Raw genomic sequence first — 55613 nt, 5'->3', positions numbered from 1 at the left:
ACGACGACCAGTGAAGTGCGCACGGCGTTGCCGACGGCGACACCGACACCCGATGGGCCGCCGGTGGCGAAATAGCCGAAATAGGTGTGGATCAACAGAATCGCGATCGCCGTCAAGATGGCCTGCAGGAATGACCACAGCAGGTCGATCGGGTTGAGGAAGGTGTTGAAGTAGTGGTCGTACAGGCCGCCGGACTGCCCGAATAGCACAACGGTGGTGAACCGGCTGGCCACGAAGGACAGGATCACGGCGATCGCGTACAGCGGGGTGATCGCGATCATGCCCGCGACGATCCGAGTGCTGACTAGGTATTCGACCGGCTGGATCGCCATGGACTCCAGGGCGTCGATCTCCTCGTTGATGCGCATCGAGCCCAACTGCGCGGTCACCCCGGCACCGAACGTGGCCGCCAGGCCGATCCCTGCGATCACGGGGGCGGCGATGCGTACGTTGATGAACGCCGCGAAGAAGCCGGTCAGCGCTTCGATGCCGATGTTGCCCAGCGATGAGTATCCCTGCACCGCCAGGGTGCCGCCGGTGGCCAGGGTGAGGAATCCGACGATCACCACAGTGCCGCCGATCATCGCCAACGTGCCTGCGCCCATGGAGATCTCGGCGATGAGCCTGATGATCTCGCGACGGTAGCTCAGCACCGAGTATGGTGTGCCGGCGAGTGCGCGAAGGTAGAAACATGTGTGGTCGCCGATGCGACTCAAAACGTCGCGCGGTCGCTTGACCTGACGCGTCAGCTGCGGATAGGTGGACTTCAGGATGGTCGCGGTGCCCATCGCGCTAACCCGTCGTCATCTGGATGCCGATGGCGGTGACGACGACGTTGATGACGAACAGCGCCATGAACGCGTAGACCACCGTCTCGTTGACCGCGTTGCCCACCGCTTTGGCGCCACCGCCGCTGATCGTCAATCCCCGGTAGCAGGCCACCAGGCCGGCGATCAGCCCGAACAGGGCGGCCTTCACACAGGAGATGATCACCTCGGGCACCCCGGTCAGCAGGGTGATCCCGGCGGCGAACGCGCCGGGGTTGACGTCCTGCACGAACACCGAGAACACGTAGCCGCCCAGGATCCCGATGATCACCACCAGGCTGTTCAGCAGCAGCGCCACCAAACCCGAGGCCAGCATCCGCGGGGTCACCAGGCGCTGCACCGGGTTGATGCCCAGCACCTCCATCGCGTCGATCTCCTCGCGGATGGTGCGCGAACCCAGATCGGCGCACATCGCCGTCGCGCCCGCCCCGGCGACGATCAGCACCGTCACCATCGGGCCGACCTGGGTGACCGCACCGAACGCCGCACCAGCCCCCGACAGATCCGCCGCCCCCAATTCACGAAGCAGGATGTTCAACGTGAACGACACCAGGACCGTGAACGGGATCGCCACCAACAGTGTCGGCATCAACGACACCTGAGCCACGAACCACGACTGCTGTAGGAACTCTCGCCATTGAAACGGTCGAACGAAGATGAACTTCACCGCATCTGCGCCCATTGCGAACAGCGCCCCGACTGCCTGCATTGGCGCGGTCACGTTGCGAGTCTGCCGCAGTCCCTTCGGTCCACGATCCAAGCCATGCGCTGCCACCTAGGTACGGCCAGTAGAGCGCTTGGCACCCCGTGCGGCTGGCGGCGCGAACGTCGCTCGAGCGACGTTGGGATGACCGACGCGAATGCGCGTCGAATATTTTCTGGACACTAGTCCACTCTATTGCAGACTGGTCAGCGAGGCAATGGGTGTGTGCTGCAGGTATGCGGCCGGGGTCGTTCAGAAATCAGACAGCTGTCTAGTTTAGACTTGCGATAACCACGTGTCAGGTGGATTGGTGCCCTCTATGCTGGCGACGTGTCGACCGATGGCGCCAACCCAGCGGTGGTCCCGATAGTGCGCCGCGAGCGCCGTCCCGACCGCCGGCCTCAAGAGACGACGCGCAAGATATTGGACGCCGTCATCGAAGAGTTGCGTGAAAGCTCCTACTCGACCTTGACGGTGCGCAGCGTGGCCACGCGCGCGGGCGTCTCCTCGGCCAGTGCCTACAAGTACTTTCCGACCAAGAGCAGCCTCGTCGCAGCGGTGTACCTGCGGTTGCTTCGGGCGGCACCATTGCAGGTCGACATGACTGACGCCCCGAAGAAGCGGGTCATCGACGCCATGCAGAACATGGCCATGGTCATAGCGGATCAACCGGAACTCACGCAGGCCTGCGCCGCCGCGCTGATGGCAGACGACACCGCCGTATGGCCCATCCTCGCCGACACCGCGCGCGAGGTATCCGACCGACTCAGCGCCGCCTTGGGTCCAGGCTGGTCGGATTCGGTGCAGTCGACGCTCGAGATGACATTTGCCGGGGCGTTGATGGCAGCGCGCTACTTGACCTATGAGCAGATCGCGGACCAGATCGCGTCCGCCGTCAACCTGATTTTGGGTGCCTCGGTTGCCTGACTATGGCAGCGCTAGGCCGCAATTGGGGCAGACGGCGATGGTCAGCCGGGACTTGGGCCAGGGCTTGCCAAGCCAAGGGGACCCCGATTGTGGACAGTTGTCTACCTCAGTGAAAGCGTTGCTGGCTGCCGTCCGCGAGACTTGACCCGCCACCAGCCCTCCGTGTACACCGCACCGGGGGCGCCGAGATCGAGAACCGTGAGATACCAGGGGATTCGCAGCGGCAGCATGTGCTCGCCCAGCAAGTCGCCGCCGGTCCCTCGAACGGCCAGTTGACCGCGGCGGGATTCACCGTGGCGAATGCGTCGACGACCTGCTTTGCGGTAGCGGCGCGCTGCAAGGTGCGAAGCTGCAACTGCAACTCGGCACCCAGTGTCGGCTCGGGAGAGAACTGCTTGCCGTTCCAGTCCACCAGGGCCCAGCCATCCTCGGCGGGGCACGGCTTGCGCCTGTTGCTGGCCCGTCTGCGTGAGCACCGGACCGAGGGTCGACGTGTCGATGTTGCCCGAGGCGTTGCCTGCCGACTGGCCGCGACGCACGAACGTCGCCATCGTCAACTCGGCTGCCGCCGCCGGGATGGCTGCGCCGACGAACAGCGTGCACGCGATCAGGGCGCCGCCGAGGAATCGACCCGTCCGTGCCCACGTTCGGCGCACGGTGAGGCGGATTCCGAAGGCCGTTGGTCGGATTGGTGGACTCGTCGTTGCGCTCATCGAGACCTGGGCTCGCGACGGTCGAATGACGCCGGGATTGAACTCTTCGCGCCCGCAATCCGTGCCATCTACATCACCGCCGATAAAGGGGAGCACCATGCAGATACCAACCTGCCTGCACGCTGGCGTCGCGGCCACGGGGATTGCCTTCGTGGGGATCGGCGCCATGACCGCCGCATCTGTGGCTCCGGTAACTCAAACTCAGTCCCAATCACCACCCGCCGTGGTGCGGGACGTCCGGCTGGCGGCCACGACGGTTCCGCCCGGCGGGCTCATCACCGGCTTCCTGAATAATCAGGTCACCTACTGCTCGATCATCTGCCCGCTTCTCGTCCAGACCGCCGTGACGCCCATCGTCGCGACGCTGCAGACGCCGGGTACGTTCCTCACCGCGTTGCAGGCGGGTGACCTGTTGAAGGCGATCGGCGTGGCCGCCGCATCGGTGACCGGGCCAACGAACGCTGCGGCGGCGGCGGCCATCCTGGCCGACGGCTCGATACCGGCGCCACGGGCACTGAACGCGTTCGAGGTCGCCGTGGTCGGCCTGCTCAACGTCATCCCCGCCGCGGCGGGCGGCCTGCCCGGAATCGCTGCCGCTCTTCAGACCGCCCGCCAAGACACCTTCGACGCGCTCACCTTGCCCGTCATCCCCAATCAGCCGTCCACCGTCATGCCGCACGGTGTCGTGCAGGTCGCCGTGGTGAGCGCGCTCAACGTGGTCGGGGCAATCATCTTCCCGGCGTTCAACCACATCCTGTCCGGCGCGTTCCAAGTCCCCGATGCCGTAGCGCAGGAATTGGCAGCGACTGGCGATCCCGTGCGGGCGCTCGCCGCGGGTGTCAACGCCGCAACCGCGGCGGTGAGCGCTGCCGGCGCCGACATCGCGGCTGCGGTCGTCAAGGCGGTCAACGACATCCGCGCAGCCACCGTCCCGGCGAACCAGACGGTGTCGACCCAGGATTCCGCCACGACGACACCGCAGGCGCGCACCGAGCTCTCACGCTCGTTGGCCGTTACGTCGGCCAAATCCGCCGACGCCCAGCCCGACACCTCGCATCCATCGGTGACGTCGCTGGCCAAGCATGACGAGCAGCCCGGCGACTCGCACTCATCGGTCATGTCGTCGGTCAAGCACGACGACTCACACCCATCGGACGCGACGTCGACCAAGCATGACGAGCAGCCCGGTGGCTCACACTCATCGGCCACGACGCCGGCCAAGCACGACGATGACCCAGGCAACTCACACCCGGTGCACGACGCGGGTTCGAAGCCTCATCACACTGCGTCGAAGTAACCGGACTACGCCGTCGACTTCTCCAGGATGTGGACGCCGCAGGCGGAGCCGAGTCCGATGACGTGGGCGAGGCCGACCTTCGCATTCGCGATCTGGCGGTCGCCGGCCTCACCGCGGAGGTGGTGGCAGACCTCCCAGATGTTGGCGATGCCGGTGGCCGCGATCGGGTGCCCCTTCGACTCCAGCCCGCCCGACACGTTCACCGGTGTCGAGCCGTCACGCCACGTGGCACCGGAATTGAAGAAGTCCGCGGCGCCGCCCTCGTCGCACAGCATCAGGTTGTCGTAGTGCACCAGTTCGGCAGTGGCGAAGCAGTCGTGCAACTCGACCAGATCGAGGTCTCTTGGGCCGACGCCTGCTTGCTCGTAGGCGATGGCGGCAGCCTTGCGGGTCAGCGTGTTGACGTTCGGCAGCACCTGGCAGCCCTCTTCGTAGGGGTCGGTGGTCAGCACCGACGCCGACACCTTGACCGCGCGCCGCCGCTGCTCGAGCGAGAGGGATTTCAGCGTCTCGCCGTTGCACACCACCGCGGCCGCGGCACCGTCGCAGTTCGCCGAGCACATCGGGCGCGTGTTGGGGTACGCGATCATGACGTCGTTCATGATCTGCTCGAGCGTGAACCGCTTCTGGTAGGACGCAAGCGGATTCAGGGTGGAGTGAGCGTGGTTCTTCTCGCTGATCTTGGCGAATAGTTCGAAGCTGGTGCCGCCGTACTTGTGGCCGTACTCCATACCGATCTGGGCGAAGACGCCCGGCATGGTCTCGGTGCCGATCCTTCCGTCGACGGGCGCGACGGCGCCGTAGCGGCCGGCCGGCGTCCAGGTGTCGGCGTCCTTCTTCTTGGTGCCACCTCCGCCGAGCAGGCCTGCGCCGGAGAGCTTCTCGACACCGACGGCCAGGCCGTAGTCCACCTCGCCGGCCTTCACCGCCATGATCGCGGTGCGCAGCGCGGTGGCACCGGTTGCGCAGGCGTTGGCGACGTTGTACACGGGGATGCCCGTCTGGCCGATCTGCTTCTGAAGCTGTTGGCCGATACCGGCACTCGCGTTCATCAGGTTGCCCGCCGCGAGCACTCCGATGTCTGCCATCGTGACGCCCGCGTCGGCGAGCGCGCCCGTCGCGGCCTCTGCCGCCAGGTCGACGGTGTCGAGGTCGGTGTGCTTGCCGAACTTGGTCATCTTGATCCCGAGGATCCAGACCTCGTCGCTAGCGCTCATCGCCGGTGCTCCTTCGTCATGTGCATAGGTGGTCTGTCGGGGAACGCGGCTCGGTCAGCGGGCCGGCTCGAAGCCGAAGCCGATCGCCTCGGTGCCTTCGGAGTCGAGGCCGATCGAGTGGGTGGCGAGCCGCACCTTCATGCCGTCGTGGACGTGTTCGGCATCGGGCTCGACGTTGATGAGGTTGGCGCGAACCTGGGTCCCGCCGCAATCGACGACGGCCGCCACGAACGGGGTGGGGACACCTGGTGCAGCGAAGGCGACGATCGTGAACGCGCGCACGGTGCCCTCGGTCGCGATCGGTACCGCGGTGAACTCGGCAGCGAAGCAGCTGGCACACGCGTTGCGTCGGTCGAAGAACCGGGCGCTGCAGTTCGTGCACTCCTGCGCGACCAAGTGCGGTTGGTCGTCGTCCAGCACCAGATAGTCGACCAGGGGAATTCGACCGGTCATGCGCACCTCCGTCGTCGGTGACCTCGACGTTAGTACCCCGTGGTCGCCTGGGATCAGGGGGAGGGCGCTCGAGCCGATCAGTGCTCGTAAGACGGCGCGGCTTGCAGCTCGGGGGCGGCGGCCGCGAGGAGTGCGGCTCGGTCGCCGGTGAGCGGGGGATAGATGCGTTCACCGTTGATCACTCGTTTGGTCGCCTTGGCCGTTGCGCCGGTGCTGACGACCCGCCGGTCCCAGCCCTCGGTATACACCGCGCCGGCGGGCCCGAGATCGAGAACCGTGACATACCAGGGGATTCGCAGCGGCAGCATGGGTGCACCCAGCAATTCGCTGATCACGTTGTAGCCCGCATAGCGGCCCATCGGCCGGCCGTGCTGGCACGACATCACCGATAGGTGCTCGTCGTCGTCCATCTTCGCCGCGGCCACGTCGCCCGCGGCGAATACGCCTTCAACGCCCTCGGCGCGTAGATAGTCGTCGACGGGCAATCGGCCCAGCCGGTCGCGTGGTACCCCGAGCTGCGCGGTCAGCGGGTTTGCTCGCATCCCGGCGCACCACACCACCGTTGCCGCAGGCAGGTCCTCGCCGGTCGACAGCGTCACGCTTCGCTCGCCGACGGCGGTCACTCCCACTCCGGTCATGGCCTCAACGTGGTTCTGCGCCAACGCTTCCTCGATGACTGGGCGAGCTGACTCGCCCATGTCGGAACCGACGTGCGGATTGTGGTCGACCAGGATCACCCGCGGTGTGACTCCGAGCGCGTCCGACAACATCACCGGCAGCTCGGTGGCGATCTCGATACCGGTGAGGCCGGCGCCGACGACGACCGCCGTCGCGGTTGCGGGGTCTTTCGGGTGTGCGGCGAGATCGCGGATGTGCTTCTGCAGCCTCATCGCGCCGTCGTAGGTGTCGATGTCGTACCCGAACTCGGCGAGTCCAGGAAGGTCCGGCTTGGCCACGCTGCTGCCCGCCGCCAGGACGAGCCGGTCGTAGCCGAGGGTTGCGCCGGCGGCCGTGCTAACCGTCGCGGCAGAGGCGTCGATCCCGGTTACGGTGGCCGTGATCTGTCCGATTCCAGCCGGATCGAGCAAGTCCTGCAATGGGATTCGGCACGGACTGAGGTCGGTCTCGTAGTTGCGGACCCGAATGTCGTGGAATGGCTGTCGACTGACGACGGCGACGTCGACCGCACCTTGGGAGATCCCGAGCTCGTCCAGCCGTCGTGCCGCGCCGAGTGCGGCCCACAGCCCGGCGAACCCGGAGCCGAGAACGAGTACGCGTTTAGCCGCCACCGCCATGGGGTCACGGTACGCCGGGTCACGTGCGAGATCGCTCGCAACGGCGCGGTCAGCGGATGACGGTTTGCTCCGCGCTGTAGAGGGTTGCCCCACCGGTGGCGAAGTTCGGCACGTCGGAACTGGCGGCGGCCATCTCGGGGGAGGTGCGCGCGGTCTTCATCGTTTCGGCCGTCTCGAAGCCGAGTCTGGCGACCATGTAGTAGGGCGGTTCTCCCCGCCCCATGGACTGGCACTTCTCCGTTGTGAAGCTCACCAGCCCAGGTGTTTTCAGCGCCAGCGGGGCGTGGGTGTTGGTGTAGTAGTCGTCGAAGGCGTCGGGGTCGGTGGGCGTGCCGTAACAGACTGATACGTAGAACATGTCAGGAGTCCTTGGTGTCGGTGGGCAGTTTGGCGACGAGCGTCAGAACGTCATAGGTCGCGACCGGAGAGTCGTCCTGGTTGGTCACTACGGGGTCCTAGCGGACTTCACCGTAGTCGGCTGACAGCCGCGGGGTGAGCTGCTTGGCGGTCAGGGTGACCGTCAGTGCGTCGCCCGCCTTGACCGGGGTCAGGAACCGCAGTCCGTCGACGCCGAAGTTGGCCAGCACCGGACCCGGGTTGGGTTCGACGAAGCCCGCCGCCAAGGACACCACCAGGTAGCCGTGCGCGACGATGCCGCCGAAGAGCGGATTCTTTGCGGCGGCCTCCGGGTCGGTATGGGCGTAGAAGGTGTCGCCGGTGAACTCCGCGAAGTGCTCGATGTCCTCAAGGCTGACGGTGCGGGGTCCGCCCACGATGGTGTCGTCGATCTTCAACTCTTCGAGGTGCTTGCGGAACGGATGCAGCTCGGTCTGATCCCGGACCGCCCCCTTGGTCCACTGCCCGGTGATGGCGGTCATCATGTCGGGGGACGCCTGAATCGCGGTGCGCTGCATGTGATCCAGTACCCCGCGGATGCCGCCGAGTTCTTCGCCGCCGCCGGGCCGTCCGGGTCCGCCGTGTACGAGGGTCGGCAGCGGCGAGCCGTGGCCCGTGGACTCCTCGGCGTCGTCGCGATCGAGCACCAACACTCGTCCGTGGTGCGCCGCGATGCCAAGAAGGACGGCCGGCGCCGCACTGACCGATTCGGGTCAGCGCGGGCGGCCATCTCGTGCATACAGCGGGTCAGAAGGGCACGTCCGTATCGTCGCCGAACCACTGGTGGTAACCGAAGATGGCGGGGCTCGTCGGATCCGTGCCGTACGGCGTGACCGGATCGGTGTTGGCGCTCGCGATGGGTGCCAGCGCGAGCGTGACACCGATTGCGGCCGCGGCCATGAGCGGCGCGACGTACTTCGTGATTGCTTTCATCGTGAGCTCCTCTCGCTATGCGGCTGCCACGCTCAGAACGGCGTGTCGAGTTGGCCGTTCGTGGTGTTGGCCTCGTCGTGGTCCGACACGTGGTAGCCCGTCACGTAAGGGGTGTGAGGATTGGTGCCAAACGGCACCAGTGGATCGGTGTTCGCGCTAGCGATGGGTGCAAGAACAATCGCTGCACCGATCCCCGCTGCGGCCAGCCACGGTGCGATGTACTTTGCCGTCATCTTCATGATGTTCTCCTGACTCGTTGTTCGCCCTGCTTGGGCTAGATAAATCATGTCGCTCGGGGGAGTCCGTGTCGTCACCGCTGACACCCAACCTGGCCTTCCGGCTAGCCGGAAGGCGACGGCTGCGCATGTGGCCGGCGCCACGGCCGTCGCCGGTGACCCCCATGAGAGCCGCCACCTCCCAGGCCACCTCCGCCAAGCAGGAAGGCCTCTCCAGCTTTGATTTCATTGTGAGTCCTGGTGGATGGGATTGGCGTTCGGCCCGGTCAGGACTAGAGCAAGAAGGCTTCGCCGCCATACGGAAAGAACTGAACAGGCGGTGGGGCGTCATTGATCTGGGCGTTGCCCGGCGACTGACAGATCGTTCCGGGTCCGCTTCCGACGCAGGACTGCTGTTGCTGCGCAGGGGTTTGGGTGCCAGGAGCCGCCGATGCAATCGGTGCCGCGGAGATCGCAGCCGCGACCGCCGCGGCTCCCAATATTGGTGCGAGATAGGTGAGTTTGGTGCGCATGGCGTTATCCTCCGATGGGTTCTACTACCGCACTTACAGATTGGCCACCGACGGGGTCGGCGTCATCGCCACTACCCCCCATTTCATCCCCGGCTAGCCAGAGTCTGCAGTTCCTGCTGACTGGTAGATGCGTAGTCGCGTTGACCGGTATCGCGATGGGTGCCAACCCTGATGACTTCGGTGGACGGCGGTCCGACACTGGGAGGACACACGGCAACGACAGAAGGAGTCGCGCGATGCGGGTGATACCGGGCTACATCGCCCCGCTGCTAGCAGCGGGGACAATCGCGGCGGCGGTCGCCGCTGCGCCGATCGCGGCAGCCGCCCCGAGCCAAGGTGCCTCGAGCGCCGGCTCTGCTGCGACGGATTCCAGCGGCTCTGCCCAGCCGGGCCAGTCATGCGTGACGCTGGGCGGTACCCAGAGCCAATGCCAATCGCCCGGCAATGCGCAGGTGTACGACGCGCCCCCGCAGGTCGACTACTTCCCGTACGCCGGCGGCGCCACGTAGTCGATGGATGGCAGTGCTGCCTCAAGCGTTCGCGGCCCGCGATCAGCGAGCAGGCGGTGAGGAGTTGCTGACGTCGATGTTGACCTGGACGTGTTCCAGCGCCGCGGTGAGGGGTGCGAGGAGTTCGTCGGGCAGCGGGTCGAAGAACAATTGGCGGACCAGGGCCACGTGGCCGGGAGCCGCCGCGTCGATCGCTTCGCGACCTGCTGGCGTCAGCATCGCGTCGGTTGCCCTGCCGTCGTCCAGCGATGGAACACGCTCGGCGAGCCCGCGTTCGCACAACCGGCGCAGCTGATGCGAGGTGCGGCTGCGCTCCCAGCCGATCTGCGCCGCCAGGTCCGAGACCTGCAGGTGTCCGCCGGTGGCGTCGCTGAGGACCCGCAGAATGTGGTAGTCGGCAAGCGATAGATCGCTGTCGCTCTGAAGTTGACGGTTCATCGCGTAGTTCATCCGCATCTGCACACTCATGAATGCACGGAAGGCTCGCAGCTGGGCCGCTGACAGCCACGGCTCTTGGGCGGACTTCCGGCGTTGACTACTCGGCACTTCGGCGTTTCCCTTTCGCGGTATCGGCCCAGGATATCGCGATGAAGCCAGGAGATTGGCTAGCCGACTAATTGATTGACATATCATGCACACCGATTAGTGTGGTGCTCGTGCCGGTGTTGTCTTTGGTCGGGTTCGCCTGCCCGCCAACGATCCCAGGCCATCGCCGACATCAAGGAGGTGATCGACGATGACTTGGGCCATCACCTACGCCAGCGCCGGTGACCCCGCCGACGTCCTTGAAGCCACCGAGATCTCCGACCCGCCCGCGCCGGGGCACGGACAAATCCAGGTTGACGTCCGCGCCTTCCCGATCCATCCGGGAGATCTCGTCGGCGTGAGCTTCGGCCCACCACATCCCGGACAGCGCACCGTCGCTGGACTCGAGGCCGCCGGCGTCGTGGTCGCGACCGGTCCCGGCGTCGACGCCGCGACGGTCGGCAGTCGCGTGACCGTGTTCCCCAACCCCGGGTCTTGGGCGCAACGCATCAACGTCTCTGCTGAGCTCGCCGTGCCCGTACCGGCTTCCGTCGGTGACGACGTCGCCGCGCAGATGGTCTGCAACCCGTTGACCGCTCTGTTGCTCTACCGCGCCGCCCAGCAACACTTCTCGGTCGGATTCGACGGCATCATCCTCAACAATGCCGCCAACTCATCAGTGGGCCGACTGTTCACCGTCGTCGCCGAGGACCGTCAGATCGGCACGATTGGCGTCGTGCGCAGCGCCGGCCGCGCCCACGAACTCACCACCCGCTACCCGAACGTGCCCGTCGTCTCCACCGACGACCCCGACTGGGTCCAACGGATTCGCATCATCGCCGACGGCCGCCCGATCCCCGTGGCACTGGATCCCGTCGGCGGCGCAGTCGCCGGCCACTTGATGTCCTTGTTGTCCTCCGGCGGAACACTCATCACCTACGGGGCGTTGGCACAAGAGCAGATTCCTCTGCACGCCTCGGCGCTGGTTGGAGGCGAGATCGGCATTCGTGGGCTAACCATCGGCCGTTGGCTGACTGGTGTCGCACCCGAACGCCGCGCCTCCGACGTCACCAGCATCATCGCAATCGCCACCGCGCATTCCGCGGAATTCGACGTTGCCGGCACTTACCCCCTCGACCAGATTTCGGCCGCAGCCAGGCACGTCCATGCGCCTGGCAAGGTCGGCACCGTGATCGTCACGACCTGACCGTCAAGCCCTTAGCGCCGTTGCGCGCGGAGGTACCAGAACGCCATGTCGGCCTGCGGGCCGCCGTCCAGTGCACCGCGCACCGTGGCGGGCTCCAGCGACGTGATGTCCCAGCCAGCGCCACCGAGGACGTCGCGCAGCGTCTCTTCGGACACCGCAGGTCGCGGCCACTCTTGGCCGTCGACCAGGTTGGCGTCGGAGAAGCAGCTGAGCAACAGGGTGGCGCCGGGCCGGGTGGCCCGGTGCACCGCGGCGGCGTAACCAAGCCTGCCTTCGTCATCGAGGCAGTGGAACAAGCCGCTGTCGATCACGGTGTCGAATGCGTCCACGTAGCCATCGAGTTTGGTGGAGTCGGCCACCGCGAACGTGACGTCGACTCCGGCGTCCTTGGCCCGTTGCTCGGCGGTGATCAGCGCGGTGGGTGAGATGTCCAACCCGGTCACGCTGTACCCGTTCTTGGCCAGGTAGACGGCGTTGTCGCCGAGACCGCAGCCGACGTCGAGAACGTCGCCGTGGACCCAGTCACCGGTCTGCCACGCGACGACGTTCTCGTTGGGCGCCTTGGTGTCCCATGGTGGAGTGCTCATCAGCGGCATGCCTTCACCCGGGCTCTCGCCGCGGTAAAGGGCATCGTAATCCACCTGCTGCGACCCAGCGGATTCTGAGAACGCATTCGAGCCTGTTTCGGTCATGAAATCCAGAGTAGTGGATTTGCATGACATGTCAATCAATCGATGGTCGGGTTACCGGCCAGCATCGTCACCCCCGTGGCTGAGGGCTAGCGGTAGGCGTCAGCGCGACAACCGGGATGGTCCGCGACGTCATGCGCTCGTACTCCGCGAATCCCGGATACCGTTCGGCCTGCAGCGCGTACTTGTCGTCCCGCTCTGCGCCTTGCAGGTCCGTGGCATGGACGTCGATGATGTCGTCGCCGACTTCGATGCGGGCGTCGGGGTTGGCCTTCAGGTTCCAGTACCAGGCGGGGTTGTCGTCGCCACCGGCGTTCGAGGCGAACACGAGATACCGCTCGCCGTCGGCGAGGTACATCATGATGCTGGTTCGCGGTTTCCCGCTGCGTGCACCGACCGTGTGCAGGAGCACGATCGGCGCACCCTCGAACGGGCCGCTGACGCGACCGTGGTTGGCGCGGAACTCGGCGATGTTGCGTTCGTTGAAGTCGTTGCCTTCGCTCATTGCTGTCTCCTCACATCGGTGTTGTGTGCATCACCGCAACCGCGGTTCTCGCTCACGGTCGTAGCACCAACTTGCCCCGGGTGTGGCGCTTTTCGAGTTCTCGGTAGGCCTCTCGCACGTCGTCGAGGGCGAAGACTCCGGCGATCGGCACGTCCAGCTCACCGCGTGCGACCAGGTCGGCCAACTCGGCGAGTACCGCTGCGCTCGAAGCGTCCGCACCGCCTGCCGACTGGACCCCGAACCGTTCCACGGCCGGAAAGTCGGTGATGGTGTCGACCCTGTCGGGCGGCACTCCGAGATCCTCGACTGCCATCGCGACATACCCACCACCGAAGAAGTCCAGCAGCGCGTCGATGCGTCCGGACGGTGCTGCGGCGCGCAGCCGAGCCGGCAGATCGTCGCCGTAGTTGACCGGGACTGCGCCGTGGTCGGTGAGCCAGCCGTCGTTGGAGGGTCCGGCGATGCCAAGTACCGTGGCCCCGGCCCGTCGGGCGAGTTGAACCGCCGTCGCGCCGACACCGCCGGCAGCACCCGCGATCGCCACCGTGTCCCCAGGTGCGAGGTTTACTGCCCGCACCGCGGCGTAGGCGGTGGCCCCCGCCACGTACAGCGAGCCGGCTACCTCCCACGACACCGCGGACGGCTTGGAGGTCAGCTGACCCGCGGGCACGGTGACGTATTCGGCGTGGCTGGACCGCTGGTTGGAGAATCCGATGACCTCGTCACCCACCGCGAAACCGGCGACCCCGGAACCGAGTTCGGTCACCACGCCCGCCAGGTCGCTGCCCTGCCCGGACGGGAACGTCGCAGGGAACAGATGTTGCACGGCGCCCGAGCGGATCGCCGCCTCGCTGATGTTGATGCCGGCCGCCCTGACCTGGACCAAGACCTCGCCATCCGCTGGAACTGGCCGGGGCACCTCGCGCACCTCGAGGACGTCGAGGTCGCCGTAGGAATCGAATCGCACTGCTTTCGGCATGACTGCCACGGTAGTAGGATTGGATGATATGTCAAGCAATTGAAGGAAGAGATCATGACAACTTGGGATCTCCCGCGTACCAAGCACCAGGCTCTCTCGCCTCAAGAGGCAGTCGACCGGCTGGCGATCAGAGAACTGGTCGACGCCTACGCCTACTGCGCTGATCGGCGCGACGCAACGGGTCAAATGTCTCTGTTCACCGAGGACACGGATTTCCTGGTGTACATGGACGTCAGCAATTCCACTCCAGCCCAACACATTCAGGGCCGGGCGGCGCTCGCGCCGGTGTTCGACGAGCTCAATGCGTACGAAGCGACCATGCACTTCAACGGCCAAAGCACCACGGAGCTCGACGGCGATCACGCCTCGGGGGTGGCCTACTGTCTGGCCCACCACGTCAAGGTCGACGGTTCAGAACGCAGCCTGATGATCGCCGCGATCCGCTATCTCGACACGTTCGTCAAACACGACGGCGTCTGGTACTTCAGCCAGCGCAAGCTGATGGTCGATTGGACAGAAACCCGTCCGCTGTACGCCGGGTAGTCAGGCTAGCCGCCCTCAGCCTTCTGGAGTTCCCGGGCGCGCAATTCGAGAAGCAGCCGGGAGCCGAGCACTGCTGGCACGCCGACCATCAAAGGCCACAACCTCGAGTCCGGCGGCACCACGCACATCACCATCAGGGCGGTCATGCCGAGCACCAGTAGCCCGACCGTCGCCGTCATCAACCGGTCGCGATGGGGCAGCATTCGCAGGTACGTCCCGAGCCCGCCACGCGCCGCGGGCACGATGAGAACCGCTTGCCAGATCACCAGCGCGACGAGGACGGCGAGCATTGCGTACCCGAACCCGACCGCGCCGTCGCTCTCATCCTTCACGGCGAACCGGCCGAGAATGAACACCGCGACGCACACCCAGAAGACGACCCGCCCCACGGCCATCGCGAGCGCGGCGTCGATGTTGTGCTGGGCGACGTCCATCCGCACGTCGTCGGCCGCGGCGTGCGCGAAGTGGCCTGCCGCGCCGAAGTGATCCTTGCGCAGCAGGTGCAGGCGGCCGAGATCGTTGCGCGCCATGGCGAGGTTCGGGTTGAGCCGCAGCGCCTCGCGCAGCGCGTTCTCGGCAGTCGTTTGGTCGCCCTGCTCGACGGCGACCTGGCCCATCACGGCGTGGGTTTCGGCCTCCAGCGGCGCCAGTTCGACGGCTCGACGGGCGGCTTCCCTTGCGACCGAATCCATTCCAGGCGTACCAGCGCTGACGTAGGCCAGCGTGTAGTGGGTCTGCCACACGTTGGGCGCGTTCGCGACCGCGGCCTGCGCCGCCTCGCACGCGTCGGTGAACCGGCCCAACGCGTGCAACGACAACGCCAGCAGCCGCAGCGGGTACTCCGCGTGTGGCTGCGCTGCTGCCGCCCGGGTGGCCAGTTCGCGAGCCCGGCGGGGTTCCTTGAGATCGAGTTCGGCCCGCGCCGCAAGACCCAGCGCGGTCACGTTCTGGGGATCCCGCGCGAGTTCGGCGGCAACGGCACGCAGCGCCTCCCGTGGCCGGTGGACGTCGAGCAGGTGCTCCGCCCGCGTCAGCGCGCCATCCGAGCCGCCACCAACGTCGTTGTCGTTCATAGTCGTTTGGCCTTCGTCATATAGTTCCGTAGTTCGGCGTACGTGCCGTCGGCGTCGGCGAAGAGCACGACGTTGCGCGCCGTCTCCATCCACGCCCCGATCGACGGGCGCACCTCGCGCAACGCGGCCTCGACATCGGGCATGCCGATCAGCCGGACCTGACCACTGCGAGCACTGTCGAGAAGCGCGCGCTCGGCCGCCGTCTCACACACGTGGGCGATGTCGGCGCCAGAGAAGCCCTCGGTCGCCCTGCCCAGCCGCTTCAGGTCGATGCCTTCCACCGGCCGGTGCCGGAAGTGGTAGCGGAACACCGACTCCCGTGCCTCGCCGTCGGGCGGGAGGACAAGCACCGTGCGGTCCAGCCGACCCGGACGGCGCAGCGCAGGGTCGACGTCCCACGGCTGGTTCGTCGCCGCAAGGACGAACACGCCTTCGTTCTGTCCCGCGACTCCGTCGAGCTCGGTGAGCAGCTGTACGACCGCACCCCGCATGGCCGCGTTGTGCGCCGAACTGCGCTTCTGGCCAAGCGCATCGATCTCGTCGAGGAAGAGCACGCACGGCGCCTCCCGCCGCACCAGCCCGAACAGGTCGGCGATGTTGCGCTCGGAGCTTCCGACGTACATGTCGAGGATGTCGGCAAGGCCGACGCTGACGAAGCGCGCGCCCAGCTCGCCGGCCAGCGCCCGCGCGATGAACGTCTTGCCGCATCCGGGAGGTCCGTAGAGCAGCAGGCCGCCCCGCAGGCTCTTGCCGTACAGCTGGCGTAGCTCGGGATTGCGCATCGGCGCCAGGAACGCCGCTTCCAACCGGTCCTTGACGTCGCGCATCCCGCCGACGTCGGCGAGGGTGACCCCGGCGTCCTCGACCTCCCACGCCGAGGTCGCGGGTTCGGGCTCGTCGTCACCGGTGACGAACATCGGCGCGGCGATGCCACCCACCTGGTGCTCGGCCGCCGACCAGTCGAACCCACCTGGTTGGGGATCGCTGCGGGATCCGTCGGGGGTGGTCATGGCCTGGGCCATGAGCTGCCGGGCTTGCACCGACGTCGGGTCCTGGGCGAGCGCCGTGGCGCAGTGAGCGATCGCGTCGTCGACGTCGCCTGCGCCGAGCAACAGCTCGACAAGGTGCAGCCGCAGTCGCGTGTCGTCGGGAGACACGTCGACTGCTTTGCGCAGGCTGTCGATCAGCGGGTCGATCACCCACTAAAAATACGTGAACCGAGGCCCTTTTCGCCTGGTATTTTCCGATGGGCGATTAGTAGCTGAAGTCGTTGCGTTGGGTACTACACCTGCTGTGCGATCCATGGCAGTGCGTCGGAGAAGGCGCGGGCGCCGAACTGCCACGTGTGATAGCCGGTGTACACGTGCAGGGCACATCCGATGTTCCCAGGTGGAGTCGCTGTGTGGGTAAGCACTGGTCAGACATAATTTAACGAAGAATAAAGGAGCTCTCGTCCAGGTAAGGGATGCCGTGGCTGCTGTGGTCGTGGTTGTAACCACCGCTGGAGTCGTTTAATGTAGATTAGAAATTACGAGGGAACCTGGAGTCGACGACCACCCATGACTGATCCACTGCTCCCCGAGGTCGTCGCCGGGCGCGAGGCGGCCGTGTCGGTCAACGCCGCCGCCGGGATCGGTCGGATCACCCTCGATCGACCGGAGCTGATGAACGCCGTCAACGTGGAGTTGGGCGTCGAACTCGAGCGCGCGATCCTCGTGCTCGGATCGGACCCGATGATCCACGTGATCGTCATCCGGGGTGCGGGTGGAAACTTCTGCGCAGGTGGTGATTTCGCTGAAGTCGAGCGGCTGCGTGCGGATGGACCGGCGGCGCTGCGGACGTTGTTCGTCGCCTTCCGACGCGCCTGCGACGCCATCGCCGCGATCGACGTACCCGTGGTGGCCGCAGTCGAAGGAGTCGCCGCAGCGGGGGGATTCGAGCTCATGCAGGCGGCGGACGTCGTGCTGGTCAGCGATGATGCGCGGATCTCGGACAATCACATCAGATTCGGCATGATCCCTGGCGGCGGCAGCACCCAGAGACTGCCGCGGTTGATCGGTCGTCAACGGGCCATGGGAGTCCTGCTCAGCGGGGACCGCCTTTCCGGCGTAGACGCCGTTCGGCTGGGTCTGGCCTACCGCAGTTTTCCGCGAGATCGGTTCGACGACGAGATCGAGTTGTTCGTGTCCGCAATGGCAGACCGCGACCGGGGCGCACTCACGGCCATCAAGCACCTGGTGACTTCTGGGTTGGGGCTCCCCGTGGCAGCGGGTCTCGACGACGAAATCACCGCGGTCGTACGCCACATCAGCGAGGGCGCCGGACGCAACGGTGCGTCGGCCTTCAGTGAACGAGGAGGAACCCGGTGACGACGATTGGTTCGACGACACCCATCGCGCTCGACATGGACGGCGGGCTGGCCCGCCTCCGCCTCAACCGGCCGCAGGTCTCCAACGGGTTGAACGTGGAACTGCTCAAGGCGCTTCACGCGGCCATCTTGTCCTGTCACGCCGATCCGAAGGTCAGGGTCGTGCTGCTGACCGGCGAAGGGCGCAACTTCTGTGCGGGCGGCGACATTCACACCTTCGAGTCCAAGGGCGCCGACCTGCCGGACTACCTGCGTGAGGCAACGGCCTGGCTGCAACTGGCTTCCGCTGCACTGATCCAGCTACGGGTCCCGGTGGTGACGGCGGTACAGGGCTTCGCTGCGGGCGGTGGCGGTCTTGGGTTGGTGTGTGCGTCGGACATCGTGGTCGCCGCCGAATCCGCGAAGTTCTTCTCCGGTGCGGTTCGTGTCGGCATGGCCCCCGACGGCGGGGTGTCGGTGACGCTCACCCAGTTGGTCGGGCTACGGCAGGCGCTGCGGATCGTCCTGACCAACCCGACGCTCACCTCCGCCGAGGCGCTGAGCATCGGGCTGATCACCGAGGTTGCGCCCGACGACGAATTGCAAAGTCGCGCAGAGGAGCTGGCTCTACAGCTGGTCGCCCTTCCCATGCAGGCGTTGTCGGCGACCAAGCGTCTGGTGTGGAGCGGAATCGGGGCGTCCGTCGAACAACGGTTGGCGGAGGAGGCGCGGACGGTCTCCGAACTCTCCGGCACCGCCGATGCCCTCGAAGGCCTGCGTGCGGTCATCGAACGACGACAGCCGAGGTTCCAGTGACCGCCCCCGTACTGACTGCGGTGACCGGCGCGGTCGCACTGGTGACGCTGAATCGCCCCGACAAGCTCAACGCCATCGACTTGCCGCTGCGGTTGGCGCTCGCCGACGCCATCGAAGCCGCCGACCGCGACCCGTCGGTGCGAGCCATCGTGCTGACCGGAGCGGGCAAGGCCTTCTGTTCGGGAGGCGACATCGCCACGATGGAGAGGATGGCTCCGCAGGAGGCGTTGGAGCGGGTCCAGCTGGTGCAACGCGTCATTCGGGCGATCTGGAGCACGGAGAAGCCCGTGATCGCTGCGGTCGAGGGAGCGGCCTACGGCGCGGGCGCCGCTCTGGCGGCCGCATGTGACCGCGTGGTCGCCGCACGCGACGCCCGGTTCGCCACCACGTTCACTGCGGTCGGGCTGGCCGGTGACATGGGGGCCTACGTCTCGTTGCCTGCCCGGGTCGGTCTCGCCAGGGCCCGGCAGATGTTGATGCTGCCCACACCGATTCCGGCGGAGGAAGCGCTGAGCATCGGGCTAGTGGATGCGCTCGCGGAACCGGGAGCAGCGCTTGACGCTGCGCTGCAGGACGCGAGCCGCCTCGCCGCGGGGCCGGCCCAGGCGCTCGGGGCGATCAAGTCGCTGCTCGCGGTGGCGGCCGGGTTGTCTCCGTTCAACGTGCTCGACCGGGAAGCCGCCCATCAGGCCGCACTCTTCGGCAGCGACGATTTCGCCGAGGGCATCGCCGCGTTTCGGGAGAAGCGCCGCGCCGTCTTCGGCACGAAGGAAGGAGTTCGAGAATGACCTCGGGAATAACGGAGACCACGCCCTCGAGTCTCGGAGTTCCGAGCAGCAGCCGCGTCGCGCCGTTGATCAAGCAGGACAAGGTGCACGGTTCGCTGTACACCGACCCGGCCATCTTCGCCGACGAGCTCCAAAAGATCTGGTATCGCACTTGGGTATTCGTGGGCCACGAAAGCGAAGTGGCGCAGCCGGGCGACTACGTGCGCAAGCGACTCGGCTTGCAGGACGTCATCATGACCCGCGATCGAGACGGCGAGGTCCACCTTCTACTGAACCGGTGCGCGCACCGCGGCAACCAGGTCTGCAACGACGCCAAGGGGAACTCCGCGACATTCCGCTGCCCCTACCACGGCTGGACGTACCGGAACACCGGCGAACTCATCGGATTCCCCTTCTTCAAGGGATACGGCGGCCGCAAGCTCGACCTCGCGATGGGGCGGGTGGCGCGGGTCGACTCGTATCACGGCTTCGTCTTCGGCAGCTTTGCCGAGGACGGACCCTCTCTGACCGAGCACCTCGGGGCTGCTGCAGGCGAGATCGACCGGCTGGTGCGCCTGTCGCCGCAGGGTCGGGTCGAGCTGACGGCGGGTTGGCTCCAGCACGAGACCGGCGCCAACTGGAAGTTGCTGGCGGAGAACGAAACCGACGGATATCACCCCCAGTTCGTGCATGGCTCCATCTTTGGTGTGACTGGAAGCACGATCGGACCGCTCTACAGCGACGCGTCGACAGCGGTCACGCGGAACCTGCGCAACGGCCACAGCGAGAACGACCTGCGCCCGGAGTTCCGCAAGTTCGCGGAGCCGATGCGCTGGTTCGGCACTACCGAGGAAAGGGTGCCGAACTACGTCGCGGCAATGCGCGAACTGCACGGTGATGCCGCCGATCAGATCCTGGTCGAGGGTGCGCCCCACGTGATGATCTTTCCCAACCTGTTCATCGCCGAGATCCAGGTCTTCAACATCCAGCCCGTCTCGGTCAACCAATGCGTTCAGTACTCGACGGCGGTCCAGCTCGCAGGCGCCCCGGAACTGAACAAGCGGATGGTGTCGCAGTGCGTGGGATCGGTGGGTCCGGCAGGCATGTTGTTGGCCGACGACACCGAGATGTACGAACGCAATCAACTCGGCCTCGAATCGCTGCAGCCGGAATGGCTCGACGTGCGGCGGGGGTTGCACAGGGAGCGCGTCGACGACGACGGATTCACCATCGGATCGGCAACGGACGAGACCGCGATGCGCGGATTCTGGTCGCACTACGCGTCGTTGATGGAGACGCCGTGACGACGGCCGCAGGCGTCGCCGAACACCTGACCGCCGTACCAGACGGTTCCGACGTCCGTGAAGTCGAGCAGTTCCTCTATCGGGAAGCACGTTTCGCCGACGAGAGCGACTACGACGCCTGGGAGGCGTTGTGGACCGACGACGCGTTGTACTGGGTACCGGCCGGGGACGACGGTGCCGACCCGATGGAGCAGATGTCGGTGATCTACGACAACCGCAATCGAATCTCCACCAGGCTCAAACAACTTCGCACCGGTAAGCGCTACGCCCAAGCACCGCAGTCCAACTTGCGCAGGCTGATCTCCAACGTCGAACTCCTCGGCGGCCGCGCCGTCCCTGCCGGCGGCACCGACCTCGAGGTGGGGGCGAACTTCTTGGTACTCGAATCACGCGCGCGCGGCAATCACCTGTGGGGCGGTCGGGTGACCTACCGGTTGCGCCGCGTGGACGGCGGGCTGCGGATGTCGTACAAGAAAGTGGCGCTGGTGGACGGCGACAAGCCGATTCCGACCATGGGGTTCCTGATCTGATGACCGTCGAGTTCGGCGACGGCTCAGTCGTCAACGTGCCAGGCATCGGCCCGGTCGTCGGAAGCGAGTTCGCCCAGGTGTCGGTCAACATCGACAACGAGGGCAACTCACCCCGGCTGCGCCTGGAGGACCTCCGCACCGGGCGCGTGCGGTACCTTGACGCCCTCGACCTGGAAACCATCATCTGGCTTCCCGCAGGCAAATTGGCTCAGCTCCTCGATCCGTCCGCCGACCGCTGGCGGGGCGACGAATGACCGCGTCCTTGATCGCCTATGCGACCTACCTTCCCCGTCATCGCCTGGCCGGGGCCGACATCGGGCTGCGTCGCGGCGACCGCGTTGTCGCGTCCTACGACGAGGACAGCACCACCATGGCGGGCGCCGCTGCGGCCCGTGCCCTCGACGGACACCCACCGCCCACCAACGTCTACTTCGCAACAAGCAGTCCCGCTTACCTCGACAAGACCAACGCGACCGCAATTCACGCTGCGCTCGGACTGCCGTCCGCCTCGTTCGCGACGGATCTGTGCGGGACGGGCCGCAGCGGATTCGCGGCGTGGCGAGCCGCCGCCGCCACCGGCGGGGTGGCGCTGACCGCGGACGTCCGGGTCGGGCGACCCGGTTCCGCGGACGAACGGCTAGGCGGTGACGGCGCCGCAGCGCTGTTGTTCGGCAACGGACCCGCGATCGCCGACGTCCTCGCCACCACCTCGCACACGGCCGAGTTCCTCGACCGTTGGCGCTCACCCGGATCGATCACCGGTGAGCAATGGGAGGAACGCTTCGGCGCAGAACGCTACGCGGCCCTGATCCGCGCTGCCGTCGATGAGATCCTCGACGAAACCGGGCTGGCCGAAGTCGATCACGTCGTCGTCGCGTGCCCCAACAGTGGCATCGTCAAACGCGTCGGCACGCTGGTGAAGGCCCGCAAGTCAACCCGCACATCGCCTGTCGGATACTCCGGTGTCGCCGACGCCGGCATCGCGCTGGCCTCGGTGCTCGACGTCGCGGAGCCCGACGAGACCATCCTCGTCGTCTCGGCGTTCGACGGCTGTGATGCCGTTCTGCTCCGCACCACGACCCAGTTGCCGCTCGCTCGCCAGTCAACCCCGGTCAGTCTTCAGCGGGCGAAGGGCATGGTGGTGCCGCACCTGACCTATCTGTCGTGGCACGGGCTGGTCGAGCTCGAACCGCCGCGTCGCCCCGAACCGGACCGGCCAGCCGCACCGCCGGCCGCGCGCGCCGGGAAGTGGAAGTTCGGATTGGCCGGAACACGTTGCCGGCAATGCGGATTCGTCCACCTACCTCCAGTACGGGTGTGTCGGCGCTGCGGGACCACCGACGAGATGGACGCCGTACCCGTTGCGGGACTTCGCGGTGCCATCGTCACCCACACCGTGGACCACCTGGCGTACTCACCGTCGCCGCCCATGTTGCAGGCGGTCGTCGACGTCGACGGCGGCGGGCGATGCACCATCGAAGTCACCGATGCCGAACCCGAACGGTTGCGCGTCGGCGCCACGGTCGGCTTCACCTTCCGTCGGCTGTTCACCGCCGGCGGCGTGCACGACTACTTCTGGAAGGCGCGCCTTCTGGACACCGGATCGGAGAACGATGGCAAGCCGCGGGATCAATGACCGGGTCGCGGTCGTCGGCATGGGATGCACCCGGTTCGGCGAGCGCTGGGACAGTTCCACCGAGGATCTGATCCTTGAGGCATTCGCGGAGTGCATCGGCTCGACGCCGAACATCGCCAGGGCAGACATCGACGCGTACTGGCTGGGCACCCTCGGCTCTGGCCAGTCCGGCCTCACCCTGAGCCGTGCGTTGTCCACCGACGACAAGCCCGTGACCCGGGTCGAGAATTACTGCGCCACAGGGTCGGAGGCGTTCCGCAACGCGTGTTACGGAGTGGCTGCGGGCGCCTACGACGTGGTGATGGCCATGGGAGTGGAGAAGCTCAAGGATTCGGGCTTCTCGGGTCTCATGCGGGCCGATCCGCCGAGTGACGGAACGGCGCCGGAGTTGTCGATGACAGCGCCTGCGGCGTTCTCGCTGTTGGACCCGGCGTACTGCGCCAAGCACGGGGTGCATCCCGACGAGATGCGGGAAGCCATGACCCACGTGGCGTGGAAGAACCACGACAACGGTTCGCGGAATCCCAAGGCGCAGTTCCGCTCGCCCGTCTCACGGGAGACGATCGACAAGGCGGTCAAGGTGGCAGGGCGACTGGGAGTCTTCGACTGTTCAGGGGTGTCCGACGGCGCGGCTTGCGCGCTGATCGTGCCCGCCGAGCGAGCGCTCGAGTACACCGATACACCGATGTACGTCAAGGGGTTGTCGCTGGTCGCGGGTTCGACCCGCGGCGCCATGGATCCCGAGTTCGACTTCACCACCTTCCCGGAAGTGGTCAAGGCGGCGCGCGACGCGTATGGCCAGGCAGGAATCGACGATCCCAGCACGCAGTTGTCGCTTGCCGAGGTCCACGACTGCTTCACCCCGACCGAAATCGTCCTCATGGAGGATCTCGGCTTCTCCGAGGCAGGCCACGGGTGGAAGGACGTCCTCGGCGGCGACTTCGATGCGGACGGACGGTTGCCGATCAATCCCGATGGGGGACTGAAGTCGTTTGGTCATCCGGTCGGCGCCAGTGGGCTGCGCATGCTCTACGAGGCATGGCTGCAGTTTCGCGGCGACGCGGGGGACCGCCAGCTGTCGGATCCGCACACGGCGTTGACGCACAACCTCGGTGGACGACCCGGCGGCTGTGTGTCGTTCGTCTCCGTGGTCGGTCGCGAGCTCGGGTGAGCGCGAACGGATTTGCGCTCGAGCGGGCGCACTGGCCCGCCGACCAGAGCGCTGATCTGGTGGATTTCACCGTGGGTGGATTGCTGGCGCAGCGGGCGGACAGTCATGCCGATCGGCTGGCAGTCGTCGGGGTCCGTCACGACGACGGCGCGGAGGTGCGGCTCGGTTACGCGGAGCTGTACGACGAGGCAGGCCGCGTCGCGACAGCGCTGTGCGAGCTCGCCGAGCGAGGCAGCTATGTCGCCCTGTGGGCTCCGAATGTCGTGGAGTGGCCGATCATTCAGTACGGTGCGGCGCTGGCGGGGATGGTTCTGGTCGCACTCAATCCTGTGTTGAGGCAGGAGGAGCTCGAGTATGCGCTGACACATTCTGGTGCGGCGGTGCTCCTCTACGCCGACACCAACCGCGATGACGACCTGGCGGAGGTCGTCGGCGCAGTGGGGCCGAGGTTCCCGCGCCTTCGCTGCGTCTCGTTGTCGGACCGAGCGCAGTGGCAGGCATCCGAGGTGAGCCCAACCGTCCTGCGAGATGCGCCGACCGACGCCGACGAGGCGGTCATGCTGCAGTACACCTCCGGGACGACTGGAAGTCCCAAAGGCGTACTCCTCAACCACAGATCGCTCGTCAACGTCGCGAAGCTGACCTTGGAGGCGGTGGAAGTCGAGGCCGACTCGGTATGCCTGAACCCGTTGCCCATGTTTCACACCGCAGGCTGCGTGATCGCAACCCTCGGCCCGCTGTGGATCGGTGGCACGGTGGTTCTGGTCGAACGATTCCGGCCCACCCCGGTGCTGGAGGCGCTGCGCCGCGAGGACGTCGGCGTGCTGTTCTACGTCCCCGCGATCCTTGGAGCACTTCTCGAGTGCCAACGCACGGCGAGCACGCCGGCTCCGAAACTGCGGGTGATCATGGGCGGCGCATCCAACGTCTCGGCGAGCATGATCGAGAGCGCCGAGAGGGTCTTCGGCGCATCGGTCATCAACCTGTTCGGGCAGACCGAACTCGCGCCCGTCTTGTCCGCGACCAGGCCGTCGGACTCGCGCGCCGATCAACTGACGACCGTGGGGCGGCCGTTGCCGCGGGTCGAGTGCAAGATCGTCGACCCCGCGACGAACGAGACGCTGGCGGTGGGCGAACCCGGTGAGATCTGCGCACGCGGGTATCAGCAGTTCCTCGGGTACCTCAACGATCACGACGCGACCGCACGCACCGTCGACGCCGACGGGTTCGTCCACACCGGTGACCTCGGGACCTTGGACGCACGCGGATACCTCAGCGTCACCGGCCGGCTGAAGGAACTGATCATCAGGGGCGGAGAGAACATCTCGCCCGCCGAGATCGAAAGCGTCCTCGTCGATCACGAAACCGTCCTCGAGGCATCGGTCGTCGGACTGCCCGATGAGCGCTGGGGCGAGATCGTGGCCGCGGCGATCCGGATCAGGGACGACGGACCCGACCTGCTGGTGGCCGACATCGTCGAGTACGTCGGTAGACGCCTGGCCCCCTTCAAGGTGCCTGTGCGGTGGTTCGTCACCGACGCCCTGCCCCTGACGCCGACGGGCAAGGTGCGCAAGTTCGAACTGCGTGACGCCATCATGCACGGCCATCTGCGCGAGATCTGACGGATGGTGACCACCGCGGCGGTGAAGGACATCGAGGTCAGACGGAAGGCTCTGCGCGACGCCATCCCGGTGTGGAAGCCCACCACGCTGCACCGTCGGCTCGACGCGAGTGCCCGATCCTTCGGAAGTCGGCCCCTGGTCATCTGCGACGACTCGATGCTCACCTATCGAGACGTGGCGTATCAATCACAGTGTCTGGCAGCCGGTTTACGCGAGCTTGGCGTCATGCCCGGGGACCGCGTCGGCATGGTCATCGCGAACTACCCCGAGTTCGTGACCCTCAAGTTCGCGATCTCGCGTGTCGGAGCCGTCGCCGTACCGTTCAACTTCCTGTACAAGCAAGACGAACTGGCGTACGTGCTGGCCGACTCCGGGTGCTGCGTCCTGGTGACGATGACGGGGTTCGACGGACTGGACTACCAGGCGATGCTGGACGGCATGGCCCCCGGCTGGGACACGGCCGCTTTCGCGCACCGGCCAACGTCCGACGGTGACCCCTTGCCGACGTTGCGCCATGTCGTGCTCCTGGATACGGACGACCGTGCGCGCAGCGGCATTCATTCGGTCGCCAGTCTGTCCGCATTGGGACGCCATCGCCACGGCACCAATATCGCGCCCCGCCCAGACGACCCTGCGGACATGCTCTACACCAGCGGAACCACCGGAACACCGAAAGGCGTAGTCACGTCGCACGACGCCGTCTTGCGGACCGCCTACGCATCCGCACTCACTCGCGCCTTCGAAGATGGCAGGCGGATCCTGTTCTCCCTGCCCTGCTATCACATGTTCGGCTACGTGGAGGGCCTGCTGTCGGTGATGTACGTCGGCGGCGCCGTCATCCTGCTCACCGGATTCAGCGCGGAACGCTACTTCGCGGGCATCCAACGCCACCGCGCCACCGACATACTCTGCGTGCCGACGATGGCCGTTGCGATGGTGGAGAGCCCGGCCCGGTCGCGGTACGACCTCAGCTCCCTCAACGCGATCCTCTGCGGCTCCGCTCCGGCACCGATCTGGCTCTGGACGCAGATTGCGGACGACTTCGACGTGCACGAGATCGTCACCGGATACGGGATGACGGAGTGCGGCGGCGCCATGACGCTCACGCGTCCCGAGGATCCGCTATACCTCGTGACGGAGACCGTTGGCAGGCCGAAAATGGCTGGTGCGGCGTCCATTCCCGGGTCCGACGAGCTCGTCGGATACAAGTCGTTGGATCCGATCACCGGCGCCGACATGCCGGTCGGTGAGGAAGGCGAGTTGGTGTCGTGCGGCCCGACCGTCATGCGGGGCTTCTGGAACAGACCCGAGCAGACGGTGGCGGCCCTCCGAGGCGAGTGGCTGCACTCCGGCGATCTCGGTGTCGTGCGCTCAGACGGATACCTCCAAGTCACCGGACGGAGCAAGGAGCTCTACAAGAGTGGTGGCGAGCTGGTGATGCCAAAGGAGATCGAGGACGTCCTCGCTAGGCACGACGACATCAGCCAGGTGTTCGCCATCGGGCTGGTGGACGATCGTTGGGGTGAGATTGGTTGTGTCGTAGTGGTTCCTGCTCCCGGTGCCGTGCTGACCGAAGACGATGTGCTGGCGATGTGCCGAACGAGCCTCGCCAAGTTCAAGGTGCCGAAGAAGGTCGTGTTCTGTGCCGCCGACGACCTTCCAAGGACACCGACGGGCAAGGTTCAGAAGTACAAGCTTGCCGAGCAGCTGGCTCGTTGACGTTCGAAGTCCAGCAGGCTGGCGACGTGGAGGCGCAAGAAATCGAACACAAAATAGAATTCACCAATGTTGACCCTGTCTCGGCCTTTGACGCTGGGGCCCGATGGTCTAATCTAGATTAAATAATGATCGCCGGTGCTCCGGCGTCAGCAGGAGGGGAGGTGTTCGATGTCGGCGCTCGGTACGCGCGAAGCGGCGGCCTCCGGGCTGATGTGCGACGACCCCGTCGCCGTATCCGGGTGGCTTCGATCGCACGGTGAGCACGTTGGCGGTGACGTCACGATCGCCCGCGTCGGCTTCGGGCAATCCAACATCACCACGATCATCACCGCCGCGGACGGCGGGGAATGGGTGTTGCGCGAACCGCCGCCGGGTAGCCACGCCCAGTCGGCCCACGACGTCGCACGCGAGGCTCGCATCGTGTCGAACCTCGCCGACAGTGGCATCCCCGTTTCGCGGGTCATTGGTACCGGGACCACGCCGGGCGGTGCCGGGTTCTTCGTGATGGACCGAGTACCTGGCGCGCCGCTGGAGAGTGACCGCGATGCCGCGGAGCTGACTCCGGAGCACCGACATGAACTCGGGTTGCGGGTCATCCGCACGCTCGCCCGCCTGCACACGCTCGATCCCGGGGCGGTCGGTTTATCCGACCTCGGATCCAAGACTCCGGTGTCGTATCTGGAGCGTCAGATCCGGAGGCTGTCGGCGTCCTGGGATCGGGTCGGACTGGCGAGCAGCCACGACGTGATCTGGCACCAGGGGAGGAGCCGTCTCACCGCAGGCCTGCCCGCCACCCCGCCACCCGTGGTCCTCATGCACGGCGACTTCCGACTGTCGAACCTGCTCGTCAAGGGACCACGGATCACCGCCGTTCTGGACTGGGAACTGTGCACGCTTGGTGACCCTCTTGCCGATCTGGCCTGGCTGCTCGACGACTGGCGGCAGCCCGAAGACGAGGCGATATCGATGCCGAGCCCGACGCGGGCCGGCGGCTTCCCCGACAGGGCGACGATGGTTGAAGAATACTGTCGGGAAACAGGATTCAGTGTCGATCGAATCAGTTACTACCGCGGTTTCTCGCAATGGCGAGCGGCCACCCTGTTGCAGGGCGTGCTGGCTCGTCGACGTTCGGGTGCGCTGGGAACCCACGGACAACTGGACCTGAACCTTCTCGACCACTCGATCGCCACGCTGTTGGCCGCGGCGGCGTCAGATCTGCAGGTCGCAACGTGATCCTCTCCGCAACAGACGATTACACCCATCCGGTGGGCCCGGAGCCGAACTTCAACGAATCCATGTACTTCCAGTTCCACGACCCCGCCACCGGAGTGGGCGGCTTCCTGCGGCTGGCCAAGCGCCCCAACGAGGGACGTGGCGAACGGACCGCCTGCCTCTACCTTCCCGACGGATCGGTCGCATTCGGATTCGCGCGACCCCGCGTCGACGCCGACGACTCGTTTCGCGGCGCCGGGCTCGCCGTCGATATCGTCGAACCGTTCGAGCATCTACGCGTGACCTTCGACGGCACGGTCAATGTGCTGCCCGACCCGGCCGCACTGATCGATCCCAAACAAGCGCTGTCGAGCACGGCCGTCACGAACTGCACGGCGACCCTTGATCTTCGCGCCGCGGCGCCGCCATACGCAGAGACCTTCGACGGTGATGGTGAGTCCTTCGCACCGCATCACTACGAACAGTTGACGACGGTCAGCGGTGTGCTTTCACTGGGCGACGCCACGATTGCCGTCAACGGCTTCGGCTTGCGTGATCACTCGTGGGGTCCCCGCTCGTGGCAGGCGCCCTACTTCTATCGGTGGGTGCACGGCTCCACCGATGGCCTCGGGTTCATGGGCGCCTACTTCGGCGACGCCGACGGCAGCGAACGATCGGGCGGATTCGTCTGGGACGGGGCGCATCTGCACCTGTGCGACGACATCGAGGTCTCCACCCAACGTGACGTCGAGTCCCGGCCGCAGTCCGTGACCGTCGCGTTGGCAGCAGCGCAACGCCGCTGGGTGTTCCGCGGCGAAGTCGACGCCGTGGTTCCGCTCCGGCATCGACGACGCGATGACGATGGCGCGCTGAACGCCACGCGGATCGCCGAGGCAGCGACCGTGTGGACCGCCGAGGACGGAACGACCCTGCACGGGATGTCCGAATACCTGGATCAAGTTCACGACGGCCTGCCGGTCGGACTGAGGGTTTGAGGAGCACAGCCTGACATGCGCATCGAGACACGGGACGACGTCGTATCGACGGCCAAGGCGCTCTACCGCGCGCTCGCGGACGGCGACCGGGACGGCATTGCCACACTGCTGGGAGACGACTTCATCGGCCACGCCGCAGAGGGATTGCCGTTGGGCATGGGCGGGGAACATCGCGGCGCCGAAGCCATGCAGCGTGATCTGTGGTGGAAGATCGGCAAGCACTTCAAGGTCGAAGCGGAGGCCGACCAGTTTCGGATCCTCGACGACGGCGAACTCTTGGTGACGGGGCACTACCGGGGTGTCGCGCGTCGTTCGGGAAGACCGCTGGACGCCGAGTTCACCCACGTGCTGCGGTTCGACGACGGCGGTCGCATCACCTCGCTGCACCAACTCACCGACACCGCTGCCTGGATCGAGGCCCTTGGCGATGGCGCGCCTCTCGACACGATCGACTACTCGGTCGCCGACGGCGTGGCAACCGTCTGTTTGAACCGGCCGGACCAGCGGAACGCCATCGACCTCGGGATGGGCGAAGAGTCGCTCGTCGTCGCCCGCAGGATCGCGGCCGATGCATCCGTTCGAGCCGTTCTCATCTGTGGCAACGGCCCCGCGCTCACCGTCGGCGGAGACATCGGCTACTTCCTTGAGTCGCCGCCGGCCGAGTTCGGAAACCTGTTCGCACGCATGACGACTCCGTTTCACGAGGCATTTCGCATTCTGAGCCGGATCGACGCACCCATCGTCACCGCCGCCCACGGGGCGGTGGCCGGTGGCGGGCTGGGATATGTGTATGCCGCCGACATCGTCCTCGCAGCGGAAGGCACTCACTTCGTCACGGCATTCGCCGGCATCGGGCTCTCCGGAGACGGCGGCGGTACCTGGCATCTGCCCCGTCTGATCGGCCCGGCCCGCGCCGCGCGGGCCTACCTGGAGAACCGTCCGATCACCGCAGAGCAGGCGCTCGACTGGGGAATGATCAGCGAGATCGTGCCCGCCGATGAGCTACGGGCCCGAGCCGCCGCACTGGCCGCGACCCTGGCCGAGGGGCCCACGCGCGCGTTCGGGCGGATGCGGAAGCTGCTGCGCGAAACCTGGGAAAACGACCTGTCCCAGCAGCTGCTGGCCGAGACCGAGGGAGTCAAGGCGACCGGCGACACCCTCGACGCCGCCAACGCCATAGCCAGCTTCGCCGCGAAGCGCACACCGCAGTTCGAAGGAAGGTAAGAGATGTCGGGACTGGTTGAAGACACGCCTGAACACAAGGAGATTCGCCAAAGTGTGTCGGGCATCGTCTCGCGCTACGGCTCTGCGTACTTCCTCGAGCGCGGCCGCAGCGGGGCCGGGATAGACGAGCTGTGGAAGGACCTCGGCGCCGCAGGTCTGCTGGGTGTCCACCTGCCGGAGGAGTACGGCGGCGGGGGCGGCGGCATGGCCGAAGCCGTCGTCGTCGTCGAGGAACTGGCGGCGCACGGGATGCCGATGCTGATCTGGGTGATCTCACCGGCGATCTGCGGCAACATCCTTGCCCACCACGGCTCGGAAGTGATGAAACGTGAGTGGCTACCCGACCTGGCCGACGGCTCGAGGAAGATGGCCTTCGGGCTGACCGAGCCGGACGCCGGATCGAACAGCCACAACGTCGCCACCGCCGCGCGCCGTACCGCAACGGGATGGACGATCTCGGGTTCGAAGTATTACATCTCGGCGGTCGATCAGTGTGACGCCCTCCTCTTGGTCGCAAAGGACGTCGAGCACTCGACTCCGGAGAAGAGTGCGCTTTCGCTCTTCGTGGTTCCCACCGACAGTCCGGGCCTGCAGTTCCAGAAGATCGAGACCTCGATCGTCTCGCCCGACAGTCAGTTCACCGTGTTCCTCGACGACGTCGAGATCGGTGACGACGCCCTGATCGGGACGGCCGGAAGCGGCCTCAAGCAGGTGTTTGCAGGCCTGAACCCCGAGCGCATCCTCGTCGGCGCCATCTGCGGCGGCGTGGGTCGTTACGCCATCGGGAAGGCCGCGGACTACGCAAAACAGCGCGAGGTCTGGTCCACCCCGATCGGCGCCCACCAGGGGATCGCCCACCCGTTGGCCGAAGCGCACATCGCCGTCGAGCTGAGTCGGCTGGCGACCATGCGCAGTGCGGAGCTCTTCGATGCAGGTAAATCGGCGGGCGAGGCCGCCAACATCGCGAAGTTCGCCGCGTCCGAGGCCGCACTTCAAGCGCTCGATCAGGCGATCCAGACACACGGCGGGAACGGTCTGTCACACGAGTACGGACTCTCCGAGCTGTGGTTCATCACCCGCCTGATGCGCACCGCTCCCGTCAGTCGGGAGATGGTGCTCAACTTCGTCGCCCAGACGTCGCTCGGCCTTCCGCGGTCGTACTAGTTCTAGTGAAACGTGAAGGGAAGCAATATGACCGACAACAAGGTGCAGTTCGACGTCGTCGTCATCGGCGCCGGAGCCGGGGGTCTGTTCACCGCAGCCCGGCTTGCGCACCGCGGCTATCGGACGCTGGTCGTCGAACGCCTTGACAAGGTCGGTGGTCGTGCATCGACCGATGACGTCGACGGATTCAAGGTGAACAACGGTGCCATCGTGATCGAGGTCGGCGGCATCACGCAGCAGACGTGCGAAGAGGTCGGCGCACCGTTCGACATTCGCGAACCGAGTCCGCCGATTCTGTATCGAATCGGGGGCAAGGACGTCGACGTCACCGGCGGCGGCTGGGGATTCCTGCTCGGCAAGCTCACCCGCCAAGGGGCCAAGCTGGTCAAGGGGATCGGCGCGGCGCGGTCGGACTCGGGCCTGCCAGAAGACGAGATGACCACCGCCGAATGGGTCTCCAAGTACACGAAGAACGAAGGCGTGCACGGGATCTTCCGCAACATGTGCGCCTCCGTGTTCGCGGTCGGGTCGGAGGACCTCCCCGCCCGCGTGTTCCTCACCTACTTCACCCGCAAGAGCGCATTCAAACGATTCGGTTTCCACCCCGAGGGCACCATCGGACTGTGGCGCGGCCTGGCGGACGTCGTGACGTCCCGCGGTGGCGAGGTCTGGTTGTCCACGGACGTCACCAAGATCGTCGTCGACGGCGAGAAGGTCATCGGGGTGCACGTCGAGCGTGGCGGCGAGACGATCGAGATCGCCTCGCAGATCGTCGTCAGCGATGTCGGACCCGCAGCGACAGTGGCCCTGATCGGTGCTGACGACGTCCCCGACGACTACAGGGAACTCGTCGAACGGGGCAACCGTCCGACCGCGATGATCTCGGTCAACTTCGCGAGCCAGGACCGACTCGTCGACGTGCCGGGGATGCTCAGCTTCGCCAAATCGCGACGCCTCGCCTACGTCGCCAACTTCACCGACATCTGCCCGGACATGGCGCCTGCTGGGTGGAACCTCTACGTGGGTACCGCGGTTCCGAAGCCGTCCGTCGGAGACTTCGACGAGAAGGCCGAGACGGAACTGCTGCTGGCCGACCTTCGCGACGAGATCGAGGGATTCGACGAACGCGCCAGGATCCTCAACATCGCGGTCACACGTGACGGATGGCCGCCCCAACGCGCCGTCGCCGGCTTCGACCTGCCACGCGATACCCCGTTCGCCGGGCTGTGGAATGTCGGCGACGCCGTCAAGGAGTACGCCAACGGCGGCACCACCGCCTGCGCTGAAACGGCCCAGCTGGTGGTCGATGAGATCGTCCAGACCTACACGCTGACCAAGACCCACTAGGGCAGCGAACCGTCGGACCGAGTCGCAACGCAGACCCGACTGTTGACTGTGACGCCGATCATACGTACGATATTTTTTAATCAAGAATAAGTTTTTCGGGATACCGTGAGAAGAGAGAGGGAACGATGGGGTTCAACAACTCTGAAGAGGTCAACAAGTACATCGGTGGCATCTTCGAAAACGCGTTCGACGATCCCGAGATCGGCCCGAAGCTCGTCGATACCGGACTGGTCGTCGCCTTCGACTTCAGCGATCCCGAAGCCGTCGTAGTAGTCGACATGGCGAACAAGATGGTCACCAATGGGGGAGCCGGGGGACCGGCACCTTCGGCCACGATGACGATGACGGCCGACACCGGGAACGCGTACTGGCAGGGCAAGGTCAACCTGCCGCTCGCGATGGCGAAGAAGAAGGTCAAGGTCGACGGCAACGTCGCCAGCCTGCTGAAGCTCGCGCCGCTTGGCAAGAAGCTTTACGGCAGCTACATCCAGCGTCTCAAAGAGGACGGTCGCGACGACCTGATCGTCTAAACGCCACCATGTATCCAGGAACCCACGCATCGACGTCACCCGACCGGCCAGCGGTGATCATGGCCGGCTCCAACGCAACGGTGACCTACGGCGAACTCGAGGCGAACTCGGCCCGTCTTGCATCCGCTCTGCACCAGCTGGGGCTGCGCACGGGTGACGTCATCGCGGTCCTGTCGGACAACGCGCCCGAGGCATTCGAGATCTACTGGGCAGCAATATGTTCCGGCCTGTACGTGACCTTCGTGAACTGGCACCTGTCAGCCGATGAGGTCGCCTACATCGTTCGAGACAGTGGGGCGCGGGTGCTGATCGCGTCGGGTGGGCTGCCCGAGTTGTGCGTGCAGGTCGCAGACCTCGTGCCCGAAGTTCAGCATCGGTACGCGTTCGGTGCCCCGATCACCGGCTACGACTCGTACGCCGACCTGCTCGAGCACGCCGGACCGCGGCTCACCGACCAACCCCGCGGCTCGGAGATGCTGTACTCGTCGGGGACCACCGGTCGGCCGAAGGGAATCAAACCACGCCTGTTGCCGATTCAGGTCGACGAAGCCGGTGACGGCATCTCCGGCCTGATGGCCCACGGATTCGGGTTCACTGACAAGGACGTCTACCTATCGCCCGCGCCGGTCTACCACGCCGCGCCGTTGAAGTGGTGTGCCGGCGTGCACGCGTTGGGCGGCACGGTCGTGGTGATGGAGCGGTTCGACGCCGAGGCATCGCTGGCGGCGATCGAACGCTTCCACGTCACCGCAACCCAGATGGTCCCGACGATGTTCGTCCGGCTCCTGCAACTGCCCGCCCCCGTGCGTGCCCGTTACGACACGTCGTCCCTGCGGTTGGCGGTGCACGCCGCCGCGCCGTGCCCACCCGACGTCAAGGACGCGATGATCGCCTGGTGGGGCCCGATCCTCACCGAGTACTACGGCGCCACCGAGGGCCACGGCATCACCCTGATCACCACGTCCGAATGGCAGACGAAGCGGGGATCGGTCGGCAAGGCCGCGCTCGGAGTGCTCCACATCTGTGACGACGACGGGGTGGAGTTGCCCACCGGCCAGCCCGGTGTCATCTACTTCGAGCGCGAGGCACCGGCCTTCATCTATCACAACGATCCCGAAAAGACAGCCGAGTCACGACATCCCGGTCATGACAACTGGTCGACCGTGGGCGACATCGGCTATCTCGACGAGGACGGCTACCTCTTCCTCACCGACCGCAAGGCCTTCATGATCATCTCCGGCGGGGTGAACATCTACCCCCAGGAGATCGAGAACGTCCTGGCGCTGCACCCCAAGATCCTCGACGTCGCGGTCATCGGGGTGCCCGACGCCGAGATGGGCCAGCAGGTCAAGGCAGTCGTCCAACTACGCGACGAAGTCGAACCGTCCGAGGACCTGGCCGCCGAGATCATCGGCTACGTCCGTGACCGGCTCGCCCACTTCAAGGCCCCGCGCACAGTCGATTTCGTCGACGAGCTGCCCCGGTCAGCCACCGGAAAGCTCGTCAAGCGAACCCTGCAAGCCCGCTACCTGGAGGCACACGCATGACAGTCGAAGCTGCTCCGAGCACGGTCCGTCCGCCCTTCGACCCGGTGAGCATTTCACCGCTGAGCTTCTGGGACATGACCGCCGAGGAGCGCGAGCCGTGGTTCAAGATTCTGCGCGACGAACGACCGATCAGTTGGCATCCACCGATCGAGGGCACGGTGGTGCCCGCCGACATCGATGGCGTGTGGGCGGTTACCCGCAATGAGGACATCGCGTTCGTCAGCAAGCACCCCGACACCTTCAGCTCGGCCCAGGGCGTGCTGATCGAGGCGATCCCCGATGACGTGATCGAGGCGGCGATGTCGTTCCTGGCCATGGACGCCCCCCAGCACGGCGCCACCCGCAAGTTGATCAGCTCGGTCTTCACGCCACGCCAGGTGGCCACGATCAGCGATCAGATCCAGAACCAGGCCGTCGCGATCGTCGATGATTTGCTCGCCACCAAGCAAGGCGACTTCGTGGAGCAGGCCACCAAGCGGTTGCCGATGTGGACGATCTTCGAAATGGTCGGTCTGCCAAAGGAATTGCGCGACGAGGCGCTGCATCACGCCGATGGGATGGTGTCTTGGGCCGACCCCGACGTGGCCGCGGGACGGGAGCCCGGAGAGGTGATGAACGATTCGCTGGTCGGGCTGCTCGTGCTCGGGCTGGATCTGGCCGCGCAGCGCCGTGCGCAGCCGACCTCCGACCTGACCAGCCGGCTGGTCGAAGCCGAGGTCGATGGCCGCAAGCTCACCGATGACGAGATCGCGGCGTTCTTCGTGCTGCTCGCGGTGGCGGGCACCGACACCACCCGCAACACCATGGCGGTCACGGCGATGGCACTGCAGGAATTCCCGGAGCAGCGCGCGTTGCTCGCTGAGGACTTCGACGGCCACATCCGGACCGCCATCGACGAGTTCGTCCGGTGGGCGACCCCGGTCATGACGTTCCGCCGCACCGCAACCCGGGATACCGAGCTGCACGGTCAACAGATCCGAGAAGGTGACTGGGTGTTGCTGATGTACTCGTCGGGCAATCGTGACGAGCGGGTGATCACCGACCCCCACACCTTCGACATCCGTCGGAGCCCGAACCCACACATCGGGTTCGGTGGTGGTGGCCCGCACTTCTGTATGGGCGCGTTCCTGGCCAAGATGCAGCTCGAGGCATTCTTCGGCGAGCTGATCCGGCGGGTTCCGAACCTGCGCCTCGGCAAGCCTGATTACTTGACCAGCAACTTCTTTCGCGCCGTCAAGTCCCTGCCGTACACCCTCGACTAGGAGAACCGATGACTGCATTCGACGGAAAGCGCTTCGTGGTCACCGGTGCCGCGTCCGGAATCGGCGATGCCGTGGCCGAACGGCTCCTGGCGGCCGGCGCCGAGGTGGTCTCGCTAGACCGGAACACCCCGACTGCGAAGGTGAACCGCCACGTCGAGGTCGACCTCGCCAATCCGCGCAGCATCGACGCCGCCCTCGAACAACTCGACGGAACGTTCGACGGACTGATGAACGTGGCAGGGATCCCCGGCACGGCGCCCGCCGAATTGGTTCTTGCGGTCAACAGCCTTGCCGTACGCCACCTGACCGAGGCGTTCTTCGAACGACTCGCACCAGGGGGCTCCGTGACGATCGTGTCCTCGACGGCAGGTTTCGGCTGGCCGGCTCGCCTCGACGTCATCCGCGATCTGCTGGCCACGGACACCTTCGAAGAAGGGGCGGCCTGGTTCAAGGCCAACCCTCAACAGGGAAACGCCTACAACTTCTCCAAGGAAGTCACCACCGTCTACACGATGACGATGGGGTTGGCCTTGGTGGAGATGGGCTTTCGCATCAACGCGGTGCTCCCGGGCCCGGTGCAGACCCCCATCCTGGCCGACTTCGAAGAATCCATGGGCAAGGACAACCTCGACGGCATCAAGGAACTCCTCGGCAGGCACGCCAACCCGGGCGACATCGCCGATGCGGTGCTGTTCCTCGCATCCGACGAGGCCCGGTGGATCAACGGCCAAACGTTGGTCGTCGACGGAGGGATCACCGGTGCTGTGCTCTCCGGAGTCGTTCCGGCGCCAGAGATCTGAGGCCGGACGTGTCCATTCAAGCCCCTCCCGACCACACCGCGCGTCCCAGTCAACCACCCGGCACCACCGAGCTGTCGGACCTCCGCCAGACCTTCGCCACCGGTCGCACACGGGAGTTGCGTTGGAGACTGGCTCAACTCGAGGCGATCGAGCGGCTGTGCGACGAGCGGGAAGCCGACATCGCGGCCGCCCTGCATGCCGACCTCGGCAGGCCGGCGGTCGAGGCATGGCTCGGCGACGTCGCGTCGACCAAGGGTGAAGCGGCATACGCCATCAAGCATCTGAAGAAGTGGATGCGCCGCCGCAGGCAGCCGTTGCCTCTTGCCCAGCTCCCGGGACGCTGCTGGGTGCAGTACGACCCACTGGGCGTCGTCCTGATCATCGGGCCATGGAACTACCCGGTCTATCTGAGCCTGGCCCCGCTCGTCGCCGCCGTGGCAGCCGGAAACTGCGCCGTGCTCAAGCCATCCGAGCTCGCGCCCGCTACCTCCGCATTGTTGGCGCGACTGGTGCCGCTCTACTTGGACGCCGAAGCGGTTCGCGTCGTCGAGGGTGACGGTCAGACCACCCAGGATCTGTTGGCGCAAGGCTTCGACCACGCCCTGTTCACCGGCGGAACCGACATCGGCAAGAAGATCATGGCTGCTGCCGCGCCCACGCTCACCCCGGTGACGCTGGAACTCGGCGGGAAGAGCCCGGTGATCGTGGCCGCCGACGCGGATCTCGACGTCGCCGCCCGACGCATCGCGTGGCTCAAGCTGATGAATTCCGGGCAGACCTGCATTGCGCCGGACTACGTTCTGGCCGAACGTGCGATCGCCATGGAACTCACCGACCGGATCGTCGCCAACATCAAGGCGTTTCGCGCCGACGACAATGGCCTCGGGATGCGGATCGTCAACCTGCGGCAGTTCGACCGGCTGGTTTCGCTGATCGAGTCGACCACGGGTGCCGTCGTGGCGGGCGGTGGCTTCGAGCGCTCGACGCTGACGATCGAGCCGACCGTGATCCTCGATCCGCCCCCCGACGACGTCGTCATGGCCGATGAGATCTTCGGCCCGGTGCTTCCGGTGATCACCATCGAATCGACCTCAGCCGCGATCGATTTCGTCAACTGCCGACCGAAGCCGTTGGCACTGTACGTCTTCACCTCGTCACGGCAGCTGGCCCGGAATCTGATCGATCGGATTCCGTCGGGCGGAGCCGTTGTCAATCACGTCGCAATGCATTGCCTGGTCCCGCAGCTTCCGTTCGGCGGGGTGGGAGCCAGCGGTATGGGCGCCTACCACGGCCGCTGGGGATTCGAGGCCTTGAGCCATCGCAGAGCGGTGTTGGCGAAGTCGACGAGACCAGACCCGATGTTCGTGTACCCGCCCTACACCGATCGGGCGTTGAAGATCATGCGCAAGTTGTTCTGACCGAACTCGACTGAAGGGATGGGCGAAACGACATGGCTGGACTCGACGGCAGGGTCGTGATCATTACCGGCGCCGGCGGCGGGCTGGGCCGAGAGTACGCGCTGCTGCTGGCCGACGAGGGCGCCCGCGTCGTCGTCAATGACCTTGGGGGAGCCCGGGACGGCTCGGGATCCGGCCAGGCCATGGCCGACACCGTCGTCGACGAGATCCGGCAGCTGGGCGGCACTGCGCTCGCCAACTACGACAACATTGCGACCGAGGACGGCGCCCAGTCGCTCGTCGACTCGGCGCTGCAGGAGTTCGGCGCACTCGACGGAGTGGTCAACAACGCCGGAATCCTGCGTGACGGCGCGTTCCACAAGATGAGTGCGGAGAACTGGGACGCAGTCCTCAAGGTGCACCTCTACGGCGGGTTCCACGTCACTCGTGCGGCATGGCCGCATCTGCGTGAACGAAAGTTCGGCAGGATCGTGATGGTTACCTCGACCAGCGGCATCTTCGGCAACTTCGGGCAATCCAACTACGGCGCCGCCAAATTGGGTCTGGTCGGGTTGATCAACACCCTGGCCATCGAGGGTGCTAAATACGGGATTCTGGCCAATGCGGTTGCGCCGATGGCCGCAACGCGGATGACGACCGACATCGCGCCACCGGAACTCCTCGACAAGCTGCCGCCCGCCCACGTGGCACCGGTCGTCGGGTACCTGATGAGCGAACAGTGCACCGACACCGGGTGCGTGTACATCGTGGGCGGCGGAAACATCCAGCGGGTGGCCCAGTTCCAGAACAAGGGCGTGTCGTTCTCGGAGCCGCCGACCGTCGACCAACTGACGGAGCGATGGTCGGAGATCGCCGACCTGACGAACGTAGAACTGGGGGCCAATCCGCTCGGCTGAGTTCGTCCACATTGAATTCGACGTTGAGGAGCGATGTTGACCAATCGAATACTCGTGTTGTGTGCCTGGGCCGGTCCGGCCACCGTCGTCGTCGCGATGATCGGCTGGCTCATCGCCGGAGTGTTGCCCATCCCGTTGGGTTCGGAGAGTTCGGTCGAGGCGGTCGTGAGCTTCTACAGCCACGACACCCGAGTCATTGCGGGCCTAGTGATCTCGACAATCGGTGTCAGCCTTGTCTTTCCGTTGATCGCCGTCATCGCCGTGTACATGGTGCGGATGGAGGGTCGGACGCCGATCCTGGCGTTTCTCCAGCTGATCACGGGCGCGGCAACCGGCGTCTGTCTGCTGCTGCCGCTGCTGCTGATGACCACCATCGCCTTTCGGCCCGACCGCAGCCCGGAACTGACGATGACGCTGAACGACATCGCGTGGCTGTTGTTCATCACACCGATCGCGCCGTTCATGATTCAGAACGTCGCCATCGGAGTCGCCATCCTGAACGACAAGCGCCAGACGTTGCCCCGTTGGGTGGGCTACGTCAACTTCTGGATCGCGTTCTCGTTCATTCCCGATCCTCTCGCGTTCTTCTTCCACAGCGGCCCCTTCGCGTGGCGCGGCATCTTCATCTTCTGGTTGGCCTTGACGACGTACAGCGTCTTCCTCGTCGTGATGGGACTGACTCTGCGCAAGGCGATCCGTGAATCGGCCGATCCGGACGTGTCGGCGGTTGCCGCGGCGGCGGTATGACGCACCCGCAGGTTCGGGTGGACCCCGATCTACCCGAGTTCCTTTGGGACAGTGATGGTGCCGAGGCCGCACCACCACCGGCGCGGCGACCGGCGAAGGCCCGGGATGGGCACATCCCTGGCGAAGCCGGGCTGTGGATCTTCATTGTCGGGGACATGACCCTCTTCGCCGCGATCCTGATCGTCTTCCTGTGGGAGCGTCGTTCTGATCCCGTGGTCTTCGAGGAATCTGCGCACCAGCTGATTCAACCGATCGGTGCGGTGAACACCCTGGTCCTTCTTCTCAGCTCCTACCTGGTCGTGTGTGCGGTCTTCGCGCACCGTGGCGGGCGGTATCCCAAGGCGAGGCGCCTCGTCGCAGGCGCCGTGAGCTGCGCCGCCGTCTTCGCCGGCCTGAAGGCATTCGAGTACTACAGCGCGATCTCCTCTGGTCACACGCCGTCTGGTCACATGTCTTCGTCGGAGACGTTCTTCACGTTCTACTTCGTCCTCACCGGGTTACACCTCTTGCACGTCATCGTCGGAACGGCGCTCTTGCTCGCGTGGCAGGCGATGTTGAAGCGTCGGCGTTCCTGGACCGGATCACAGAAGGTCGCCGAGGGGATCGCATCCTATTGGCACATGGTCGATTTGCTCTGGGTGGCCATCTTCACGCTCGTCTACTTGGTGAGTGCCGAGTGAACGGCACCGTGCCTCGCCGGGTCACGGTGGTGTTCGCAAGCCTCGTCGTCGCAACGTGCATCACGTGGTGGCTCGGCAGCAGGTCGTCCCTAACCGGCAATGGCCTTGGCCTGGCCGCTGCGCTGACCGTGCTGATAGCCTCCGCGAAGATCTACTTCATCGGCCGAGACTTCATGGAACTGCGCTCCGCACCGTCGGTTCTGCGGGCCGCATTCAACGTCTGGGTGGGTGTGGTCGCCGTCGCGGCGATTGCGCTGGTGGTCGTGCCGACGTCCTGATCTCAAGCGCGCGAGGCGATGTCGCGGCCGATGATCTCCTTCATGATCTCGGTCGTTCCTCCGTAGATCGTCTGCACCCTGGTATCGACGAAGGCACGCGCGACGGGATATTCGGCCATGTAGCCGTAGCCTCCGTGCAACTGAAGGCACCGATCGACGACGCGCTTCTGCAGTTCGGAGACGAACCACTTGCCCTTGGCGGCGTCGATCGGAGTCAGCTCATCGGCGTTGTACGCCAGCACGGACTTGTCGACGTACGCCTCGGCGACGTCGATCTCGGTTGCCATCTCCGCGAGTTCGAAACGTACGTGTTGGTTGCTGGTCAGCGGCTGCCCGAATGCCGTGCGGCCCCGACAGTAGTCACAGGTCAGTTCGAAGATCGCCCTGGTGGTGGCCATCGCCTTCGCCGTGACCCCGAGCCTCTCCCTTGGCAGGTGACTCATCAGGTAGGGGAGTCCACGCCCCTCTTCACCGAGGAGATTGGCCGCGGGAACGACCGCGTCGTTGAAGAACAGCTCGGAGGTGTCCTGCCCCGGCAGGCCGATCTTGTCCAACTGGCGACCCCGCTCGAAACCCGGGGTGTCGCGTTCGACGACGAAGAGGCTGAAGGCACCGGAGCCACCCTCGGCGTTGGTGCGGGCGGCCACGACGACGAGGTCGGACATGATGCCGCTGGAGATGAAGGTCTTCTGGCCGTTGACTATCCAGCGATCGCCCTCCTTGCGCGCCGTGGTGCGGATGCCCTTGAGATCACTGCCCGCGCCGGGCTCGGTCATGGCGAGTGCACCGATGATCTCACCCGCGGCGAACCCAGGAAGCCAGCGCTGCCTCTGTTCGTCGTTGGTGAGGTCGAGCAGATAGTGCAGCACTAGATCGTCCTGGAGACTGATCGTCAGCCCGAACGACAACGCGTTGATGTGTGCGATCTCCTCGCTCACCACCATCCGGTAGCGATAGTCGCGCTCGCCCGCGCCGCCGTACCGTTCGTCGATCTGCAGCGCGTAGATGCCCGCTTTGGCAGCCCGCGCGAAGACCTCCCTGTCGATCCAATGGTTGCGGTCCCAGTCGTCTTGGTGCGGAACGACTTCGCGAGACAAGAACTCCCGCACCGCTTCACGGTAGGCCTCGTGATCGGGCCCGTAGAGTGTGCGTATCACGGTCAGAGTCGTTCGATGATCGTGACGTTCGCCTGGCCGCCGCCCTCGCACATCGTCTGGAGACCGTACCGGCCACCGGTGCGCTCGAGCTCGTGCAGTAGCGAGGTCATCAGCCGTGCCCCGGTGCAGCCGATCGGATGTCCGAGTGCGATGGCGCCGCCGTTCGGATTGACCCGCTCGGGGTCGGCGCCCAGTTCCGCCAGCCACGCCAGCACGACGGGTGCAAACGCCTCGTTGATCTCCACTGCGTCGATCTCATTGATCGACATGCCCGTTCGTTTCAGAGCATGTTGGGTCGCGGGAATCGGGGCCGTCAGCATCATGACCGGATCGGCGCCACGTACGGACATGTGATGGATGCGCGCCCGCGGGGTGAGGCCGAATCGGTCGACCGCGTCCTGGGAGGCGACGAGCAGCGCCGCCGCGCCGTCGGAGATCTGGCTGGCGACGGCGGCGGTGAGCACGCCATCCTCGACCAGGGTGGGCAGTGTGGCCATCTTCTCGAGCGAGGTGTTGGCACGTGGTCCTTCGTCCACCGAAACCCCTGCGTAGGGGGAGATCTCGCGGTCGAAGTAACCTGCGGCGATGGCGGCGACCGCCCGTTGGTGGCTCGCGAGCGCGAACTGCTCGTTGGCCTCTCGGCTGAGCTTCCAGTGATCCGCGATCATCTCCGCGCCGCGGAACTGCGAGATCTCCTGATCTCCGAACCGCTCCTGCCATCCGCGGCAGCCGGTCCAGGGATCCGTGGCGCCGAACGGCTCGCCCGCGGCGAACGCGCTAAGGATCGGGTACTGGCTCATCTTCTGCACGCCGCCCGCGACGATGAGGTCGGACGTGCCGCTCATCACCGCCTGGGCGGCGAAATGCACTGCCTGCTGGGCGGAACCGCACTGGCGATCGATCGTCACTCCAGGAACGGATTCGGGGAGTCCGGCGGCCAGCGCTGCGGTGCGGGCGATGTCGCCGGCCTGAGAGCCGATGTTGTCCAGGCAACCGAGGATGACGTCGTCGATCGCGGCGGGGTCGATGTCGTGCCTGCCCACGACGGTCTTGATGACGTGTGCTGCCATGTCGGCGGGATGTTCGGCGGCGAAGCCGCCCGCCCGCTTGCCGACCGCGGTTCGGACCGCGTCAACGATGAATGCCTCAGCCATGCACTTAATTTAACATAGAATCAAAAACGTACAAAGTTCGTGCTGAGGGCAGCCGGGGGGCCTTCGTTCAACGTCGACCGCGACCGGGCGCGTCGGTCCCGCTCGGTTCGAGCGCACCCCGGATGAGCCGCTGGGCATCGGCCACGATGGCGTGCAACGGCGTGCGGCGTGGGTCCCACCACTCGGCTGCCCAGTTGAGGGCGCCGAGCACCAGCATTTGACTGATCCGTGGGTCGACGTCGGAACGCAGCTCTCCGGCGCAGGCGGCCTCGTCGAACAGCTGCCGCCACAGCGCCCCGTAGCTGTCTTCTTCGCGGTCGGCCCGGATGCGGAGCCGACTGGGAATCTGCCCTCGATTCCGGATCGAAGCCGTTGTGTAGTCCGAAATCTCGAGCTCGTGCCGAAGGTGGGTCTCCGCCGCGACGAGGATCTTCTCGAGAGCAGGCGTGCCGGGAGGCAGAGCCTGCAAGGTTGCCTGGAGGTGTACGCGCATGTCGGCGAGCCCGCTGGCCATCACCTCTTCGATCAGGTCGTCACGGGACGCGAAGTAGTAGTAGATCGCTGGCGTCTGGATGTCCACTCGTTCGGCGACGTCCGACAACCGTGTCCCGGCGTAGCCCTTTCGGCTCAGCACGTACGCGGCGGCATCGAGGATTCGGCCCCGCGTGCGGGCATACTTCGTCTCGTCGTCGGGAGTAACGACACCGACGGGATCTTCAGAGACGACGCGGGCCGGGCTCATGGCATCGTGTAGCCGCCGCTGACCGAGATCATTTGGCCGGTGACCTGGCGTGCCGCCGTTGGCGACGCGAACCAGAGCACGGCACGCGCGACGTCGTCGGCGGTGGTGAGTCGGCGCATCGGGGTGTCCTTCAGCATGAAGTCGATCTGCTTCGGGTTGAAGACCTCGTCTTCGCCGACGGCCCAAAGGCTCGATGCGCCAACTGCATCGGGGCCGTCGGGTATGACGAGACCGGGACAGACGACGTTCGACCGGATCCCGTGCCTGCCATGTTCGCGCGCGGTGGTGCGAGCCACCGCGACCATCGCCGCCTTGGACGCACCGTAGACGCCCTGCCGGATCTGGCCGAAGGCCGCGTCGCTCGCGATGAAGACGATGGAGCCGCTGCCGCCATCCTTCATCGGGCCGATCGCGGCCTGGGTCGCGGCGATCGCCGTGAACAGGTTGATCTCGATGGTTCGCTGCCACTTGTCGCGGTCCGTGTCGGTCGCGATGAACCCGGGTACCGACCAACCGGCGTTGTTGACAAGGACATCGATGCCACCCCACGCGCTCACCGCGCGACCGATCGCCGTGTCGGCCGCGTCGGGGGCGGTCAGATCGGCGATTGCGAGCTCGACGGCGACGGCGCCGCGTTCTAGTGCCTCGGCTCGCACCTTCTCGGCCTGGGGCTCGTCGATGTCGCTGATCACGATCCGCGCTCCCTCGGCGGCGAATTGGTGCACGATGCCCCGCCCGATGTTGGACGCTCCTCCGGTGATGACGACACGGGCGTTGGCAAGTCCCAGATCCATGATCGTAGTTTAACCTATATTAGAAATTGTCCATAGCGATTCGACGGTCGATCGTCACCGTTGACACACCGGGCCAGATATTCTAACCTAGATTAAATTATGGCGACGCGGCCGGATGGTCCGCATCGAATCCGTGCAGGCCCCTGGACCAGGGCACGTCGAGGAAGGGTCTCCATGAAGGTCGTAGTCGATTACACCAAGTGCACGGGGTTGGGCATCTGCGAGTCGATGGCGCCCGATCTCTTCGAGGTCAACGACGATGGTGCGCTCGTCCTTCTGAAGGAGGACATCACCGACGACGAACTGCAGTCGGTCGAGGAGGCCGTCGCCGGATGCCCGACAGAGGCATTGAGAATTGAGCGCTGAAGGCGGTCCGAGCCCAGGCGAGAGGCGAATGGATCGGCTCGTCGTCGTTGGCGCGTCGCTGGCAGGTCTGCGGGCAGCGGAGGCTGCGCGAAAGACCGGCTTCGCGGGCGACATCACGCTCATCGGCGGCGAGCCGCACCTTCCCTATGATCGGCCACCACTGTCCAAGGAGTTTCTCGAGGCGACGGAACCCGGTGTCGAGGCGCGGATTCCGTTCTTTCGAAACGATGACGTCTACCCCGACCTTGGCGTAGAGCTTCTTCTCGGCGAGCCGGCAACGGGTCTGGACGTCGCGCGCAAGGTCGTGCACGTGGCAGATCGTCAGATCGGCTACGACGCACTCGTCATCGCGACCGGCTCGCAGCTTCGGACGCTCCCGGGTACCGGGCACATGGACGGTGTGCACGGCCTCCGTACGCTGGAGGACTCCCTGAGTATCCGTGCCGCCCTGGACGCAGGTGCACGCACCGTCGTCGTCGGCGCAGGATTCATCGGATCGGAAGTCGCTTCTGGGGCCAGGAAGCGAGGTCTCGAGGTCACCGTCGTCGAAGCCCTACCCACGCCATTGGTTCGTGCTGCAGGCACGGAGATGGGTGCGGCGATCGCGTCCCTGCACGAACGCAACGGCACCACGTTGTTGTGTGGCAGGGGAGTTGCGGCAGTCGAGGGAGACCGTCGCGTCGAGCGCGTCGTTCTGGACGACGGCACCCTCATCGACGCCGACCTGGTGGTGGTGGGCATCGGGGTATCCCCGTGTGTCACCTGGCTCGAGGGCTCCGGCTTGGCGATCGACAACGGCGTGGTGTGTGACGAGACGCTGTGGACCGGCGCACCAGGCGTTTACGCCGCCGGTGACGTCGCCAACTGGCTGAACCCGGTCTTCGACGCGCGTCAGCGGATGGAGAACTGGACGGCGGCCGCAGAGCAGGGTGCTGCCGCTGCACGCAATGCGCTCGACCCCGAGAACGCCAAGCCGTACGGGACGGTTCCCTACTTTTGGTCGGACTGGTATGGATCGAGGGTTCAGTTCGTCGGAGTGCCAGAAGCCGACGAGGTCCTGCTCGTCGACGGTGACGTCGAGGACGGCGAACGGTGGGTGGCGCTGTACCGGCGAGGCGACCGCCTCGTGGGTGCGCTCACCGTCAATGGCCAAACCGTCATCATGAAGTATCGCAGGATGATTGCGCAGAAGAGCTCATGGGGCGATGCGCTGGAGTTCGCGGAGAAGCGCCTGGCGTCGGAACTGGCCACGGCCGCCGGGCACGATGGCTGACCTTGCTATTCGGCGGACCTTGCTGCTTTGTGGACACCCGTTTGCTTGTTCAAGGTCGCGAGATCGTAGACGGCGTTGAGCCGGCAGGCCATAGCCCCGCGGAAGGAGAAGATCTCGAGTCCTTCGAAGCTAAATGCGTTACCAGTCCCGATGAGTCCAGGCGGCTGGAGGACCCCGGAGAAGTGGCCGGAGCCCCGCCAACTGAACGCGACCTGGCGCACATCCAACCGGAACATCGGCGGTGCGATCATCTCCCACGTCAAATCCGGGTAGGCGCCGACGACGAAGCGCATGTAGTCGCTGGCGCCTTGACGCCCACGGGCCTGCGCGTGTGTGAGACGGGTCGTCGGCGTCTCCAGTACGAAGTCGTCGGTCACCAACTCCTTGAGCCGATCGGGGTCGTGACTGTTCCAGGCGTCGAGCCACCGCTGGTACCACGTCAGCGCGAACTCCAAGTCAGGGACGCCCGGCTCGGCTTGAGGCAGGGTCTGAGTTTGAACGCTCATGTTGTCACTCCAGATCATCGATTCCGGATCACGTTTTCTAATTCATACTAAAAAAATTGGCAAGTTTCGGCAAGTGGCACTACGGGGGAGGGCGACCTCTTGGGCTACTTGCGCCGAGTGGGTCGGACTTCAGTGAGCCCGTGGCGCACCAAGGTCTGCGCATTCGCCACCACGGCGTCGACCGATCCGCGTCGGGAATCCCACCACTCGACAGTCCAATTCAACGCGCCGAGGACCAGCATCTGCGCGATGTGGAGGTCGAGTTCGGCACGCAGGTCGCCCGAACGCGCCAGCCCATTGATCAGCTTCCGCCAGACCTCGCCGTAGCGCTCCTCTTCGAGGATCTGGCGTTGTCGTATCGCTTGGGGTACCTGGCCCGCATTGCGGATCGCAGCCGTTGTGTAGTCGGAGGTCTCCAGTGCATGGCGGAGGTGAGCCTCGACGGCCGCGAGAAGCCGATCCAGCGCCGGTGCCTTCGCCGGCAATGCATCCAGGACGCTGGCGACATGCACGTTCATCTCGGCGATTCCGGCCCACATCACTTCTTCGATGAGATCGTCGCGCGACGGGAAGTAGTAGTAGATGGCGGGAGCTTGAAGGTCGGCTTCGGCGGCCACGTCTGTCAGTCGCAAACCGCCGTAGCCCTTCACGCTGAGCACGTGTGCTGCGGCGTCGAGGATGCGGCGCCGGGTCAACGCCGACTTCGAGTCGACCTCGACCTCGCCGATGGGCGAGACGGGAAGTGCGGAGATGTCTCGGGCCCGTGCCATGGACAGATGGTACCGAGCGGCGCGTGGAAGGCCGTCAAGCGCGCTACCTGCGAGGTCACTTGCCGCGGCCGACGAGTTGCAGCGGCTGCGGTCCGATTGGCTGCGCGCTGCGGTGCGTTCGGATACTGTCGGCGGCGTCGCAAGGTGCTGGACATGAAAAAAATTTAACGCTGCCGAAGATCTCATAGTGGTGTTGAACTGGCTACTTGCTCTCAATAATTTTTTAGTTTAATTTCAATTCTGGCATGTGGGCCAGGTCACGCCGGCGCCATACGCAGGCAAAGCTCACACCGACGGGAAGGACAGTCAGCTGTGAGATTCGCATCGTTCGTGGGCGAGGCGCAGTGACCACCAACACCCACGCGTCTGTCCTGCTGCCCCCGCAGCGGTTTCGAACCGCCACGTCGACGCGGAGGGCCCGGTAAGTGGTATCGACCGGTCTCGTCATCAAGCCACTCCGGGGACTGGGTGGCTTCTTTGCGATGGCACTGGACACGTTCGTGTGCATGTTCCGGCGGCCGTTCGCCTGGCGTGAGTATCTGCTGCAGACGTGGTTCGTGGCACGGGTGTCGTTGGTGCCGACACTGTTCTTGTCGATCCCGTTCACCGTGCTGACGGTGTTCACGTTCAACGTCCTGCTTGTCGAGTTCGGCGCGGCGGATTTCTCAGGGACAGGGGCGTCGCTGGGAACGGTCAACCAGACCGGTCCGATCGTGACGGTGTTGGTGGTCGCCGGCGCTGGGGCGACCGCGATGTGCGCCGATCTGGGGGCGCGGACGATCCGCGATGAACTCGATGCGTTGCGGGTGATGGGGATCAACCCGATTCAGTCGCTGGTCGTGCCGCGAGTCTTGGCGGCGACGACCGTGGCCTTGTTGTTGTCCTCCTTGGTGATTCTGGTCGGACTGGCAGGTGGGTTCGTCTTTTCGGTGTACTTCCAGCACGTCACTCCTGGTGCGTTTGTCGCGGGGATGACGCTGATCACCGGTTTGAGCGATGTGGTGACTGCTCTGATCAAGGCCACCCTGTTCGGGCTGACCGCCGGGTTGATCGCCTGCTACATGGGAACCTCGGTGGGAGGTGGTCCTGCCGGCGTCGGCAACGCCGTCAACGAGACGGTGGTCTTCTCGTTCATTGCGTTGTTCGTGATCAACGTGATCGTGACCGCTGTGGGCTTCCAGGTGCATCCGTGAGCGTCGGCGCCGCTGCCGCGCAGCGGTTTCCGCGCGTGACCAAACGGTTGCAGGTGGTGCTCGACGGCTGGTACCGGCTGGGTGGGCAGGCCGAGTTCTACGGCAAGACCCTGGTGGCAGTTGGCGACGCGGTGACGCGCTACAAGGCCGAGTTGATCCGGCTGATCGCCGCGATGAGTCTGGGTACCGGCGCGTTGGTCATGATCGGCGGCACTACCGCAATCGTCGCGTTCTTGACCCTGTCCACCGGCGCTCTGGTCGCAGTGCAGGGGTACAACCAATTCTCCGACGTGGGCGTGGAAGCTTTGATCGGTTTCGCGTCGGCGTACTTCAACGTGCGACTGATCGCACCGCTGACTGCGGGGGTGGCGATGGCCGCGACAATCGGCGCCGGAGCGACCGCGCAGATCGGCGCGATGCGGATCAGCGAGGAGATCGACGCGCTCGAGGTGATGGGCATCCGCTCAGTGGCCTATCTGGCGTCGACCCGGGTGGCCGCCGGTGTCGTAGTCGTCGTTCCGGTCTACTGCGTGGCGGTGATGGCATCGTTCTTCGCCGCGCGCTTCGGCACCACCTTCTTCTATCGGCAGTCCACCGGCGTTTACGACCACTACTTCTACACGTTCCTGTCCACGACGGACCTGCTGTGGTCGTTCGCACTGGCGCTGGTGATGGCGGTCGTGATCATGCTGGTGCACACCTTCTACGGCTACACCGCAACGGGCGGGCCTGCAGGCGTTGGCGAGGCCGTCGGCCGGGCTGTGCGGACGTCCCTGATCGCGGCGTCGGTGGTGGTTCTGTTCGTTTCGCTGGCCATCTACGGTCAGACCGGCCACTTCAACTTGGCGGGTTAGCGCTATGGCCGAACGAGGGCGCGGGAGCCGCGAGCGCCGGGGATGGTGGGCGCTGGCGTTGGTGCTGGTGGTCGTCGTGTTCGTCTACGTCACCATGGGCGCGTTCAACAAGACGTTCACCCGATACACCCCCGTGACGCTCACCTCCGACCGGGCCGGGCTGGTGATGGAGGTAGGCGCCAAGGTCAAGCTGCGGGGAGTGCAGGTCGGCGAAGTCGGCACCGTCACCGGTGGCAAGGGCCCGGTTACCCTGAAGCTGAACATCTTTCGCGATCAGACCGAGTACATCCCTGCCAATGTGGGAGCCCGCATCGAGGCCACCACGATCTTCGGCGCCAAGTACGTGGAGCTGGTTTTTCCCAGCGACCCCAGCCCGCAGCGGCTGCAGGCCGGTGCGGTGCTGAGGTCGGACAACGTCAGCACCGAAGTCAACACGGTCTTCGAGAACCTGGTGGATCTTCTCAACCAGGTCGATCCAGCCAAGCTGAACGCGATCCTGTCCGCGCTGGCCGAGGGCGTCCGTGGTCAGGGCGAGCGGATGGGTGAGGCCACCACCGGGCTGAATCAGGTGCTGCTGCAGCTGAACGCGCGTTCGGAGACCATCCGCGCCGACTGGCGCTCGCTGAAGGGGTTCGCCGACACCTATAGCGCGGCGGCGCAGAACATTCTGGCGACCCTGGACGCGGCCAGCACCACCAGCGCCACCATCACCAGGCAGTCGAAGCAACTGGACTCATTGCTACTCAACGTGATCGGATTCTCCAACAGTGGAGTGAACCTGCTGGCGCCCAACCGGGACAACTTCGTCACGGCGATCAACGACCTCGCGCCGACGACGGCGCTGTTGGCGAAGTACAACCCGGAATACACCTGCCTGCTGTTGGGCGCGAAGACGCTGCTCGACACCGGATACCCCGAGATCACCGGCGGCGGCAACGGCAAGTCTCTGATCGTCGATGCCGCGCTGCTGTTCGGCAAGGATCAGTACCGCTACCCGGACAACCTGCCGATCATCGCGGCGAAGGGTGGTCCCGGCGGCAAGCCGAGTTGCGGGTCGCTGCCCGACGTGGCGACGAACTTCCCGGTCCGCGCGCTGGTCACCGACACCGGGTGGGGCACCGGGATCGACTGGCGGCCCAACCCGGGGATCGGGCGTCCGTTCTACACCGACCTGTTCCCCGTCACCCGGGGGATACCACAACCTCCGACCCTGCGGGGGCAGGACAGGGGCGCCGCTCCCGGCCCGATTCCGTACCCGGGTGCACCGCCCTACGGAGCGCCGATGTACGCCCCCGACGGCACCCCGCTCTACCCGGGCGAACCGCCTGCGCCAGCCCCGATGTCACCACGTGAACCCGGCCCGCCGCCATTGGGTTCGGAACCCTTCGTGGTGCCCAATCCGGCAGAGATGCAACCCAATCCGCCGGCCACGCCGGTGCCGGTGCCTGCGGCGCCGTCGCCGTGACCGCACCGCAGTTCACCACCCCACGACAGGAGAGGACACCGTGAGAGACAACTTGTCGGGTGCCGTCGCGCGGCTCGTCGTCTTCGTGGTGGTGTGCCTGCTGGGGATGTTCGCGCTGCTGGCGATCTACGCGCAGTTCCGCTTCGACAAGGGCACGACCTATACGGCCATCTTCAGCAACGTGAGCGGACTGGAGAACGGCAACTTCGTGCGGGTCGCCGGTGTCGAAGTCGGCAAGGTCACCAACATCTCCGTCAACGCCGACGACACCGCGTCGGTCGAGTTCAGCGCCAATGACGCGGTGGTACTGACCGACGGCAGCAAGGCCGCCATCCGCTACGACAACCTGATCGGCGGACGGTATCTGGAACTGCTCGAAGGCGCGGGCGGGACCAGGCGGCTCAACGCGGGCGGCACCATCGGGCTGGACCGGACCGCCCCTGCATTGGATCTCGATGCGCTCATCGGCGGCTTCCGGCCGCTGTTTCACGCCTTGGACCCCAATCAGGTCAATGCGCTCTCAGGCGAGTTGATCTCGGCGTTCCAGGGCCAGGGCGACACCATCGGATCGTTCTTGACCCAGACTGCGGCATTGACCAGCACGCTGGCCGACCGCGATCAGCTGATCGGGCAGGTCGTGGTCAACCTGAACACGGTCCTCGGCTCCCTGGCCGGCCAAGGTGACCAGTTCGGCAAGGCCGTCGACTCGCTGTCCTCACTGATAGCAGGACTGGAGAGCCGCAAGAAGGACATCAGCACCGGGCTGGCCTACGCCAATACCGCCGCGGCGTCGATCAGCGACCTGCTCGTCGCGGCCCGCCCGCCGCTGAAAGACACCGTGGCACAAACCGATCGGGTGGCCTCCACCGTGTTGGCCGACCACGAGTACTTCGACAACTTCCTCAACACCCTGCCGGATGCGTACCGCGTGCTCGGACGTCAGGCGTTGACCGGGGACTACTTCAGCTTCTACATCTGCGACCTGGTGCTCAAGCTCAACGGAAAGGGCGGTCAGCCGGTGTACGTGAAGCTCGCCGGTCAGGACTCGGGGAGGTGCACGCCCAGATGAAGTCGTTCTCCGAACGAAACCCGATCGTCCTCGGCCTGATCGGCGCCGTCGTCCTGTTCGCCCTCGTCGTGGGAGCGCTGCAGTTCAAGAGCCTGCCGTTCTTCTCTCGGGGAACGACGTACTCGGCGTACTTCGCCGACGCGGGTGGCCTGAAAACCGGTGCGGCCGTGCAGGTTGCGGGCTTCAAGGTCGGTGAGGTCAGCAGCATCAAGCTGCAGGATTCGCATGCCCTAGTGACATTCGACGTCGCCGATGACATCCGCGTCGGAGACCGCTCCGAGGCCGCGATCAAGACCAAGGCGCTACTCGGATCCAAGGTCCTGGAGGTGACCCCGCGCGGCGACGGTCAGGAGGACGGCATCATCCCGCTGGAGCGGACTACCTCGCCCTATCAGCTGCCCGACGCCCTCGGCGATCTGTCGGCGACCATCAGCGGGCTCAACACCGACCAGCTGTCCAGTTCGCTGACGGTCCTTGCCCAAACCTTCGCCGACACCCCGCCGCAGCTGCAGGCTGCCGTTGCGGGCGTGGCGCGGTTCTCCCAGACCCTCAACGAACGCGACTCCGATCTGCGGTCGCTGTTGAGCAACGCCAACAAGGCGACCGGCATCCTTGCGCAACGCAGCGACGAGGTCGTCGGACTGGTCGCCAACACCAACGCACTGTTGATCCAGCTGGAAAGCCAAAGCAGCGCACTTGACCAACTCTCCGGCAACTTCTCGGCATTGGCGCAGCAGCTGAGGGGGCTGATCGCCGACAACCGCACGACGCTGAAACCCGCGCTGGACAGGTTGAACGGCGTGCTGGCGATCGTCGACAACCGCAAGGCCAAGATCCAGGAGGCGCTCAAGGGGTTGCGGGACTACGCCACGTCACTGGGGGAGTCCGTCGGCTCGGGCCCCTTCTTCAAGGCCTACCTGGCCAACTTGCTGCCCGGCCAATTCGTGCAGCCGTTCGTCGACGCGGCGTTCTCCGACCTCGGGCTGGACCCCAACACGTTGCTGCCCTCGCAGCGCGTCGATCCGCAGATCGGCCAGCCGGGCACATCCGCACTACCCGTGCCCTACCCCCGCACCGGCCAGGGCGGCGAGCCGAACCTCACACTGCCCGACGCGATTACCGGCAACCCGGGCGACCAGGGTTGCGGACCGCCCGGATTGCCGTTGCCCGGTCCCACCGGCTGCTACCCATACCGCGAGCCCCTCCCGGCCCCGCCGCCCGGTGGCCCGCCGCCAGGTCCACCGGCGATCGTCCCGCCCGCTCCGACGCCCAGCCCGGTCTTCGAACCGGCGCCAGGTGAAGTATCGCCAGGACCGGCACCCACGGAGGCAGGCCAGTGAGAACACGCAACGGACGGATCGCCATTGCCGCCACCCTGGTGTTGACGTTGATCGCCGGAATCGTGGTGGTTGCCTGGGGTGGCGGAGTGGTCGGTCGCACCCACCTGGTCGCCTACTTCGACAACAGCAACGGGATCTTCGTTGGCGACGAGGTGCGGATCGTCGGCGTGCCGGTCGGGGAGATCGACGAGATCGTGCCCGAGCCGCAACGGGTCAAGATCGGCTTCTGGCTCGACGACCAGTACAAGGTGCCCGCCGACGCAAAGGCAGTGATCCTGTCGCCCACCCTGGTGACTTCGCGGGCGATCCAGCTGACGCCTGCCTACACCAGTGGACCGGTGATGGCCGACAACGCCGTCATCGGCCAGGACCGCACCGCCGTTCCCGTGGAGTTCGACGACTTCCGCAACCAGCTCCAGAAACTCAACGACGCACTGCAACCGACCCAGCCCGGTGGCGTGAGCCCGCTCGGCGCGTTGGTCAACACCACCGCCGACAACCTGCGTGGTCAGGGCGCGACGATTCGCGACACCATCATCAAACTCTCCCAGGCGATTTCGGCACTCGGCGACCACAGCCACGATCTGTTCTCCACGCTGAAGAACCTGTCGATCCTGGTGTCGGCGTTGCAGGGTTCGTCGGACCTGCTCGCCCAGCTCAACCAGAACCTGGCGAAGGTCACGCATCTGGTCGCCAACGATCCCAACGAGGTCGCAAACGCCGTGCGCGACCTCGGCGACCTCGCAGGTGAACTGAGCAGCTTCGTCAACGAGAATCGGGAATCGTTGGGTACCACGTCGGACAAGCTCGCGTCGGTATCGGCGGCGCTCAAGGACAGCATCCCCGACATCAAGGAAGTCCTGCACGTCGCCCCGAGCACGCTGCAGAACTTCCTCAACATCTACCAGCCCGCCCAGGGCACGTTGACCGGGGCATTGTCAGTCAACAACTTTCAGAATCCGATCACGTTCCTGTGCGGCGCGATCCAGGCAGCGTCACGGCTGGGCGCTGAGCAATCGGCGAAGCTGTGCGTGCAGTATCTGGCGCCGATCATGAAGAACCGCCAGTTCAACTTCCCGCCGTTGGGACTCAATCCGCTCGCCGGGACCACCGCTCGGCCCAACGAGCTCACCTTCAGCGAGGACTGGATGCGCCCGGATTACATTCCGCCGCAACCGCCTCCGGCCGCCGATCCACCTCCGGCGCCACTGGCCAGCGAGGCGCCCTTGCCGGCGGAGCAGGCCACTGAGACCAATCCGGCCGACGGTCTGCCCGGATTGATGGTTCCGTCAGGAGGTGGCGGATGACGATCCGAGGACTACGAGTTGCCGTCGCACTCACACTGGTGGTAGCCGCGCTGTCCGGATGCGGCGGCTGGC

61 protein-coding genes and 1 pseudogene (2 of these 62 only partly in view) are annotated in these 55613 nt (G+C 65.7%); 38 read left to right on the top strand and 24 right to left on the bottom strand.

Annotation, left to right across the window (positions count from 1 at the left end; all coding sequences use genetic code 11):
- Both HNP02_RS31390 and HNP02_RS31385 read right to left on the bottom strand, forming a co-directional pair.
- Window positions 1–788 carry the 5' portion of an ABC transporter permease gene (locus tag HNP02_RS31390; RefSeq protein WP_184444556.1) on the bottom strand. It extends 70 nt beyond the left edge of the window, so only the first 788 of its 858 coding nucleotides appear in the window; the start codon lies at window positions 786–788; the stop codon falls past the left edge of the window.
- A 4-nt stretch (window positions 789–792) separates the two neighbouring features.
- Window positions 793–1536 (bottom strand): ABC transporter permease, encoded by a 744-nt coding sequence (locus HNP02_RS31385; RefSeq protein WP_255507175.1) that lies wholly within the window; start codon window positions 1534–1536, stop codon window positions 793–795.
- Window positions 1537–1860: 324 nt separating this feature from the next.
- Here HNP02_RS31385 and HNP02_RS31380 point away from each other — a divergent pair, with 324 nt between their 5' ends.
- Entirely contained in the window at window positions 1861–2457 is a 597-nt protein-coding gene (locus HNP02_RS31380) for a TetR/AcrR family transcriptional regulator (protein WP_309241757.1), read from the top strand.
- A 101-nt stretch (window positions 2458–2558) separates the two neighbouring features.
- On the opposite strand, the gene HNP02_RS43575 is transcribed toward HNP02_RS31380, so the two are convergent.
- Window positions 2559–3170 carry a hypothetical protein gene (locus tag HNP02_RS43575; RefSeq protein WP_304611024.1) on the bottom strand — a complete coding sequence of 204 codons (612 nt, stop codon included), beginning with the start codon at window positions 3168–3170 and terminating at the stop codon, window positions 2559–2561.
- Window positions 3171–3267: 97 nt separating this feature from the next.
- Here HNP02_RS43575 and HNP02_RS31365 point away from each other — a divergent pair, with 97 nt between their 5' ends.
- A complete protein-coding gene (locus HNP02_RS31365) occupies window positions 3268–4467 on the top strand; it encodes a hypothetical protein (RefSeq protein ID WP_184444554.1) in 1200 nt (399 codons plus the stop codon).
- Between the two features lie 5 nt (window positions 4468–4472).
- Here HNP02_RS31365 and HNP02_RS31360 read toward each other — a convergent pair whose 3' ends face one another.
- From HNP02_RS31360 to HNP02_RS31325, 8 genes and pseudogenes are all read right to left on the bottom strand, one after another.
- On the bottom strand, window positions 4473–5684 hold the full coding sequence (locus HNP02_RS31360; RefSeq protein WP_184444553.1) for a thiolase family protein: 1212 nt from the start codon (window positions 5682–5684) through the stop codon (window positions 4473–4475).
- A gap of 54 nt (window positions 5685–5738) precedes the next feature.
- Window positions 5739–6137, bottom strand: a complete 399-nt coding sequence (locus tag HNP02_RS31355; RefSeq protein WP_184444552.1) for a Zn-ribbon domain-containing OB-fold protein — start codon at window positions 6135–6137, stop codon at window positions 5739–5741.
- A gap of 77 nt (window positions 6138–6214) precedes the next feature.
- Window positions 6215–7432: an NAD(P)/FAD-dependent oxidoreductase gene (locus HNP02_RS31350; protein ID WP_184444551.1), complete on the bottom strand. Its 1218-nt coding sequence runs from the start codon at window positions 7430–7432 to the stop codon at window positions 6215–6217.
- A gap of 49 nt (window positions 7433–7481) precedes the next feature.
- The gene (locus HNP02_RS31345; RefSeq protein ID WP_184444550.1) at window positions 7482–7790 is read right to left on the bottom strand and encodes an EthD family reductase; all 309 of its coding nucleotides are present in this window, start codon (window positions 7788–7790) and stop codon (window positions 7482–7484) included.
- 1 nt (window position 7791) lies between these two features.
- Window positions 7792–8523, bottom strand: a pseudogene (locus HNP02_RS31340) (MaoC/PaaZ C-terminal domain-containing protein); the annotation flags it as partial.
- 52 nt (window positions 8524–8575) lie between these two features.
- Complete coding sequence (locus HNP02_RS31335; protein ID WP_184444549.1) at window positions 8576–8761, bottom strand: hypothetical protein; 186 nt, start codon at window positions 8759–8761, stop codon at window positions 8576–8578.
- A gap of 32 nt (window positions 8762–8793) precedes the next feature.
- Window positions 8794–9000 (bottom strand): hypothetical protein, encoded by a 207-nt coding sequence (locus tag HNP02_RS31330; RefSeq protein WP_184444548.1) that lies wholly within the window; start codon window positions 8998–9000, stop codon window positions 8794–8796.
- Between the two features lie 269 nt (window positions 9001–9269).
- On the bottom strand, window positions 9270–9509 hold the full coding sequence (locus tag HNP02_RS31325; RefSeq protein ID WP_184444547.1) for a hypothetical protein: 240 nt from the start codon (window positions 9507–9509) through the stop codon (window positions 9270–9272).
- Between the two features lie 236 nt (window positions 9510–9745).
- Between HNP02_RS31325 and HNP02_RS31320 the strand changes: the two genes are divergently transcribed.
- Entirely contained in the window at window positions 9746–10018 is a 273-nt protein-coding gene (locus HNP02_RS31320; protein ID WP_184444546.1) for a hypothetical protein, read from the top strand.
- Between the two features lie 42 nt (window positions 10019–10060).
- On the opposite strand, the gene HNP02_RS31315 is transcribed toward HNP02_RS31320, so the two are convergent.
- Window positions 10061–10486, bottom strand: a complete 426-nt coding sequence (locus tag HNP02_RS31315; RefSeq protein ID WP_184444545.1) for a MarR family winged helix-turn-helix transcriptional regulator — start codon at window positions 10484–10486, stop codon at window positions 10061–10063.
- Window positions 10487–10754: 268 nt separating this feature from the next.
- Between HNP02_RS31315 and HNP02_RS31310 the strand changes: the two genes are divergently transcribed.
- Entirely contained in the window at window positions 10755–11750 is a 996-nt protein-coding gene (locus tag HNP02_RS31310; RefSeq protein WP_184444544.1) for an alcohol dehydrogenase catalytic domain-containing protein, read from the top strand.
- Between the two features lie 11 nt (window positions 11751–11761).
- On the opposite strand, the gene HNP02_RS31305 is transcribed toward HNP02_RS31310, so the two are convergent.
- From HNP02_RS31305 to HNP02_RS31295, 3 genes are all read right to left on the bottom strand, one after another.
- The gene (locus HNP02_RS31305) at window positions 11762–12442 is read right to left on the bottom strand and encodes a class I SAM-dependent methyltransferase (protein WP_184444543.1); all 681 of its coding nucleotides are present in this window, start codon (window positions 12440–12442) and stop codon (window positions 11762–11764) included.
- A gap of 67 nt (window positions 12443–12509) precedes the next feature.
- On the bottom strand, window positions 12510–12944 hold the full coding sequence (locus HNP02_RS31300) for a nitroreductase family deazaflavin-dependent oxidoreductase (protein WP_184444542.1): 435 nt from the start codon (window positions 12942–12944) through the stop codon (window positions 12510–12512).
- 52 nt (window positions 12945–12996) lie between these two features.
- Complete coding sequence (locus HNP02_RS31295) at window positions 12997–13923, bottom strand: NADP-dependent oxidoreductase (RefSeq protein WP_184444541.1); 927 nt, start codon at window positions 13921–13923, stop codon at window positions 12997–12999.
- A 54-nt stretch (window positions 13924–13977) separates the two neighbouring features.
- On the opposite strand from HNP02_RS31295, the gene HNP02_RS31290 reads away from it, so the two are divergent.
- Window positions 13978–14466 carry a nuclear transport factor 2 family protein gene (locus tag HNP02_RS31290; RefSeq protein WP_184444540.1) on the top strand — a complete coding sequence of 163 codons (489 nt, stop codon included), beginning with the start codon at window positions 13978–13980 and terminating at the stop codon, window positions 14464–14466.
- 5 nt (window positions 14467–14471) lie between these two features.
- Here the strand turns inward: HNP02_RS31290 and HNP02_RS31285 are convergent, their stop codons facing one another.
- The 3 genes from HNP02_RS31285 to HNP02_RS43080 all read right to left on the bottom strand — a co-directional run bounded on the left by HNP02_RS31285 (window position 14472) and on the right by HNP02_RS43080 (window position 16953).
- Window positions 14472–15539: a tetratricopeptide repeat protein gene (locus HNP02_RS31285; RefSeq protein ID WP_184444539.1), complete on the bottom strand. Its 1068-nt coding sequence runs from the start codon at window positions 15537–15539 to the stop codon at window positions 14472–14474.
- Window positions 15536–16738 (bottom strand): ATP-binding protein, encoded by a 1203-nt coding sequence (locus HNP02_RS31280; RefSeq protein WP_309241756.1) that lies wholly within the window; start codon window positions 16736–16738, stop codon window positions 15536–15538. The genes HNP02_RS31285 and HNP02_RS31280 overlap by 4 nt, the downstream gene beginning before the upstream one ends.
- Before the next feature lie 83 nt (window positions 16739–16821).
- Complete coding sequence (locus HNP02_RS43080) at window positions 16822–16953, bottom strand: hypothetical protein (protein WP_255507157.1); 132 nt, start codon at window positions 16951–16953, stop codon at window positions 16822–16824.
- Between the two features lie 145 nt (window positions 16954–17098).
- On the opposite strand from HNP02_RS43080, the gene HNP02_RS31275 reads away from it, so the two are divergent.
- The 24 genes from HNP02_RS31275 to HNP02_RS31160 all read left to right on the top strand — a co-directional run bounded on the left by HNP02_RS31275 (window position 17099) and on the right by HNP02_RS31160 (window position 41551).
- Window positions 17099–17908 carry an enoyl-CoA hydratase/isomerase family protein gene (locus HNP02_RS31275; protein ID WP_184444538.1) on the top strand — a complete coding sequence of 270 codons (810 nt, stop codon included), beginning with the start codon at window positions 17099–17101 and terminating at the stop codon, window positions 17906–17908.
- A gap of 35 nt (window positions 17909–17943) precedes the next feature.
- Entirely contained in the window at window positions 17944–18702 is a 759-nt protein-coding gene (locus HNP02_RS31270; protein WP_184444660.1) for an enoyl-CoA hydratase/isomerase family protein, read from the top strand.
- A complete protein-coding gene (locus HNP02_RS31265; protein WP_184444537.1) occupies window positions 18699–19490 on the top strand; it encodes an enoyl-CoA hydratase/isomerase family protein in 792 nt (263 codons plus the stop codon). The genes HNP02_RS31270 and HNP02_RS31265 overlap by 4 nt, the downstream gene beginning before the upstream one ends.
- A complete protein-coding gene (locus HNP02_RS31260) occupies window positions 19487–20773 on the top strand; it encodes a Rieske 2Fe-2S domain-containing protein (RefSeq protein ID WP_184444536.1) in 1287 nt (428 codons plus the stop codon). The genes HNP02_RS31265 and HNP02_RS31260 overlap by 4 nt, the downstream gene beginning before the upstream one ends.
- A 26-nt stretch (window positions 20774–20799) precedes the next feature.
- Window positions 20800–21303, top strand: a complete 504-nt coding sequence (locus HNP02_RS31255; RefSeq protein ID WP_221318275.1) for an aromatic-ring-hydroxylating dioxygenase subunit beta — start codon at window positions 20800–20802, stop codon at window positions 21301–21303.
- Window positions 21303–21557 (top strand): hypothetical protein, encoded by a 255-nt coding sequence (locus tag HNP02_RS31250; RefSeq protein ID WP_184444534.1) that lies wholly within the window; start codon window positions 21303–21305, stop codon window positions 21555–21557. Before HNP02_RS31255 ends, HNP02_RS31250 begins: the two co-directional genes overlap by 1 nt.
- Window positions 21554–22939: an OB-fold domain-containing protein gene (locus HNP02_RS31245; RefSeq protein ID WP_184444533.1), complete on the top strand. Its 1386-nt coding sequence runs from the start codon at window positions 21554–21556 to the stop codon at window positions 22937–22939. Before HNP02_RS31250 ends, HNP02_RS31245 begins: the two co-directional genes overlap by 4 nt.
- Window positions 22917–24110, top strand: coding sequence for an acetyl-CoA acetyltransferase (locus HNP02_RS31240; protein WP_184444532.1), 1194 nt, complete (start codon window positions 22917–22919; stop codon window positions 24108–24110). Before HNP02_RS31245 ends, HNP02_RS31240 begins: the two co-directional genes overlap by 23 nt.
- Window positions 24107–25732, top strand: coding sequence for a class I adenylate-forming enzyme family protein (locus tag HNP02_RS31235; RefSeq protein WP_184444531.1), 1626 nt, complete (start codon window positions 24107–24109; stop codon window positions 25730–25732). The genes HNP02_RS31240 and HNP02_RS31235 overlap by 4 nt, the downstream gene beginning before the upstream one ends.
- A 3-nt stretch (window positions 25733–25735) precedes the next feature.
- Window positions 25736–27451 (top strand): class I adenylate-forming enzyme family protein, encoded by a 1716-nt coding sequence (locus tag HNP02_RS31230; protein ID WP_184444530.1) that lies wholly within the window; start codon window positions 25736–25738, stop codon window positions 27449–27451.
- A 168-nt stretch (window positions 27452–27619) separates the two neighbouring features.
- Window positions 27620–28684, top strand: a complete 1065-nt coding sequence (locus HNP02_RS31225) for a phosphotransferase family protein (protein ID WP_184444529.1) — start codon at window positions 27620–27622, stop codon at window positions 28682–28684.
- On the top strand, window positions 28681–29658 hold the full coding sequence (locus tag HNP02_RS31220) for a hypothetical protein (RefSeq protein WP_309241755.1): 978 nt from the start codon (window positions 28681–28683) through the stop codon (window positions 29656–29658). Before HNP02_RS31225 ends, HNP02_RS31220 begins: the two co-directional genes overlap by 4 nt.
- 15 nt (window positions 29659–29673) lie before the next feature.
- Window positions 29674–30882 carry an enoyl-CoA hydratase-related protein gene (locus HNP02_RS31215; RefSeq protein WP_184444528.1) on the top strand — a complete coding sequence of 403 codons (1209 nt, stop codon included), beginning with the start codon at window positions 29674–29676 and terminating at the stop codon, window positions 30880–30882.
- Window positions 30883–30885: 3 nt separating this feature from the next.
- Window positions 30886–32046: an acyl-CoA dehydrogenase family protein gene (locus tag HNP02_RS31210; RefSeq protein ID WP_184444527.1), complete on the top strand. Its 1161-nt coding sequence runs from the start codon at window positions 30886–30888 to the stop codon at window positions 32044–32046.
- A 27-nt stretch (window positions 32047–32073) separates the two neighbouring features.
- On the top strand, window positions 32074–33393 hold the full coding sequence (locus HNP02_RS31205) for an NAD(P)/FAD-dependent oxidoreductase (RefSeq protein ID WP_184444526.1): 1320 nt from the start codon (window positions 32074–32076) through the stop codon (window positions 33391–33393).
- Window positions 33394–33518: 125 nt separating this feature from the next.
- Entirely contained in the window at window positions 33519–33923 is a 405-nt protein-coding gene (locus tag HNP02_RS31200; RefSeq protein WP_184444525.1) for an alkyl sulfatase C-terminal domain-containing protein, read from the top strand.
- An 8-nt stretch (window positions 33924–33931) separates the two neighbouring features.
- Complete coding sequence (locus HNP02_RS31195; protein WP_184444524.1) at window positions 33932–35470, top strand: acyl-CoA synthetase; 1539 nt, start codon at window positions 33932–33934, stop codon at window positions 35468–35470.
- Window positions 35467–36732, top strand: a complete 1266-nt coding sequence (locus HNP02_RS31190; RefSeq protein WP_184444523.1) for a cytochrome P450 — start codon at window positions 35467–35469, stop codon at window positions 36730–36732. Before HNP02_RS31195 ends, HNP02_RS31190 begins: the two co-directional genes overlap by 4 nt.
- 8 nt (window positions 36733–36740) lie before the next feature.
- Window positions 36741–37532 (top strand): coniferyl-alcohol dehydrogenase, encoded by a 792-nt coding sequence (locus tag HNP02_RS31185; RefSeq protein ID WP_184444521.1) that lies wholly within the window; start codon window positions 36741–36743, stop codon window positions 37530–37532.
- A gap of 14 nt (window positions 37533–37546) precedes the next feature.
- Entirely contained in the window at window positions 37547–38950 is a 1404-nt protein-coding gene (locus HNP02_RS31180) for an aldehyde dehydrogenase family protein (protein WP_184444658.1), read from the top strand.
- 32 nt (window positions 38951–38982) lie between these two features.
- The gene (locus HNP02_RS31175; RefSeq protein WP_184444519.1) at window positions 38983–39846 is read left to right on the top strand and encodes an SDR family oxidoreductase; all 864 of its coding nucleotides are present in this window, start codon (window positions 38983–38985) and stop codon (window positions 39844–39846) included.
- Window positions 39847–39882: 36 nt separating this feature from the next.
- Window positions 39883–40593 (top strand): hypothetical protein, encoded by a 711-nt coding sequence (locus HNP02_RS31170; RefSeq protein WP_255507154.1) that lies wholly within the window; start codon window positions 39883–39885, stop codon window positions 40591–40593.
- The gene (locus HNP02_RS31165; protein WP_184444517.1) at window positions 40590–41273 is read left to right on the top strand and encodes a cytochrome c oxidase subunit 3; all 684 of its coding nucleotides are present in this window, start codon (window positions 40590–40592) and stop codon (window positions 41271–41273) included. The genes HNP02_RS31170 and HNP02_RS31165 overlap by 4 nt, the downstream gene beginning before the upstream one ends.
- Window positions 41270–41551, top strand: a complete 282-nt coding sequence (locus HNP02_RS31160) for a cytochrome C oxidase subunit IV family protein (protein WP_184444516.1) — start codon at window positions 41270–41272, stop codon at window positions 41549–41551. The genes HNP02_RS31165 and HNP02_RS31160 overlap by 4 nt, the downstream gene beginning before the upstream one ends.
- Window positions 41552–41553: 2 nt before the next feature.
- On the opposite strand, the gene HNP02_RS31155 is transcribed toward HNP02_RS31160, so the two are convergent.
- The 4 genes from HNP02_RS31155 to HNP02_RS31140 all read right to left on the bottom strand — a co-directional run bounded on the left by HNP02_RS31155 (window position 41554) and on the right by HNP02_RS31140 (window position 45398).
- On the bottom strand, window positions 41554–42708 hold the full coding sequence (locus tag HNP02_RS31155) for an acyl-CoA dehydrogenase family protein (protein WP_184444514.1): 1155 nt from the start codon (window positions 42706–42708) through the stop codon (window positions 41554–41556).
- A gap of 2 nt (window positions 42709–42710) precedes the next feature.
- The gene (locus HNP02_RS31150) at window positions 42711–43862 is read right to left on the bottom strand and encodes an acetyl-CoA C-acetyltransferase (RefSeq protein WP_184444513.1); all 1152 of its coding nucleotides are present in this window, start codon (window positions 43860–43862) and stop codon (window positions 42711–42713) included.
- A gap of 67 nt (window positions 43863–43929) precedes the next feature.
- On the bottom strand, window positions 43930–44604 hold the full coding sequence (locus HNP02_RS31145) for a TetR/AcrR family transcriptional regulator (protein WP_184444511.1): 675 nt from the start codon (window positions 44602–44604) through the stop codon (window positions 43930–43932).
- On the bottom strand, window positions 44601–45398 hold the full coding sequence (locus tag HNP02_RS31140) for an SDR family NAD(P)-dependent oxidoreductase (RefSeq protein WP_184444510.1): 798 nt from the start codon (window positions 45396–45398) through the stop codon (window positions 44601–44603). The genes HNP02_RS31145 and HNP02_RS31140 overlap by 4 nt, the downstream gene beginning before the upstream one ends.
- A gap of 174 nt (window positions 45399–45572) precedes the next feature.
- Between HNP02_RS31140 and HNP02_RS31135 the strand changes: the two genes are divergently transcribed.
- Together HNP02_RS31135 and HNP02_RS31130 are read left to right on the top strand one after the other, a co-directional pair.
- Window positions 45573–45764, top strand: a complete 192-nt coding sequence (locus HNP02_RS31135; protein ID WP_184444508.1) for a ferredoxin — start codon at window positions 45573–45575, stop codon at window positions 45762–45764.
- 28 nt (window positions 45765–45792) lie between these two features.
- Window positions 45793–47037, top strand: coding sequence for an NAD(P)/FAD-dependent oxidoreductase (locus HNP02_RS31130; RefSeq protein WP_184444506.1), 1245 nt, complete (start codon window positions 45793–45795; stop codon window positions 47035–47037).
- A 5-nt stretch (window positions 47038–47042) separates the two neighbouring features.
- Here HNP02_RS31130 and HNP02_RS31125 read toward each other — a convergent pair whose 3' ends face one another.
- Both HNP02_RS31125 and HNP02_RS31120 read right to left on the bottom strand, forming a co-directional pair.
- A complete protein-coding gene (locus HNP02_RS31125) occupies window positions 47043–47543 on the bottom strand; it encodes an ester cyclase (protein WP_184444505.1) in 501 nt (166 codons plus the stop codon).
- A 104-nt stretch (window positions 47544–47647) separates the two neighbouring features.
- On the bottom strand, window positions 47648–48313 hold the full coding sequence (locus HNP02_RS31120; RefSeq protein ID WP_184444503.1) for a TetR/AcrR family transcriptional regulator: 666 nt from the start codon (window positions 48311–48313) through the stop codon (window positions 47648–47650).
- A gap of 482 nt (window positions 48314–48795) precedes the next feature.
- Between HNP02_RS31120 and HNP02_RS31115 the strand changes: the two genes are divergently transcribed.
- The 7 genes in view from HNP02_RS31115 to HNP02_RS31085 are tightly spaced (at most 40 nt apart) and all read left to right on the top strand, a layout consistent with a single transcriptional unit that may run on beyond the window.
- Complete coding sequence (locus tag HNP02_RS31115) at window positions 48796–49506, top strand: ABC transporter permease (protein ID WP_184444656.1); 711 nt, start codon at window positions 48796–48798, stop codon at window positions 49504–49506.
- Window positions 49507–49541: 35 nt separating this feature from the next.
- Entirely contained in the window at window positions 49542–50360 is an 819-nt protein-coding gene (locus HNP02_RS31110) for an ABC transporter permease (protein WP_309241763.1), read from the top strand.
- Window positions 50361–50364: 4 nt separating this feature from the next.
- Window positions 50365–51825 carry an MCE family protein gene (locus HNP02_RS31105; protein ID WP_184444500.1) on the top strand — a complete coding sequence of 487 codons (1461 nt, stop codon included), beginning with the start codon at window positions 50365–50367 and terminating at the stop codon, window positions 51823–51825.
- 40 nt (window positions 51826–51865) lie between these two features.
- On the top strand, window positions 51866–52894 hold the full coding sequence (locus tag HNP02_RS31100) for an MCE family protein (protein ID WP_184444498.1): 1029 nt from the start codon (window positions 51866–51868) through the stop codon (window positions 52892–52894).
- Complete coding sequence (locus HNP02_RS31095) at window positions 52891–54234, top strand: virulence factor Mce family protein (RefSeq protein ID WP_184444497.1); 1344 nt, start codon at window positions 52891–52893, stop codon at window positions 54232–54234. The genes HNP02_RS31100 and HNP02_RS31095 overlap by 4 nt, the downstream gene beginning before the upstream one ends.
- On the top strand, window positions 54231–55541 hold the full coding sequence (locus HNP02_RS31090) for an MCE family protein (protein WP_184444496.1): 1311 nt from the start codon (window positions 54231–54233) through the stop codon (window positions 55539–55541). The genes HNP02_RS31095 and HNP02_RS31090 overlap by 4 nt, the downstream gene beginning before the upstream one ends.
- Window positions 55538–55613: the 5' portion of an MCE family protein gene (locus HNP02_RS31085; protein WP_184444494.1), read on the top strand. 1058 nt of this gene lie beyond the right edge of the window; only the first 76 of its 1134 coding nucleotides appear in the window; its start codon is at window positions 55538–55540; the stop codon falls past the right edge of the window. Before HNP02_RS31090 ends, HNP02_RS31085 begins: the two co-directional genes overlap by 4 nt.

The organism is Mycobacterium sp. AZCC_0083 (genome assembly GCF_014202335.1).
Taxonomy (GTDB): Bacteria; Actinomycetota; Actinomycetes; order Mycobacteriales; family Mycobacteriaceae; genus Mycobacterium.
Note: the sequence above shows the minus strand (reverse complement) of the source record. Positions and strands in the feature narration are given on the sequence as shown.

Excerpts from the sequence above, each read along its gene's own strand:
- HNP02_RS31330 (WP_184444548.1), bottom strand. The coding sequence starts at position 9,000 with ATGAAGATGACGGCAAAGTACATCGCACCGTGGCTGGCCGCAGCGGGG.
- HNP02_RS31385 (WP_255507175.1), bottom strand. The coding sequence starts at position 1,536 with ATGCAGGCAGTCGGGGCGCTGTTCGCAATGGGCGCAGATGCGGTGAAG.
- HNP02_RS31230 (WP_184444530.1), top strand. The coding sequence starts at position 25,736 with ATGGTGACCACCGCGGCGGTGAAGGACATCGAGGTCAGACGGAAGGCT.
- HNP02_RS31140 (WP_184444510.1), bottom strand. The coding sequence starts at position 45,398 with ATGGATCTGGGACTTGCCAACGCCCGTGTCGTCATCACCGGAGGAGCG.
- HNP02_RS31210 (WP_184444527.1), top strand. The coding sequence starts at position 30,886 with ATGTCGGGACTGGTTGAAGACACGCCTGAACACAAGGAGATTCGCCAA.
- HNP02_RS31325 (WP_184444547.1), bottom strand. The coding sequence starts at position 9,509 with ATGCGCACCAAACTCACCTATCTCGCACCAATATTGGGAGCCGCGGCG.
- HNP02_RS31295 (WP_184444541.1), bottom strand. The coding sequence starts at position 13,923 with ATGCCGAAAGCAGTGCGATTCGATTCCTACGGCGACCTCGACGTCCTC.
- HNP02_RS31225 (WP_184444529.1), top strand. The coding sequence starts at position 27,620 with ATGTCGGCGCTCGGTACGCGCGAAGCGGCGGCCTCCGGGCTGATGTGC.
- HNP02_RS31215 (WP_184444528.1), top strand. The coding sequence starts at position 29,674 with ATGCGCATCGAGACACGGGACGACGTCGTATCGACGGCCAAGGCGCTC.
- HNP02_RS31205 (WP_184444526.1), top strand. The coding sequence starts at position 32,074 with ATGACCGACAACAAGGTGCAGTTCGACGTCGTCGTCATCGGCGCCGGA.
- HNP02_RS31320 (WP_184444546.1), top strand. The coding sequence starts at position 9,746 with ATGCGGGTGATACCGGGCTACATCGCCCCGCTGCTAGCAGCGGGGACA.
- HNP02_RS31355 (WP_184444552.1), bottom strand. The coding sequence starts at position 6,137 with ATGACCGGTCGAATTCCCCTGGTCGACTATCTGGTGCTGGACGACGAC.
- HNP02_RS31200 (WP_184444525.1), top strand. The coding sequence starts at position 33,519 with ATGGGGTTCAACAACTCTGAAGAGGTCAACAAGTACATCGGTGGCATC.
- HNP02_RS31190 (WP_184444523.1), top strand. The coding sequence starts at position 35,467 with ATGACAGTCGAAGCTGCTCCGAGCACGGTCCGTCCGCCCTTCGACCCG.
- HNP02_RS31350 (WP_184444551.1), bottom strand. The coding sequence starts at position 7,432 with ATGGCGGTGGCGGCTAAACGCGTACTCGTTCTCGGCTCCGGGTTCGCC.
- HNP02_RS31150 (WP_184444513.1), bottom strand. The coding sequence starts at position 43,862 with ATGGCTGAGGCATTCATCGTTGACGCGGTCCGAACCGCGGTCGGCAAG.
- HNP02_RS31360 (WP_184444553.1), bottom strand. The coding sequence starts at position 5,684 with ATGAGCGCTAGCGACGAGGTCTGGATCCTCGGGATCAAGATGACCAAG.
- HNP02_RS31270 (WP_184444660.1), top strand. The coding sequence starts at position 17,944 with ATGGACGGCGGGCTGGCCCGCCTCCGCCTCAACCGGCCGCAGGTCTCC.
- HNP02_RS31250 (WP_184444534.1), top strand. The coding sequence starts at position 21,303 with ATGACCGTCGAGTTCGGCGACGGCTCAGTCGTCAACGTGCCAGGCATC.
- HNP02_RS31115 (WP_184444656.1), top strand. The coding sequence starts at position 48,796 with ATGGCACTGGACACGTTCGTGTGCATGTTCCGGCGGCCGTTCGCCTGG.
- HNP02_RS31365 (WP_184444554.1), top strand. The coding sequence starts at position 3,268 with ATGCAGATACCAACCTGCCTGCACGCTGGCGTCGCGGCCACGGGGATT.
- HNP02_RS31165 (WP_184444517.1), top strand. The coding sequence starts at position 40,590 with ATGACGCACCCGCAGGTTCGGGTGGACCCCGATCTACCCGAGTTCCTT.
- HNP02_RS31245 (WP_184444533.1), top strand. The coding sequence starts at position 21,554 with ATGACCGCGTCCTTGATCGCCTATGCGACCTACCTTCCCCGTCATCGC.
- HNP02_RS31130 (WP_184444506.1), top strand. The coding sequence starts at position 45,793 with ATGGATCGGCTCGTCGTCGTTGGCGCGTCGCTGGCAGGTCTGCGGGCA.
- HNP02_RS31240 (WP_184444532.1), top strand. The coding sequence starts at position 22,917 with ATGGCAAGCCGCGGGATCAATGACCGGGTCGCGGTCGTCGGCATGGGA.
- HNP02_RS31105 (WP_184444500.1), top strand. The coding sequence starts at position 50,365 with ATGGCCGAACGAGGGCGCGGGAGCCGCGAGCGCCGGGGATGGTGGGCG.
- HNP02_RS31315 (WP_184444545.1), bottom strand. The coding sequence starts at position 10,486 with ATGAGTGTGCAGATGCGGATGAACTACGCGATGAACCGTCAACTTCAG.
- HNP02_RS43575 (WP_304611024.1), bottom strand. The coding sequence starts at position 3,170 with ATGAGCGCAACGACGAGTCCACCAATCCGACCAACGGCCTTCGGAATC.
- HNP02_RS31125 (WP_184444505.1), bottom strand. The coding sequence starts at position 47,543 with ATGAGCGTTCAAACTCAGACCCTGCCTCAAGCCGAGCCGGGCGTCCCT.
- HNP02_RS31275 (WP_184444538.1), top strand. The coding sequence starts at position 17,099 with ATGACTGATCCACTGCTCCCCGAGGTCGTCGCCGGGCGCGAGGCGGCC.
- HNP02_RS31305 (WP_184444543.1), bottom strand. The coding sequence starts at position 12,442 with ATGACCGAAACAGGCTCGAATGCGTTCTCAGAATCCGCTGGGTCGCAG.
- HNP02_RS31335 (WP_184444549.1), bottom strand. The coding sequence starts at position 8,761 with ATGAAAGCAATCACGAAGTACGTCGCGCCGCTCATGGCCGCGGCCGCA.
- HNP02_RS31345 (WP_184444550.1), bottom strand. The coding sequence starts at position 7,790 with ATGTTCTACGTATCAGTCTGTTACGGCACGCCCACCGACCCCGACGCC.
- HNP02_RS31145 (WP_184444511.1), bottom strand. The coding sequence starts at position 44,604 with ATGAGCCCGGCCCGCGTCGTCTCTGAAGATCCCGTCGGTGTCGTTACT.
- HNP02_RS31195 (WP_184444524.1), top strand. The coding sequence starts at position 33,932 with ATGTATCCAGGAACCCACGCATCGACGTCACCCGACCGGCCAGCGGTG.
- HNP02_RS31095 (WP_184444497.1), top strand. The coding sequence starts at position 52,891 with ATGAAGTCGTTCTCCGAACGAAACCCGATCGTCCTCGGCCTGATCGGC.
- HNP02_RS31185 (WP_184444521.1), top strand. The coding sequence starts at position 36,741 with ATGACTGCATTCGACGGAAAGCGCTTCGTGGTCACCGGTGCCGCGTCC.
- HNP02_RS31285 (WP_184444539.1), bottom strand. The coding sequence starts at position 15,539 with ATGAACGACAACGACGTTGGTGGCGGCTCGGATGGCGCGCTGACGCGG.
- HNP02_RS31120 (WP_184444503.1), bottom strand. The coding sequence starts at position 48,313 with ATGGCACGGGCCCGAGACATCTCCGCACTTCCCGTCTCGCCCATCGGC.
- HNP02_RS31260 (WP_184444536.1), top strand. The coding sequence starts at position 19,487 with ATGACCTCGGGAATAACGGAGACCACGCCCTCGAGTCTCGGAGTTCCG.
- HNP02_RS31310 (WP_184444544.1), top strand. The coding sequence starts at position 10,755 with ATGACTTGGGCCATCACCTACGCCAGCGCCGGTGACCCCGCCGACGTC.
- HNP02_RS31175 (WP_184444519.1), top strand. The coding sequence starts at position 38,983 with ATGGCTGGACTCGACGGCAGGGTCGTGATCATTACCGGCGCCGGCGGC.
- HNP02_RS31300 (WP_184444542.1), bottom strand. The coding sequence starts at position 12,944 with ATGAGCGAAGGCAACGACTTCAACGAACGCAACATCGCCGAGTTCCGC.
- HNP02_RS31290 (WP_184444540.1), top strand. The coding sequence starts at position 13,978 with ATGACAACTTGGGATCTCCCGCGTACCAAGCACCAGGCTCTCTCGCCT.
- HNP02_RS31135 (WP_184444508.1), top strand. The coding sequence starts at position 45,573 with ATGAAGGTCGTAGTCGATTACACCAAGTGCACGGGGTTGGGCATCTGC.